Origin of the sequence: Bradyrhizobium sp. SZCCT0148 (genome assembly GCF_018129985.1) — a bacterium.
GTDB classification, from domain to species: Bacteria; Pseudomonadota; Alphaproteobacteria; order Rhizobiales; family Xanthobacteraceae; genus Bradyrhizobium; species Bradyrhizobium japonicum_H.
The window spans coordinates 1-56,167 of sequence record NZ_JAFCKT010000007.1; the positions used below are offsets into that span (position 1 = coordinate 1).

Sequence of the window (56,167 nt, forward strand, 5' to 3'; positions counted from 1 at the left end):
CGATGCGATCTGCGTCCACCGCCGCCCGGCCCGCGTTCGTGACGATCGCGATACGCCCCTCTTCCTTGGGCCGGGTTGAGCGACACATACGCCGTTTCCGAAATTCGGTAAAGTGGAATATATTCGCGGGCGTGCGTTGACCTACCGCTGGCGTGTGTTGCCCGTCAGGCTACACAAGGGCTCGTGGGACGCGGTCGTAGGGTGGGCAGAAGCGCAAAGCGCCGTGCCCACCATCTGTTTACACTCGGGCCTATCGTGGGCACGCTTCGCTTTGCCCACCCTACGGCACCGGGCCCGCCTACGCAGCCTCAACCCGCGAGCCGTTCGATCACGAGATCAAGCAGCGCACGCAGGCGGGCGAGGCGCTTCATATCGCGGTGATACCCGACATAGGTGTCGCGGCCGGGCGGCACCGTTCCAATGTCGAGCGCGACCAGACGGCGGTCGCGGTCGCCGAGCGGACGCGGCAACACGGCAAAGCCGCCGCCGGCGGCGCAAAGCTCGGCCTGCACCTGCCTGTTGTTGCTGCGCGCGGCGATTGCTGCATTCGGCAGCGCGCGCTTCAGCCAGACGGCGTCCGGCATGTCGGCGAACTCGGCATTCATGGTCACGACGCGGATAGCGTTGCCGTCGCCGGCACGCGGCGGCTTGCTGCCCTTCTTGCCGTAGAGCGCGTAGGGAATGTGCAGCAGTTTTCTCGATATCACCTCGGGCTCGCTGAACGGCTTGATGCGGAAGACCAGATCGGCTTCGCGCCGCGGCAGACTGTAGAGCCGCGCATCGGTCAGGAGCTCCACCGTCACCTTGGGGTGACGCTTGCCGAACGCGGCGATCACCGGCGACAGCATCACCGTCCCGAACCAGTCCGACGACGAGAGGCGCAACAGGCCGTCGAGCTGCGTCTCTGCACCGGACAGATGGCGTTCCAGCGCAAGTGCCTCGTCCTCGATCCTCTCGGCATGGCGGAGCACGGCGGTGCCCTCGTCGGTCAGCACCAGGCCATCCGCCGTGCGCTGAAACAGCGTCTGGCCTAACGATGTCTCGAGGGCGCGAAGCCGCCGGCCCATCGTCGGCTGGGTCTGGCCGATCTTTCGTGCGGCGGCGCCGAGGGTGCCTTCGCGCGCAATTGCCAGGAAGATGCGCAGGTCGCTCCAGTCCATCGCAAATCCCGTCATACAGAAATGTATGACCATCGTACAACCTTGTTTCTTCTCATGCAAAATTTCATGGGCATATTGAACCCATCACGGAGCAAGACGATCATGACGAAACCATCGAAGATGCGCGTCGGCGTCCTGGAGACCCACAACGCGCCCTTACGCCTCTCGACCATCTCCACGCCAGAGATCGGCCCGCACGACGTGCTGGTGCGTGTGCGTGCGAGCGGGGTCAATCCGCTCGACACCAAGATCCATGCCGGCGCCGCGGCACATGCACGCCATCCGCTGCCGGCGATCCCGGGGATCGATCTCGCCGGCGTGGTCGAACTGGCCGGCCGCGAGGTGACGCGGTTCAAGCCGGGCGACGAAGTCTATGGCATGACCGGAGGTGTCGGCGGCGTGCAGGGATCGCTGGCCGAATTCGCCGCGGCCGATGCCGATCTCCTCGCGCTGAAGCCCGCCAATCTGAGTATGCGGGAAGCGGCCGCCCTGCCCCTGATCGTCATCACGGCCTGGGAAGGCCTGATCGACCGGGCGGCGTTGAAGGCAGGCCAGAAGGTGTTGATTCATGGCGGTGCCGGCGGCGTCGGTCATGTCGCGATCCAGATCGCGCGCGCCTTCGGAGCGGAGGTGTTCGCAACCGGTTCGCCGTCGCAGCGTGCCACCATCGAGGGCTTTGGCGCGGTGTTCATCGACCGCGACAGTCCGCTCGAAGCCTACGTGACGCAGCACACCGGCGGCCGCGGCTTCGACATCGTCTACGACACCGTCGGCGGCAAGGTGCTCGACGCCTCCTTCGAAGCGGTGCGCCGCTTCGGCCATGTCGTGAGCGCGCTCGGCTGGGGTTCGCATGCGCTTGCGCCGCTGTCGTTCAGGGCAGCCACCTATTCGGGCGTGTTCACGCTGCTGCCGCTGTTGTCGGGCGAAGGCCGCGCGCATCATGGAGAGATCATGGCGCAGGCCACGCGCCTCGCCGAGGCCGGCAAGCTCGTGCCGCTGCTCGACGCCAGGCGTTTTACGCTGGAGACCGTGGACGCGGCCTATGCGCTGATCAGGGACCGCGCCGCCAAGGGCAAGCTGGTCGTCGATATGTAAGGTGGGGCTCTCGCCCGGGAGCACGAAGACCGGGTATCGCAGCACTCACCCGGGCTACGAAGGCCGCGACCAAGGCGCCCGCCGCTAGTCCTCGCTGGACGCGGCGGAGCGGTTGCGCAGATAGGCCTGCGACAACAGGAAGAACAACGCGCGCTCGCCCTGATATTTGGCCGACGGCCGGGTGCGCTCGAAGCCATCGGCAAAGACCTTGCCGGACTGGTCGCACACTTGCCATCGCCAGCCAAACCGCTTGCGCCTGGTGAGGATCACTTCGAACATGCCGACGAGCTTGGCCCCTGCTCCTTGCCGGTCCGCCAGGGCATCCAAGCCCTCGCTCCGGCCTCCCCCATTAGACGGATGCCCGACATATAACCCAGCAGAGTGGAAAGAGAATAAAATTGATGATCGGAAATTCGTGTCTTTCACCGCTGTAATTAAGACGCGAGGCGCGGGGGAATAAGCTCTCGCCAGCGGTGTTGTCCTCGCCCCCGCAAAGGCGACCTGCGGGCGGCTGCAGTATTCAAGGCAGAACACAGGCGGGTGAGCATTTCTCGGCCGCCGTCACGGCGGCGCGGTGGTAACGGGAGATGTACACCCGTGCGCTCACTGAGAATTATCTTGCCGGGATTCAAGCGGACGCGGCACCGCGCCCGGGGCTTAACGCGCGACGACTTCGACTTCGCCGTCGACGCCGTTGACGACGTTGAAGCCGCGTTCGTAGACCTTGCCCTCGTTCTTGGCGATGGCGCGGTATTCGCCTTCGGAGAGCACGACGCGCGGGAAGGCGCCGATCGATTCCTTGATGACGTCGCCGCCCGGGGTCAGCACCGACCAGGCGGTGTTGGCAAGCGCCTCGCCGCCTTTGTCGCTGACCAGCTTGAGCGTGATCACGGCTGCGCGGTGGGTGATGGTGACGTCGGTGAGCTTGCTGGCCTGGACGCGGATGTCGGAGCGCACCACCGAATTGGCGTCACCATAGTTCGAGATGATGTAGTAGGTGCCCTCGGGCAGCAGCACGACGTCGCCGGCGGCGACGTTGGGCACGAGCGAGGCGCGCTCGCCGGATTCGAACTGGCTGCCCTTGTAGATCGCGAACGAGATCTGGTTCTGCGGAATGCGGCTGGTGCCGACCCGGCCCTCGATCCGCAGGCCCCCGGCCGGCAGCACGAAGGATTCGCGGTCGGTCTCGGCCTTCAGGCTGACGGTGCGCACGGCGCTGACGAGGCCGAAGGCGACGTGAACCACGTAATTGCCGGGCGGCAGCACGATGTTGGGCGTGGCGCTGCGGTCCTCGCGGATCAGCTTGAAGGTGCCGTTCTCGTCGGGACGGTCGGCAAACACGCGCCAGACCAGGCCGCTCGTGATTGCCGGAGAATCCTTGCCGTATTTCGCGGTCAGCGACAGCACGCCCTGTCCGGGCACGGCCGCGTTGAGCGGGGCGGCCGGCGGCACGCTCGAAACCGCGGGCGGCGGCATGCTGGGTGTCGTGGGCTGCATCAGGGTCGGCGGCAGGCTCGGAGGTCCGGCGCCCGGCCCGGAGGGCGGCGCAAGGCTGACGGCACCGCCGGGGTCGGGCACCGAGGCCGGCGGGACCGGCGGCGGACGATCGGAAAAGAGCTGAGCCTGCGCTGCGCTTTGGCCTGCGATAACGAGGCACGCGGCAAGGACCAGCGCCGGCGCCAGCCTGCCGCTGCGCCGCCATCCGATGATGCCGTCACCCCCGCGTGTCATGCCCCCTGCTTTTCACCGAAAACGCGGCAAATTCAAGCCTCTGAAACCCCAGGAAATACGGGCCCGGTCCGATTGATGGAACCCGGTTGACGCCTGCGTGATCAGCCCAGCTGCCACCGGCGCTCGCCACACTGCTGCCCCCAGCTTCCCAAACGGTATAAACCATGCTTGGCCCTCGTTCTGGTGCAGCGGAAGTCCGATGCCTAATCTGGTGTCGAGGGCTGGCCCGGGTAGGAGAGTTTCGGTGCTTGATATCTTGAAGGGTCGTGGTGCGAACGGCTCGAATGGTGAGAAGGTTGGCCTTGGCCCCACCCGCCGGCCGGTCATCGGCCTCGCCCTCGGCGGCGGCGCCGCGCGCGGCTTTGCCCATATCGGAATTCTGCGAACCCTGCTCGCCAACGGCATCGTTCCCGACGTCGTGGTCGGCACCTCCATCGGCGCCGTGGTCGGCGGCCTCCATGCGGCCGGCCGGCTCGAGACGTTCGAAGAGTGGGGGCGCAGCCTGCAGGGTATGCGCAACATCCTCGGCTATCTCGATATCCGCCTCAACGGCTCCGGCCTGCTCGGCGGCGAGAAGCTGGCCAGCCGCCTCGAGGACGCGGTTGGGCAAACCCTGATCGAAGATTTGCCGGTCAAGTTCGCGAGTGTTGCGACCGAGGTCAGGACCGGTCACGAGATCTGGCTGACGCGTGGCCGCCTGGTCGATGCGATGCGCGCGTCCTATGCGCTGCCCGGCATCTTCCAGCCCATGCTGATCGGCGACCGCTGGCTCGTGGACGGTGCGCTGGTGAACCCGGTGCCGGTCTCGGCCGCCCGCGCGCTCGGCGCCGAAATCGTCATCGCCGCAAATCTTTCCAGCGACATCTTCACGCACTCCACGACGATCTATTCGCACGGCGCGATGCCCGCACCTGTGATGCCGGAGGTCGAGGAGACGACGGCCAAGCGGCGCTTTCCGCGGCTGTTCTCGGCCGAAAAAGCCATGAAGCGCGAGTTCTTCGGCAGCGCCGGGCGCCCGGGCATCTCCTCGGTGATGGTCGATGCCTTCAACATCATGCAGGACCGCATCACCCGCGCCCGGCTTGCCGGCGATCCGCCGGATCTCCTGATCTCGCCGCGGGTCGGCCAGTTCGGCTGGTTCGACTTCCATCGCTCGGAGGACCTGATCGCCCACGGCGCGCGCGCCGCCGAACGCGCGCTGGACTCGATCCAGGAGGCGATCGACGTGCTGGCGCCGGCGCCCGCGGGCCACGCGCCCAAGGCGGAGGAATAGGGCGGAAGATCAAGGCAGACGCGTAAGCGGAGGCGTCAAGCCGTCTTGATGTAGTCGCGCAGGGCTTCCTGCTCGGACTCGTATTCCTGGACCCGGCGCTTGACGATGTCGCCGATCGAGATCAGGCCGACCACCTTGCCGTTGTCGATGACGGGCAGATGGCGGAACTTACCTGACGTCATCATCTCCATGAGCTCGGCGACCGTGTCTGTCTCCTTGCAGGTCACCACCTTGCGGGTCATGACCTGAGTGACCGGCTCCTCCAGCGCGCTGGCGCCGCGCTCGCCCAGAACGCGGACGATATCGCGCTCCGACAGGATGCCCTCCAGCCGGCTCTGATTCATCACCAGCACAGCGCCGATCTTCTTCTCACCGAGCAGCTTGACCGCGTCAGCCAGCTTCGCGTCGGGCTCGACGCTCATGATCTGGTGGCCCTTGGTGTTGAGAATGGAACGTACCGTCATTGTTGCCTCCCTGAATCGGACCCGTTCGCCTGTTGGCGGTGCGGACTTGTTCTTCGAGTCTTCAACTAACAGTTTTGCTTGGCGCCGGTTTCACGCGCGGGCGCTTTGCGAAGCAGCGCCGCTAGCGCTTTGTCGCTTCGAACATTCTTCCCGCAAATGATGGATGAATTCGGGCCGGGCCGCAAGCGCCGCTTCAGATACGGTCTGAAACGTCCTGTGATGACGCATCCGCAGCATCGTTTCGCATGCGCGGCACGGGATCGAACAGCGTGAACAGCAGCAGGCCGGCGAAGAAGCCGCCGATATGCGCCTGCCACGCCACGCTCGTGGTTTCGGAATCGACGCCGATCGCGCCGACGCCGAAGATGATGTTGACGCCGAACCAGACGGCGAGAAAGCCGACCACCCGCCCGTCGCGCAGCGCGCGCGACAGCGGCAGGGCCGGAACCCTTGCTGCGGTATCGGCGTCCGAGCGGTTGAACGACAGGAAGCTGCCGCGAACGAAGGCGAAGCGGATCGCCGCCGCCATCGCGCCCGACACCGAGGCCGAAGCGCCGATCATCGGCGCCACCGCATGCTCATGGGTGACGAGATGGGCGAGCGCACCGGCCGCCGCCGTCACCGCCAGGAACAGGAAGAACCTGACCGCGCCGAACCGCCGCGCCAGCGCGCTGCCGAAGGGCAGCAGCCACAGCACGTTGAAGCCGAGATGGGTCAGATTGGCATGCAGCAGCGAATAGGTGACGAAGCTCCAGACCTTGGCACCAGCTCCGCCCGGGATCTCCAGATTGAGCAGCGAGGAATCGTAGCGCTTGGGGATGAAGCCGAAGACGTCGATGGTCCAGTTCTCGAGCTCGGGCGGCAGCAGCACCCGCAGATGGATCACCGCCAGCAGGACGATATAGGCCGTCAGCGCGAACGGCAGCGTCAGGATCGGCTCGCGCGGAGCCTCCTCATGGACAGCCTCTTGGGCGACCGGGAGGCCGGGCTGAGAATCCTGCGGCGGAGAATCGTGCGGGGAATCCAAGGCAGTTCGCTTTCAGGCGCGATCGGAGCGATCCGTCTGCAGATAGTCGCCTTTGCAGGCCTTGCGCAAGTGCACAAAAGGAAAAGGCAGGGCCCTGGGAAGCCCTGCCTGTCCATGTCGGTCTTCCGGTGCCGGAGGAATGAAGGTCTATCCCCACCCCTCCCCGCGGCCCGTGACCAAACTGTTTGACGCCCTGTGTACAGGCCCCGCCGAGAACCTGGATGAAAGCGGCGAGGCTTGCGACCGGGATCACCATAGCAGCGCGGCGCGCGGCGCAAAGGCCGTAGTTAATTTAACGTTAACGACGCAAAGACCGCCTTAACGGGGGCGAAAACGAGCTCCCGGCATGGACGCTGCAAATCCCCTCCTGCACAACAACACAGGGATCGCGGGTGCACTGAAGCGGGACAGCTCTGTCCCTTCGAGGTTGCGCCCCGGGATAAGCGTTCAGACATGAAACATCCGTCGAGCCGCGCGTTCTTCGCGTATTGGGACAACAAGCGCGGCGCTGCACGGGCCCCTGACCGGGCCGACATCGATCCGGCCGCGGTCCGCGGCCTGCTCGGCGATATTTTCGTGCTGTCCTGCGAGCCCAATCTCGGCTTTCCGTTCCGCGTCGCGGGCACGCGCGTCTGTGCGCTGGCCGGATGCGACCTCAAGGACCAGAGCTTTGCGGCGCTGTTCGTCGATGCGAGCCGCCGCGAGATCGAGGAGATCACGACCGTCGTCGCCGACGAGGCGCTGGGCGCGATCGCCGGTGTCACCGCCGCGCGCGAGGACGGCAGCAAGGCCTATCTCGAATTGCTGCTGCTGCCGTTCAACGCCCGCCCGCACACGCCGGTGAGCGTGACGGGCGTGCTCGCGCCGTTCGACGACGAATGCGGCGCGCTCTCGACCTTCACCCTCACCTCCTGGCGCTATCTGCACCAGCCGGAGAAACTGCTGCCGCGCGCGATCCGCAAATTGCAGATCGCCCGCGGGCTGATGGTGTATGAGGGGCTGCGATAGTCTCGTGTCCCCGACGCGCTGCAACGCGTAAGCGTTGCCGCGGAGCCGGGACGCAGTAATGCCAGCTTGCGTACTGTCAGATGGCTCCCGGCTCAGCAGCGCACCGCTGAAGAAGCGCTGCGCTGCGTCCGGGGCACGTGGCCGCCGTTACGGCGTCGCCAGATGCCAGGCCCCGTTGAGGAAGCCGTCGCCGGTGATGTCGCCGGGCTTCTGGTCCTTGGCGAAGGTGTAGAGCGGCTTGCCCTTGTAGGCCCACTGCTTCGACCCGTCGTCGCGGGTGATGACGGTGTAGCCGTCGCCCGCGGCGTCGCTCGCCTCGGCCTTCAGCACCGGCCAGTTCGTGGCGCACGGACCGTTGCAGGCGGACTTGCCGTCCATGTCCTTGTCGAAGGTGTAGAGCGTCATGCCCTTGGCGTCGGTGAGCACGCTGCCCTTGTCGGTCTTACCCGTCTTGGTCGGCGGCGCGGCGAAGACGGCGGGGACGATCGCGAGCGAAATTGCGAACGCGAGCGCGAGGCGGATCGGGGACGTCATGAGTTCTCCTGTCATGCAATTGGCTTGCAGGAGGTAGGACGCCGCACGCGGTCCGGTATTCCTGACAGCGCGGCAAAGATATTTTTCGCTGCGCGCGGCGACGCGGTGGAATAAACTGAGATCGACATGAGCAAGCCGCACTGGCGTCCCGCGCACGCATCCGACCTGCCCGCGATCAGCGCGATCGCGGCGCGGATTCATCCCGATCTACCCGAAAGCCCCGAGGTGCTCGCCGAAAAGATGCGGCTCCATCCCGACGGATGCCGCGTGCTCGTCGCCGGCGACGCGATCGCCGGCTATGGGCTTTCGCATCCCTGGAAGCAGCACCGGATCCCGCCGCTCGACGCGTTGCTCGAACGACTGCCCGAGGATGCGGATTGTCTCTACCTGCACGACGTTGCCGTGTTGCCCGACTTTCGCGGCGGCGTCGCGCGCAGCTATGTTGCGGATGTCGAGCGGCTGGCGCGCGTGTCAGGCATCGCAACGCTCGCGCTGGTCTCGGTCTACGCAACCCAGCCGTTGTGGCAGCGTCTCGGCTTTCGGCCGGTCACCGCGGATGCGGCGCTGCGCGCAAAGCTCGCCTCCTACGGCGAGGGCGCGACCTACATGCTGCGCGACCTCGCTGCGACGTAACGTCCCTTCCCGGCTCACGCGGGCGTGAACCGCCGCCTCGAACCGGGTTGGATCAGCCCCCGTCGAAGGTGTGTGCGAGCCCTTCCGGTCTCGCCGAACAGAGGCTGGAGACGATCCATGAAACTCACATTGTCGAAACTTGCTTTCGTCGCGTGCGTTGCGACGGCCGCGTTCACCGCGACCAGCGCCAACGCTGCGCAATACCGCACCTATGGCTGCGACACCGCCTTCTTCGAAGGCTGCGGAATCGTGATCGAGACGCCGAACGCGCCTGGCCGATACCGTCCGACCGTCACCCACCACGACACCTCGCCGATCTACATGAAGCAGACCGACCCCCGTTACAGCTCGTCGATGCGTGATGGCGGTGGCGGCGGCGGCGGCGGTGGTGGTGGCGGCGGCGGCGGCGGCCGCTGAGCCCACCTGAGATGATGCCGCCGGTGCAACCCGGCGGCATCATTGTCGCCTGCGCTGAACGGCGCCGGTTCAGCCGCGATGCTTTTTCTTCTTCGGCTTCTTTCCAGGCGCGCTATTCGCGGGCCACGGCATGACCGACGGCGCTGCGTGACCCGGCTTGTTCTTGTGCTTCTTCTTACCGAAAGAAGACGGAGCATCGTCGAATTTCGGTCCGCGCTCGCTGTGAGGCTTGCTGCGCGGCTTGAACTCGCTCTTGTCGCGCGGACGATCGTCGCGACGGTCGCGATGATCGCTGTCGCGGCTTTCGCGCCGGGGCGCGTGGGACCGCTCTTCCGCAGGCGCCTGTTGCTGCGGCGCGCCCGCCATCGGCTCCAGGCGGATATTGTCTTCCTTGTCCGGACGCTTGATCTTGGCGGCGAAGGACTCCGCGACCCGCTCGGAAATTTCGAACTCGGTCGTGGTGTCCATGATCTTGATGGCGCCGATATCGCCCTTGTCGATGCCGCCACGACGGCAAATCATCGGCAGCAGCCAGCGCGCTTCCGCGTTCTTGCGTCGTCCGATGTTGGCGCGGAACCAGACGGTGGCCTCTCCCATGCCGTGACGGGCCGAGGATTTGCCCGGTTTCGATCGCGGCCCCGCAGGGCGATCGTCGCCGCGTGAGCTGCGGCTATCGTCGCGCGGCGTGCGATCGTCGCGCGGCGTGCGAACATTGTCGCGACCGCGGTCGTCACGCGGCCGGCCGGTTCGTTCGCCGGGATCGAGGATGTCTTCGGGCGACGGCAGCCGCGCGCGATAGAGTCGCGCCAGCGCCGCGGCGATGTCCTCGGCCGATCGCTCGGCCAGTAGCGCCTGTGCCAGCACCAGATCGTCCGGCGTGGCCTCCTCGGTGAACAGCACGTCCTTCATGCGATCATGGTCGAGCTTGCGGATCTCGTCCGCCTGCGGCGCCGTGCCCCAGTCGGCGTCGACCCCGGCGAGATTGAGCAGCAGCTCGGCGCGACGCCGCCGGGCGGGCGGCACCAGCAGGACGCTCGTCCCCTTGCGTCCGGCGCGCCCGGTGCGGCCCGAGCGGTGCTGCATCACTTCGGCGTCGTTGGGCAGGTCGGCATGAATGACGAGGTCGAGGCTCGGCAGGTCGATGCCGCGCGCGGCAACGTCGGTCGCGACGCAGACGCGGGCGCGTCCGTCGCGCAGCGACTGCAGTGCCATGGTGCGCTCGTTCTGCGTCAATTCACCCGACAGGGCGACCACGGAGAAGCCGCGCTCCAGCAGAGCCGCCTGCAAATGCCTGACGTGATCGCGCGTGCTGCAGAACACCAGCGCGCTCGGCGCCTCGTAGAAGCGCAGCACGTTGACGACCGCATGCTCGGCATCGGCGGGCGCGATCCGGATGGCGCGGTACTCGATGTCGGCGTGACCGCCCTCGTCGCCGGCGACTTCGCTCCGGAACGCCTGCTGCTGGTATTGCTTGGCGAGCGCGACGATGCCGCGTGGGAACGTCGCCGAGAACAGCAGGGTGCGGCGCGTCTCCGGAGTCGTCTTGAGGATGAATTCCATGTCCTCGCGGAAACCAAGATTGAGCATCTCGTCGGCTTCGTCCAGCACGACGACCTTCAATTCCGAGATGTCCAGGCGGTTACGCCGCAGATGATCGCACAGCCGGCCGGGCGTACCGACGACGATGTGGGCGCCGGCCGCAAGCTCGCGCTGCTCACGGCGCGGATCCATGCCGCCGACGCAGGAGACGACCCGCGCCTCCGCATGCTGGTAGATCCAGGAGAGTTCGCGTTGGACCTGCATCGCGAGCTCGCGGGTCGGCGCCACGATCAAGGCGAGCGGCGCGGCCGCCCGCTCGAACCGCTCCGCATCGCCGAGCAGGTCGCTGGCCATGGCGAGGCCATAAGCGAGGGTCTTGCCGGAGCCCGTCTGGGCCGAAACCAGGAGGTCGCGGCCGGCAGCTTCGTCCGCGAGCACGGCGAGCTGAACGGGGGTCGGTGAATCGTAATTCCGCTCGGCCAAAGCGCGGGCGAGCGGCGGGGTGAGGGCCGGAAAAGACACGTGATGGAGAACCTTGGTTAATTCAGGCGCGCAAACGGTAAACCGAGGGGCCCGAGCTGCGTGCGCGGCAATCGGCCCGGCCGCACGCTGATTTGATCTGGGCGCTCTTTACGCCAAATGTCCGGAAATCACCATGCCTATGATGCATGGCTTGGCCAAAAGAACCGCGGCCTTGAGGTTGCGGGGGATCACAACGGCTACCTTTGGGGCTGAGTAGATACGGTCTTGCCGCACCGGCCATCCGGTGCCAAATCGTCTCTCACGAGAGAAACGGGGGAAAACATGGCCGACAAGATATCGCTTGCCGACAAGCTCGCAACCTTTGAGGACCACTGGTCCCCGCGCACGGTCACAACTTTCAACGATTGCGACGTGATGGTGGTGAAGGTGAATGGCGAATTCACCTGGCACAAACACGACGACACGGATGATTTCTTTCTGGTCCTGAAAGGCAATCTGGACATCGAATTGCGGGACCGCACGGTGAGCCTCGGTCCGGGCGAACTCTATGTCGTGCCCAAAGGTGTCGAGCATCGTCCCGTGGCGCGCGAAGAGGTCCATCTCCTGCTCATCGAGCCGACCGGCACGCCGAACACGGGCGACAAGGCCACGGCCGCGGCGCGCAAGCTCGCATAGGAGACTTATCGCGGCGTGAGAGTCTCAGTCGGCCGGGATGAAGCGAAGCGTGCCGGCTTGACGCGTCGGCTTGCCGGTGTCGTTGGTGTGATTGACGCCGTCCATGACCGGCACCTCGGCGAAATCGAACGGGCTCACCCCATCCAGGCAGGCGACATTGACGGCATAAAGGGACTGATCGGACCGGCGCTGGTGGTGGGTGTAGATGCCGCAGCGGGAGCAGAAGAAATGCTGCGCCGATCCGGTATGGAAACGGTACGTCGTCAGCGCCTCCTCGCCCCGCAGGAACCTGATTCCGCCCATGGCCGCCATGGCAACGACGGCGCCCCGCATCCGGCAATAGGAGCAGGTGCAGCGGCGGATCGATTTGAAGCCGTCGCTGAGTGTCACCTCGAAGCGCACCGCGCCACAATGGCACTGGCCGGCTCGAACGTTCGCGTCACTTGTCATGGTCCCTGTATACCCCGATCCAGATCATGTCCGCGCCCCCGCGGGGCGCTCGAACTGTCTTAGCGAGGATCGCGCGCGACGTAAGAAGGATTTCGCGCGACGATTTCAGTCCCGGGAGGTCGCCAGCCTGCTGAAACCGTTGACCAGCCTCGCTCTCGCCCGCGCAACGCTGTCCTTCACCGCGCGGCCCACGGACCGGACAAAGCGCCAAGCGTCCGTCTCCTGCAGCCACGCCTTCGCCGCGGCGTATTTCCCGTAGAGCCAGGCGAAGGCGGGAATGCGCATCAACTTGTCGCGCGTCAGATGAAACAGGCGCTCGACCAGCACCAGCTTGAGCAGCTCGCCCACGATCAAGACCACCGCTCCGCTCAGCACCTGACCGGTTGCGGTGAGGTACGCAGCAACCGGCTTGACCGGCTCCAGAATGATGACGGGCACCATGAACAAAGCGAGCGACGCATATGGCGACAGTGATTTGATCCAGGCGCTCAAACGCTTGAACTGGACGTATCGCCCGATCCAGCGGGCGACCGGCGCCGCCACGGCCATGAAGACCGCGTCCACCATGAAGTAGATCGCAGCCAGGACGTATGTGACGGGTTTCAGGATTCGCTTCACGGCATCACTCCCTAGAGTGAAAGCCGGAACGTCGGCCTAAGTTTCACGTCCGCGTCGATAGTTAAAAGTAGCCGCAGGGAACTTTTCGCGAATCGCGCTTTCTCAGATCTCGGCATAGACCTCCAGCAGATTGCCGTCGGGGTCGCGGAAGAACAGCGTGCGATGGCCGAACGATTGGTTGGTCGGCGGCGACAGCAGCGCAACGCCCTGCCGCATCAGTTCGTCGGCGCAGGCATCGACCTCGGCAGCGGAGACCTTGAAGGCCAGCTGCAGCGCTGCGCTGCCAGGCGGCGTCGGCGCATCGGCGGCGGTCCGGCCTGGCCGCGCCAAGGCCAGCGTGTTGCTGCCGAGGCCGTACTCGATCCAGTTGGGCGACAGTTCGCGCAGCAGGGGAAAGGCCAGCACGTGCTCGTAGAAGCGGCGCATCGCCGCCATGTCGCGCACGAAGATGACGGTGTAGTCGATCGCGCGGATGGCGTTGAAGGGGGAGTGCCGGATTGGTTCGGGTGTCTGTTCGTTGGTCATCGCGTCCTTTATTCCCAAATTTCCGGCGTAGTCCCGTAGCCCGCATGAGCGAAGCGACATGCGGGAAGACGCCAGCGAGGTCCCGGATGTCGCTACGCTCATACGGGCTACAAGACGTCACTCCACCAGCTCCGGCCACGGCACGATGGTCGACTTCACCGTCTTCATCGCCATTGCGTCCTTCACCGCTTGCGCGACGCCTTCTTCCGTGAACGGATAGATCGTCTGCATCTTCAGCCAGGGATATTTGTCCGCCGTGCGATAGAGCATGTCGACGCCGAGCGGCAGGTCGTTGCCGGTGAAGCCCCAGGAGCCCAGCACGTTGAGATCCTTGGTGCAGATGCGGTGCCAGGACGTCTCGATCGAGCCGGCGTCGGTGAACTGGCCCATCTCGACATAGGTGCCGCCGTCACGCAGCATCTCGATGCCTTCGGGGCCGGCGGTGGGGTGCCCCGAACAATCCATCACGAGATCCGCGCCGAAGCCGCCCACGATCTCGCGGACGCGCGCGACGCGCTCCTCGGCCGATTTGATCTCCTCGATGTTGACCGTCGCTTCAGCGCCGAACTCGCGCGCGAGCTTGAGCCGCGGCTCCTCGGGGGCACCGACGCAGATCACGCGCCCTGCCCCCATCTCCTTTGCCGCCGCGACCGCCAGGATGCCAATCGGGCCCGAGCCCTGGATCACCACCGTATCGCCCCAGGTGAAACCGCCCGCCCGCGTGGCGCGGTTGAAGGCGCGGATGCAGGAGGTCAGCGGCTCCGACAGTGCGCCGAGCCGCAGCGACATGTCGTCGGGCAGCTTGTAGATCTTGGTACCCGGCAGCATCTCGAGATCGACATAGACATATTCCGCCCAGCCGCCCCACATGTGCGGCGCCTTGTCGAAGCCGAGATAGCGGCCGTAATAGACCGGCGTCAGGCATTTGTTGGCGGTCTGCGGATAATGGATGCAGTAATAGCAATGGCCGCAGGGCATCAGCGGCGGGATCATCACTTTCGAGCCGACCTTGAGCGGCTTGCTCATGAAGTCCTCGGTGAACTCCTCGCCGCACTCGACGATGACACCGCCGATCTCGTGGCCGAGCGTGAATGGCCAGGGCAGCGGCTTCGGCCAGTGCCCCTTCAGAATGTGCAGATCTGTGCCACACACGCCGCAGGCGCCGACCTTGATCAGCGCGGCCTTCTTGCCGACCTTCGGCCAAGGCACGGTCTTGATGACGGGCTCCGAGCCGGGACCGGCGTGAGTGCAGACGCGGATCTGTTGCATGGCTGTTTCCTCATTGCCCGTCTGTTATGATTGATGGGTGCGAGCGTGCGGGGAAGCGTATGTGAGATGTGCGGTCGTGCCAAGCCGTGGCTTCGTAGGCCGCATGAGCGACTGGTCCGAGAGCGAAGGCGGAAGCGACATGCGAGACCAGCGGCCCCCGGATATCGCGTCAGCCTTCGCTCTCCAAGCTACAAAGCTTGCCGCAAACATCGCCGTCTTCCCCGCGGTGGAGTGTGCGGCAGCAGCGCATGGCAGATGCCCACGCCGACCCAGTATCTTGAGCACCGACCAGTGAACGTGTAAGGCGCCAAGGTCCCATCCAGGTGCCCCTTTGAATCCCCTTCCCCAAAATCCCGCTGCGGCGTCCGGCTCGTTCGCCGCGATGAAGTCGGGGCCGTACCGGCTGCAGTTCGGCTCCTACGTGCTGGCGATGATGGCCGACAACATCGAGCATGTGATCAGCTATTGGGTCGTGTTCCAGAAATTCCATTCGCCGACGCTGGGCGGCTTTGCGGTGCTGTCGCACTGGCTGCCGTTCCTGCTGTTCTCGGTCGCGGTGGGCGGGCTCGCCGACCGGGTCGACCCGCGCCGCATCATCCAGTGCGGCATGCTGCTGTTCATCCTCGCCTCCGCCGGATGGGGCTTCTTCTTCCTCACCGACACGATCCAGATGTGGCACGCGATGCTGCTGCTGGTGATCCATGGCTGCGCCGGTGTGCTTTGGCAAACCCCGAACCAGCTGCTGCTCTATGATCTCGTCGGCCCCGCCGATTTGCCGAGCGCGGTGCGGCTGAATGCGATGGCGCGCTATCTCGGCATCCTGGTCGGGCCTGCGGTCGGCGGAATCATCATGCTGACGCTCGGCACCTCGCACGGCATTATTTTCAACACGCTGTTCTACCTGCCGATGCTGCTCTGGCTGTTCTGGGCACCGGTGCGCGACAAAAGCGTGGCGGCGCGGCGCTTCGCGGTGCGCGGCCTTGCCGACATCGTGCTGACCATCCGCGCCATCGGCACCCAGCCGATCCTGACGGCGATGACCTGGCTCGCCGGCCTCACCTCCTTCATGATCGGCAACGCCTACCATGCCCAGATGCCGGGCTTTGCCGGCGACCTCGGCCATGGCGATCCCGGCGTCTCCTACAGTGTGCTGCTCGCGGCCGATGCGGCCGGCGCGGTGCTCGCCGCCATCGCGCTGGAATCCTGGGGGCGTCTCAAGGGCACGCCGCGCACCGCGATTCTGCTTGCGATGCTCTGGAGCGTGGCGCTGCTCGGCTTCGCCACGGTGCGGATCTATCCCGTCGCGATCGTGTTGCTGTTCTGCGCCGGCTTCTTCGAGCTGTCGTTCAACACCATGGCGCAGGCGCTGGTGCAGCTGAATGCGCCGCACGACATCCGCGGCCGCGTGGTCGGTCTCTATAACATGGCGGGGCTCGGGATGCGGGCCTTCAGCGGCATCACCGTCGGGGTCGCAGGCGCGGCGATCGGCATTCACTGGTCGCTCGGGCTGTCGGCCGCGGTGCTGCTGACGCTGCTGTGTCTCCTCTACGGGCACGCGAGGAGGAAGACGGCCGGTTGACTCCGGCATCTCGCCACCGCACGCTGACGCAGGGCTTGGGGAGTCATGCGTTGCGCAATCGCTGGGGCATTCTTGCGATCCTGTTCGTCGTGCGCCTCACCATTGCGTTCCAGTTCCAGAGCGTGGCCGCGGTCGCGCCGCTATTGCAACAGAGCTTTGGCGTTGGCCTTGCCGATATCGGCATCCTGATCGGGCTCTATTTCACGCCGGGCGTCGTGCTGGCGCTGCCGGGCGGCGCGATCGGCCGCAGGCTCGGCGACAAGCCGACCACCATCGTGGCGCTGCTGCTGATGACCGCCGGCAGCCTCGCCATGACCACCACCGATGTCTGGGGTTGGCAGATGGCGGGCCGGCTCATCTCCGGCGCCGGCGGCGTGCTGCTGACGGTGCAACTCACCAAGATGGGCACCGACTGGTTCGCGGGGAAGGAGATCGCCACCGCGATGGCGATCTTCGTCAACTCCTGGCCAGCGGGCGTTGCGATCTCGCTTTTGGTGCTGCCGGCGATCGGCACGGCCTATGGTGCCGGCGCGGTGTTCCTGTCGACCGGCGCGCTGACCGCGATCGGCATTCTGCTGATCCTGTTCTACCAGCCGCCACCGGCCACAACGGCGGCGAGTGCCGAAGGCTCGGGGCGGCTCGATCCCCTCGCGCTGCTGGCGGTGATCGTGGCCGGCATGATCTGGGGCCTTTATAATGTCGGCTTCGCCATGATCTTCTCGTTCGGCCCATCCCTGCTGGTCGAGCGCGGCTGGAGCATTGCCGCGGCAGGCTCGGCGATCAGCCTCGTGATGTGGCTGTCGGTCATCTCGGTGCCGGCAGGCGGCTTTTTGGCCGATCGCGGCAAACCACTCGTTATGGCGATCGCCGCCGGTCTCGTCGTGGCCGCCCTGCTGGCCTGGCTGACCCGGTCAGACTCCGTGATCGCGATCCTCGTGCTGATCGGGCTGATGGGCGGCCTTCCGGCCGGCCCGATCATGAGTCTGGCCGCCCGCGTGCTGGCCCCGCAGACCAGGGCGATCGGCATGGGCGTGTTCTACACGCTTTTCTACGCCGCCATGATGCTGGGACCGGCCATTGCGGGCCGGTTGGCCAAATCAGCCGGGACCGCGGCGGTCGCACTCGATCTCGGCGCACTTGCGGTGCTGGCCTGCCCACCCCTGATGTGGCTTTTCGAACGCATTGTGTCTGTCCGTTACCGCCGCGTCCGATCCTAACGCGGCATTAACCCTATGCACCTTAGGGTCGTCCCGGACTCCGCCAGGCGGGGGGTCGGGTTGTGAAAATGGCGTTCGCGAACAAAAAATTTCTTCCGGCCGCCGAAGAGCGTCGGCGCTTCCAGCGGGTGAAAGTGCACCTGCTTGGCCGCTACATGCTGCCGGACCGCCGTGAATTTCCCTGCCAGGTGATCAACATGTCGCCGGGCGGCCTCGCGCTGCTCGCCCCCGGCATCGGCAATGTCGGCGACCGCGTCGTCGCCTATCTCGACCATATCGGCCGCGTCGAGGGCAAGATCACCCGCATCATCGACAACGGCTTCGCCATGACGGTCGGTGCGACGCCGAGGAAGCGCGACAAGCTCGCGGCACAGCTGACCTGGCTTGCCAACCGCGACATCCTCAATCTGCCGGAGGATCGCCGCCACGACCGTATCGTGCCGCGCAACCCGATCGCGGTGCTGACGCTTGAGGACGGCACCAAGATGACCTGCCGCATCATCGACCTCTCCTTGTCCGGCGCGGCCATTGCGGCGGAGAACCGGCCGCCGCTGAAATCGACGGTTCTGCTTGGCCGGGTCCAGGGCCGCGTGGTCCGAAACCTCGAAGACGGCTTCGCTCTGGAGTTCGTCCACGCCCAGCCGATCGAGACACTCGAAGAGAGCGTTACCGCGCGGTAAAGCGCCGACCCGGCAAAACCCCTTTGTTTCCAGCCCTGAAGGCGGCCTCCGCAAAGCGGACGCCGCCTTTTTCGTGCGTCGGGACCGCCTTGCGCCGGTTAACGCGCAGCCCGTTCGCACGTGGAAACGGCGGTTCCGCCGACATTTCCGCGTTAATCGATAAAACTTGAATCAATTGCAGTTGTTTCAAATTTTATGAGAATTCGATTCAAGTATAGATCGAATTCGCCGCGCCTTTTACTTGCATTCGTCTCGACTTGACTTGACTGACTTAGCGGCAACGCAAAAGCTCCGTGCGAAATGTGGTCCCAACAAGAAACGGGGGCCGCAATGTTTGATTTCAAGGGACAGGGGAAAGGGCTGGCGCTGGCTGCCATGCTCTTCGGAATCAGCGCAGCAGCGCAGGCCGGCGAAAGCCGTCTGCTCTACGCGAGCCTCGGTGACACCACGCGTGCACCGATCGGCTGGATCGAATTCTGCGCGGACAATACCGCTCAGTGCCAGGGCGCGCCGACGCAGCCGCGCGACATCGTGATGTCGCAGGCCGCATGGCGCGACCTCGTCAAGGTCAATCGCTGGGTCAACGAGACCGTCAAGCCTCTGACCGACCAGGAGCACTGGGGCGTGATCGAGAAATGGTCGCTGCCGACCGACGGTTACGGCGACTGCGAAGACTACGTGTTGTTGAAGCGCAAGATGCTGATCGATGCCGGATGGCCCCGCCAGGCCCTGCTCATCACCGTCGTGCGCGACAAGAAGGGCGAAGGACACGCGGTGCTGACGGTGAAGACCGACAAGGGCGAGTTCGTTCTCGACAATCAGAACGAGAACGTCGTTGCCTGGACGGAGACCGGCTACCGCTTCGTCAAGCGCCAGTCGCAGAGCGATCCCAACGTCTGGGTCTCGCTGGGCGATACCAAGCCGGCGGTCTCGACCGCCAGTGCGAGAGATTAAGAACGAGACAAGGAGTTACGCGACCCGGTCACATCCCCACCCCTCCCCGTCCCAGACCGGTTCGCGCGCGCCCAGCCATCCCCCAATGGCTGGGCGCAACTTTTTTGGGGTTGCTCGATCAGCTCAGTGACGACCAAGGCACGCGCGCGGCCGTGAAGTCGCGCCAGGTGCCTTGCAAGGCCGGCCTGACGCCGATCGATGCCCGCGCCTGCCAGCCGGCGATCGCGGCGGCCGCGATGGCGCCGTCGGGCCCGGCCTCGATGCCGTCGAGCAGCGAAGCTGTGACGGCCATGTCGTTGAAGGCGCCGAGGTCCTCCTGCAAACCGGCGAGCCTCCGCGCAAATTTCTTCGCGGACTTGCGATCGGCAAACAGCGGCAGCAGGAACTCGCTGAGATAGCGCAACCGCTTGGTCGCGAGCCGCACCCGGTGCAGCTCTTCCATCGTGAGCAACTTGAAGCGGCGGCCGCGCCTGCGCACCTTGGCGTACTGCTCCGAAAGACTGCGCTGCGCGAAATTGACGGCGGGCTCGGCGAGCCGGCCAAGATCGTCGGCGGCGACGTCGTTGCGCCAGCCCCGTGTCTCGATCCAGTTGCCGAGACCGATCAGGAACATGGTGCAGCGGCGATCGTCGAGCGCGTGATGCGCCTTGCGATAGGCTTCCGACTGGCGACCGGCCGCAGCGCGGCCGAGCGCGTCGAAGCCGGCGACGGACGGGCATGCCTTCGCGATCGTCGGCAAGGTCTCGAATTGGAACACATCCCAATCGCGAGCGGCGGACAGGTCCTGCGCCAGCCAGCGCGCCTCCGATCGCAGTGCGTCGACATTGCTGAGCGCACCGACCGAGCGCATCAGGCCGAGCGCCGAGCGGATCCGGCGCAGCGCGACGCGCAGCTGATGCACGCCTTCGGGATTGCGCCCGTCCTCGGCCGCCGGCAACGACTGAAGCAGATGCAGGAAGCAGGAGCGCAGGATCGTCGCGAACGCCTCGTCGAGCGTCACCGACGGGTCGAGGCGAAGCTTTCGCGGGCGTCGTGCCTCGGGCGGCGCGCCCATGGCAAGGTCGAAGCCGCGCGCGGATTTGCTGCGGATGGACGGCTTCACCGCGCCGTGCTCGGCCAGCCGCAAGGCGACCTCGTAGATCGTGCTCGCAGTGCCGCTCTTGAGCTCCAGCTCGATCTCGCTCACCGGCAGCGACCGATCCCCTGCCGTCAGCACGCCGCGATCGAAGGCGATCTCCACCGTGCCTGACGGCAGATCGATCATCCGCGCGTGGCGGCGGACGTCGGCTGTGAACACGGCTTCGAGCGGCCGCGCTTCGAGATGGCCGCGAAGCTTCTCCGGAATGAAAGGCATCGCCAGAGCGAGATCGGGCGTCAGCGAGGCCACGCTCGCCTCCCACTCGCCGCGGCGCAGCGGATCGTCCGCCGCCTCGGTCTTCACGGTCTGCACAAAGCGCGCGCCGCTCTGGCGAACGCGCAGGCTCAGGCCGTTTCTTCGAAGCATCCGCTCGGGCGTGTCGTAGTAGACGGATGTGAGATGTTTTCGCGAGCCCTTGTTGCGCGCATGGGCCGCGATGACGGGTGCGGCGTTGAAACCCGCCATGCGCTCGGCATCGACCAGCAGCTTGAGCTCGATTTCGCCGGCGTGCGCGGCAACGCTCGACTGCGGCGGCTCCGGCGCGGGCGGGGCATCTTGCGATGGCGTCTGATCACTCACGGCGCCCTCGACGATAGCAGGTTCGGCCGGTTCAATCTGCCTTAGGAAGCCGGCGACAACCCGCGTCCTCTTGTTGTCCTTCGGGACAGCATTCCCGTCCGGCCCGCTCGGAGTTTTGCGAGCCGGTGTCGCGTCTGATTTCAGCATTTGCGGTAGCATGACAGTTCAATGACAGAGCGCCAGCATATAGCCGGTCAGGCCCGCGGGGAACAGCCACGTTACGTCGCACCGCGTGATCATCGACTGTCATAATTCGCAGCAAGGTTGCGAATTACACTGTTGTAGAGATTCGCGGGCGATCGGATTTTTGGCGTATCTCGTCCTTTTCGAAACCGAGATGAACGCGTTCGCGAGCTTGACCATGCTGGCCGAGAAATTCTTTCTGGTTCTGGAGACGCTTAGAAGCCACGCGTCCGATGACAGGCCTGCGATTATGACCAGGACGGCGCCGCCGCCTGCCGTCCCTGCGATCGCAACTGCCCTGCATTGCACGACACCGGTTCCCGACAAGCATAAATAGAAGCCATCCAGCCTGGACGTTCTGCTGCGCGGCCTCACGCGCCCAGCACGTCCGCGAGCCGCAGCTCGTCGGCGGCGGGATCCTTCAGGAACAGCTCGGCCTCGATCTCGGTGAGATGCGACAGCATCTCGCGGCGCGCGGCCTGCTTGTCGCGCTTGCGGATCGCGGCAACGATGCCGGCATGATGGTCGGTGCCGCAGGCCGGCGTGTCGTGGCGGCGGTAGAGCAGGATGATGAGCGAGGAGCGCGCGATCAATTCCTTGAGGAAGCCGAGATAGATGCTGTGACCGCTCATCTCGGCGACCAGCTTGTGAAACTCACCGGACAACCGAACCGAGGCGCGCGCGTCGCCGCGCAGCTCCGCCGCGCGCTCCTCACTGAGGTGTCGCTGGAGACGATCGAGCCAGGCCGGCGACATCGCTTCGATGGCGTGGTCGACGATGGTCGGCTCGATCAGGCGCCGCGCCTCGAACACCTCGCGGGCATCGGCGGGCGTGGGACGCGCGACGAAGGCGCCGCGGTTCTTCTCGATATTGACGATGCCTTCATGCGCGAGCTGCTGGAGCGCTGTGCGGACCAGCGTACGGCTCGCGCCGTAGATCTCGCCGATCTCGTCCTCTCCGAGCTTGGTGCCCGGCAGCAGGCGGTGCTCGAGGATTGCGGCGGTCACGCCCTCCCGGATGCGGCTGACGCGATCGCTGGCGTCTGGCGCGTCTGATTTGGGGCGGGGCTTGGCGGCCATGGTTGCGAGGGCTCGATCGACGACGTTCGCTCGGATGTTAGTCGACCAGCTGTATCCAATCACAGGCGAAACTTTATACAATCGCCGCCCGCTTTGTGTGCAGGCGCGTGCACCCAGGTTAGACGGCCTGAATGCGCCGGATTCGATCTAACGATCTGACTCCGCTGCACAGTTTTGAAGAATCGGCAGACCGATGGCGATTGGCACGGACCTTGCGGAGAGAGCCGCAGAACCGCCCTCCCCGGATGCGCCATGGCCACTCCCGCCGCTCTCGAACTGGTCGCCGTCACCAAGCGCTACGACACCACGCTGGCGGTCGACACCGTCAATCTGAAGATCCCGGCCGGCACCTATTGCTGCCTGCTCGGGCCGTCCGGCTGCGGAAAGACCTCGACGCTGCGGATGATCGCGGGCCACGAGGCGGTCAGCGAGGGCGACATCATCCTCGGCGCGCAGAACGTCACCGACCTGCCGCCGGCGGAGCGCGGCACCGCGATGATGTTCCAGTCCTACGCGCTGTTTCCGCATCTGAGCGTGATCGACAACGTCGCCTTTGCCCTCAAGATGCGCGGCATCGACAAGCCGACGCGCCACAAGCGCGCCGGCGAATTGCTGGAGCTGGTGGCGATGAGCCAGTATGCGGGCCGCCTCCCGGCACAGCTCTCCGGCGGCCAGCAGCAACGCGTCGCGCTCGCCCGCGCGCTGATCACCGAGCCGCAGATTCTGCTGCTCGACGAGCCGCTCTCCGCGCTGGATCCGTTCCTGCGGGTCAAGATGCGCGGCGAGTTGAAGCGGCTGCAGCGCGAGCTCGGCATCAGCTTCATCCAGGTCACCCACGGCCAGGAGGAGGCGATGGCGCTCGCCGACCACATCGTGGTGATGAACCACGGCAGGATCGAGCAGCAGGGCACGGCCCGCGACATCTTCCACCATCCCCGCACCGAATTCGTGGCGCGCTTCATCGGCGGCCACAACGTGCTCAGCGACGCCGGCAACCTCATCGCCGTCCGCGCCGATCAGCTCGGCATTGCGCCGTTTGCCGACGGCGTGTTCGGCGCGCCGGCGCTGCTGACCCAGACCGAGTACCAGGGCTCCTACATCGCCGTCTCGCTGACGCTCGACGACGGCACGGCCCTGTTCTCCCACGTTCCCGAAGCCACTTTCGACGTCCACCCGTTCCGTCCGGGCGATCGCGTGCTGGCCACCTGGGATCCCGCCAAGGCGCAACGCCTGCAATAGCGCCGATCGATCGTTGGAATGCGCAACAGAGGAGTGACTGACATGAGCAAGACCACTGGGACGAAGGGCGTCAGCCGCCGCACGCTGCTCAAGGGCACCGCTGGCCTCGCCGGCCTCGCCGCCGGCTCCGGCGCCATCACCGGTTTTCCCTATGTGAAGTCGGCCGACGCGAAGGTGCTGCGCTATCTCGGCACCGCCGTGAACGAGGGCGACGACATCTCCAGGCAGTGCCTGAAGGACACCGGCATCAAGATCGAATACATCACCGCGACCACCGACGACGTCACCAAGCGCGTGATGACCCAGCCGAACTCGTTCGATGTGCTGGACACCGAATATTTCTCTCTGAAAAAGATCGTGCCGTCGGGCAACATCCTTGCGCTCGACGCCAGGAAGATCAAAGAATTCGACAACATCACGCCCGTCTTCACGAAGGGCGAGACGCCCGGCGGCAAGAAGATCGGCGGCCAGGGCACCGCGCCCTGGAAGGTGCTCTATCTCGAGGGCAAGGACTCCAAGAAGTTCGCGACGTCGGCGACCGAATTCGTCACGCTGATTCCGACCGTCTACAACGCCGACACGCTCGGCATCCGCCCCGACCTGATCAAGCGGCCGATCAGCACCTGGGCCGAGCTGCTCAATCCTGAATTCAAGGGCAAGGCTTCGATTCTCAACATCCCCTCGATCGGCATCATGGATGCCGCGATGGTCGTGGAGGCCACCGGCAAGTACAAATATGCCGACAAGGGCAACATGACCAAGGAAGAGATCGATCTCACCATGAAGGTGATGACCGAAGCCAAGAAGGCCGGCCAGTTCCGCGCGTTCTGGAAGGACTTCAACGAGAGCGTCAACCTGATGGCGTCAGGTGAAACGGTCATCCAGTCGATGTGGTCGCCGGCGGTGACCAAGGTGCGTTCGATGGGTATTCCCTGCACCTTCCAGCCGCTGAAGGAAGGCTATCGCTCCTGGGCCTCCGGCTTCTGCGTCTCCAAGGGCGTCTCGGGCGCAAAGCTCGAATGGGCCTACGAGTTCGTCAACTGGTTCCTGTCAGGCTATGCCGGCGCCTATCTCAACCGCCAAGGCTATTACTCCGCCGTGCTCTCGACCGCGAAGGCGCATATGGAGCCCTACGAGTGGGCCTATTGGATGGAAGGCAAGCCGGCCGAGAAGGACATCAAGGCGCCCGACGGCTCGCTGCTGGAGAAGGCGGGCGCCGTGCGCGACGGCGGCTCTTACGAGGACCGCATGGGCGGCGTCGCCTGCTGGAACGCCGTGATGGACGAGAACGACTACATGGTCCGCAAGTGGAACGAGTTCATCGCAGCGTAATGTGATGGACACCTCGGAAAACATCCTGCAACAGGCGTCCCCGGACCTCGTCCGGGGATCGGACACCGCGCGCGCTGCGAAGGCCGCGCGGTGGTCGCCGTCCTTCATCTCCTGGCTGCAGGCCGGGCCGATGATGCTGGTGTTTCTCGCCTTCTTTCTCATTCCGCTGGTGTTCGTCGTCATCGTCTCGTTCTGGGACTACAACGAATACCAGCTGCTGCCGGCTTTCTCCGGCCGCGGCTACACCGACACGTTCGAAGGCTGCATCGCGCAGCTCCCTGATCTCTGCACGATCGGGCGAACCTATGTGATGACGCTGAAGCTCTGCTTCATGGTCTGGGCCATCACGCTGTTCATCGGCTTCTGGGTCGCCTATTTCCTCGCCTTCCACGTCAAGTCGAAAACCTGGCAGATGGGACTGTCGCTGCTCTGCACGATCCCGTTCTGGACCTCCAACGTGATCCGCATGATCGCCTGGATCCCCCTGCTCGGCCGGAACGGCCTCGTGAACTCCGGGCTGATCAAGACGGGGCTGATCAACCACCCGATCGAATGGCTGCTGTTCTCCGAATTCTCCGTGGTGCTGGCGCTGGTGCACCTCTTCACCTTCTTCATGGTGGTGCCGATCTTCAATTCGATGATCCGCATCGACAAGTCGCTGATCGAGGCCGCCTATGACGCCGGCGCGACCGGCTTCCAGACGCTGGTCAACGTCATCATCCCCCTGGCAAAGCCCGGCATCGTGATCGGCTCGATCTTCGTCATCACCATCGTGATGGGCGACTTCATCACCATCGGCGTGATGGGCGGCCAGCAGATCGCCGCCGCCGGCAAGATCATCGAGACGCGGGTCAACGCATTGCAGTTCCCGGCCGCAGCGGCCAACGCCGTGATCCTGCTCATCATCACCTTCCTGATCATCACGATGATGTCGCGCATCGTCGACATCAAGAAGGAGCTCTAGGCATGACGGAAGGACGCCCGCGCTCGTTCTATGTGCTCGCGATCTTCTTCGCAGCCTACGTGCTGTTCCTCTACGGGCCCATGATCGCGATCTACGTGCTGTCGTTCCAGGGACCACAAGGCGGCCTCACCTTCCCGATGAACGGCGTGTCGACCTTCTGGATCGCAAAGCTGTTCAAGGGGACCGGGATCGTCGACCTCGGCGCGGCCTTCCGCCGCTCGCTATTGCTCGGCATCATCGTGATGATCGTCACCGTCGTGCTGTCGGTCGCCGCCGGCATGGCCTTCCGGCGAAAATTCAAGGCGCAAAGCATCCTGTTCTATTCCGCGATCGCCAGCCTGATCGTACCTTCGATCATCACCTCGCTCGGCATCTCGCTCGAATTCCGCATCATCGACGACCTGATCAAGGCGCATTGGAACGAGAATTTCGAGACCTCGATGGGCCTGCTCACGTCAGGCCTGGGTGCGCATCTGACCTGGACGCTGCCGTTCGGTCTGCTCATCATGTTCGCGATCTTCAACCGCTTCGACCCCAGACTGGAGGAAGCCGCGCGCGATCTCGGTGCGACGCCGTGGCAGACCTTCCGTCACGTCGTGCTGCCGATCATCCTGCCCTCGGTGATCGGCATCGGGCTGTTCGGCTTCACGCTGTCCTGGGACGAGCTCGCCCGCTCCAGCCAGGCGATCGGGGCCGTGAATACGCTGCCGCTCGATCTCCAGGGCCTCACCACGACCGTGACGAACCCCGACATCTATGCGCTCGGCACCGTGATCTCCGCGGTCTCCTTCACCGTGATCGCGCTTGCGCTCGGCACCATCGCCATGCTCAACAAGCGGCAGGCGGCCAAGGGCTCGGATGCCGGCCAGGGACTTGTCTGATCGCGATGCGGCTGCACGTCGTCAATCCCAACACGACCGCGTCGATGACGGCGAAGATCGCCGCTGCGGCGCGCGCGGTCGCGTTGCCCGGCACTGAGATCGACGCGCGACAGCCGACGATGGGCCCGGTCTCGATCGAAGGATTCTACGACGAGGCCTTTGCCGTCCCCGGCATGCTCGGCTGCATCCGCGACGCCGACCGGGACGGTGCGGAGGCCCACATCATCGCCTGCTTCGACGACACTGGCCTGGATGCCGCGCGCGCCGTCGCGAAGGCACCGGTGGTCGGCATCGGCGAGGCCGGCTTCCACATGGCGAGCCTGCTTGCGGCGCGCTTTGCCGTGGTGACGACGCTCGGTGTCTCCATCGTGCCGATCGAGCACAATCTGAAGAAATACGGACTTGCCGAGCGCTGCACCCGCGTCCGCGCCGCCGAGGTCCCGGTGCTCGCGCTCGAGGCGCGCAACACCGAAGCGCTTACAAAAATCTCCGCGGAGATCGCGGCGGCGATCCGCGACGACCGCGCCGAGGCCATCGTGCTCGGCTGCGCCGGCATGGCCGATCTCGCCGCCGAGTTCGCCGCCACGCACGGCCTGCCCGTAGTCGATGGCGTCGCCGCGGCGGTCACGCTGGCAGAATCACTGGTGCGGCTGGGACTCAAGACGTCGCGGCTCGGGCCATATGCGCCGCCACGGTCGAAAGCCTATTCCGGGCGGTTTTCGTCGTTTCAGCCCTGAATCCGACCATCTGACCGGAACGGCGGCGTGCGATATCCGGGCGCCAAGCGCTTTTCTGGGCCGCAGCCTCTTTTTGGTCCCAATTGTTGCCGATCAGTAACACTTTCGGGACGTCCACGGCGACCTTGAGTCGCCAGTCTTCGCCACGCACCAAGTTTCAATTTGGGTTTTGTCAGCGATGCTCGATCTCGCAGCGGACACTCGGTCCAGCCCCCTTCTTCGTCTCGGTGCCCAGCCGATCGCGCTGACCGCCGCCGCTCTTTTCCTTTTGATCGCAGGCGCGACCTCTATCGCGATCTGGCGCGCCTATACCGGCGCCGCTCCTGAGGCCGACCGGGTGGTGGCATCCCGGCAGCTCCAGGCCCGCACGGCCCAGGCCTCCGAGCAGCTGGTCGAGAAGACCAAGGGTCTCGAGGCGACCCAGCAGGAATCGATCGACCAGCTCCAGGTCGTGCAGGACCAGCTCCAGACCATGAAGCGGCTGATGGCGGCGCAGCAGGCGGACACCAAGCGCCTGTCCGAACAGGTCGCATCACTGAACGAGTCGATCGACGGCTTGCGGCAATCGTTTGCCAGCGCACGGGCAACCGAGGCCGAGACGCCCGCGGTTACCCGTAGGAAACCGGCGCGACACCGTGTCCACGCCAGTGCGCGAAAACGCGCGCGCGGCTGAGCGCCCGCGCCACTCGGTGGAACTTTTAATTTCGGCACTTGTGAACTGGATCACATTCGCCCGTATGATTCCGCGCGATGGTCACTGTTACCGGATGGCGTGAGCCGATTTCAATGTCCGGGGCTGGCAAGGTCGTTGACGGTATACTGCGTCAACGACCTTGTTTTTTCGGGGCGCTATTCGCAGACGTCCACGCGGCGGATCCGCCAGCCGGCAGGCGTCATGACACGCTGGCGTGCGACGTAGCAGCCGCCATACCCATCATTGTAGTCGCCGTATCCGGTCCGATAGCCGTAATAGGGGTAGCCGTAGCCGTAATAGCCACCGTAATAGCCGGCACCGGCGATCCCCGCCCCGATTGCAAATCCGGGCCAAAAGCCGCCCCCGTGCCAGTAGCCGCCGTGGCCCCAGCCACCATGCCCGCCGCCGCCGTGTCCGAATCCCCCGGCGTGGGCCACCTGCGGCACCGGCATCCCGACCACTGCAGCGGCCAGCGCCGCCATCATCATCCTGCGTAACATCACTCGATCCTCCGCGTGGACACGCTCCACGCTTCAAAGTGGAATCAAGCTAGCGTCACCGGGACATTCCGGACAGCCACGCTGTCTCACTTCCGCGCGAGCATTCAGCAACCGCGGCAGATACTCTTGAGCTTCTTGTCGAGCAGCTTGTTCTCGGCATTCACCGCGGCATCAGTGCCGGTACCGCTGCCGGTCGTGCCTCCGGAGCCCGCGCCGGATGACTGAGCCGTCCCCAGGCTATTGGTGCCCGGCGGCGGAGCCGGCGAGTTGGCAACGCCTCCGGCACCGGTCGATCCGGCGGCGCCACCGCTCGATCCGGCAGAACCGCCGCCGGCCTGCGCGAACGCGACGGCCGGCATCGCCGAAAGGGCGAAGATCACCATCATGATTTTGAGTGAGGCGGTTGCGGGCGATGCGGCCATTGGAAACTCTCCTTTGCCGGTCAACCGCCGCGGCGAAGTCAAGTTCCGGAACAAATATCGCCGCGTCAGCTTGAATCAAAAGGATAGCGCGATGGCGCGCATCTCCATGACCTGCGTCCTCCAACAACAGAAAGGTGAAGTCACGATGACGGATCGCGACCCTTTTGCCGAAGGCGAACACGCCGCGCGGCAAAACATTCCCGCTGAAGCCAATCCTTATTCAGACGGCAGCGACGAGCACGCGTTGTGGTCGGCGGGCCATGAGAAGATCGCGAGCGCCATGGAAGCAAGCGAGTCCGAAGGCACCTAGCCAACCCGCTTCAGGCCCTTCTTGAAGCGCGGACCGTTGGCGACGTAGAACTTCGCCGCACTTCCCATCTTCTGCACCTGGGCGTCGTCGAGCGTGCGGATCACGCGCGCCGGTGAGCCGATGATCAGGGAACGTTCGGGAAATTCCTTGCCCTCGGTGATGACGGAGCCGGCTCCGACGATGCTGTTGCGGCCGATCTTCGCGCCGTTCATCACGATCGAGCCCATGCCGATCAGCGCGCCCTCGCCGATGGTGCATCCGTGCAGGATGACGTTGTGGCCGACGGTGCAGTTGGTTCCGATGACCAGCGGAAAGCCAAGATCGGTGTGGCAGGTCGAACCGTCCTGCACATTGGCACCCTCGCCGATCTCGATCCACTCATTATCGCCGCGCAGCACCGCGCCGAACCAGACGCTCGCACCGGGCTTCAGGCGCACGCGGCCGATGACCGTGGCGGTGTCCGCGATGAAATAATTGCCGTCGGCGGGAAGGTCGGGCGCCTGCCCGTCGAGCTCGTAGATCGCCATGGAAGTCTCCTGTCGCGTTGACCACAGGCATAGCGAAACGGCAGCCGCGACGCAAAGGCGCCTGCAGCGCTCAGTCCGCGGGCGTCAACCCAGAACGCCGGCGGCGCGCAGCGTCATCAGGAAGAACGTGCCGCTCATCATGCTCCAGAAGCCGGCGATGACCGTCGCCATCATCACGAATTCGGCGCGGCGGCTTTCCACCCGCATGCCGCGCAGCGTGTTGCGCATGATGATGAAAGGCGCGGCGAACACCAGGAACGGCACCGCAGCGAAGGTCTTCGGCGCCACGCCGTCCTGCAACAGGCCGAAGCCGGCGGGCCGCTGCGCCAGCGCCTGGTATCCGTTCACGAGCGCGCCCGCGAGTGCGAAACCGATGAAGATGGAGAAGAAGGTATTGAGAGCTTCAGGTGTCATAGGAACAGTCCGCCCTTACGCAACGCCGGAGCATTCCTGTGACAAATCGTGCCGGTTAACGCTACATTATCCTTAAGGGAAGGTTAACGCCGCCGTCCCGTTCACGCAGGGCCGTCTCCGCCCATAGCGGCCGGGAACGCTGCGTGAAATCGCCGCCGCATGGCATATTCGCCGCTGATTCGTCGGCCACCGGCCGACGTCCGGCGACCTCGCGCAAGCTCATGACGGTGTTTTCGGCAGTTCCCAATAGGCCTCCCCGCACGCGCAGCTGGGCGCATGCCATCCCGATCGTGCTCGGCGGCATTGCTGCGGGCTGTGCGGTCGCGCTCGTCGCCTATCTGCTCTGGCCGACCTGGGGCACCCGCGGCGCGGACGCCCCGGACAAGCTGCCGGTGAGCGTCGGCGGCACGCTCTTCAACCTGCCGGTGACGGCGATCCGCATGAAGATCCAGCGGCACTCCGGGCCGCAGGAGCGTATCGATCTCGACTTCCTCTATCCCTCGCTCGAGCCGCCCAGCGCGCCGAAGCACGTCACCGCCGACACGGTGGAAGCGGCGGTGCAGTCGATCGACCGCATCTTCCTGTCGATTGCGGCGCATCACGATGCGCTCTCGCCCGAGCAGCGGACAGCCACGATCTATCCGCGCTATCTCGACAAGGCCGGGGCGACGCCCGCGGATGGCCTGACGATGCGGATGTTCCGCGCCGACACGCCCTACGGCAGCGAGGACTTCTATTCCGCGGCAAGCCCTGCTCTGACGGCGCGCTGCACCCGCGATGCAGCCACTCCGGGCATGTGCCTGTCCGAGCGCCGCGTCGGCGGCGCCGACCTCACCTTCCGCTATCCGCGGAGCTGGCTGTCGCAGTGGCACGATGTGGCAGAGGCCATGGACCGGCTGACGACGCAACTGCGCGGGCCGAAGGGGTAAGCGAGCCCGTTCGGCTCAGCTCCGACCTAAAAATTGCGAAAACAACCCCATGCACAGTAGCCAAGCGCCTGCGATTGTTCGTATTTTTCGAAGCCGAATTTCAGCGTTTTGATGCTGTCATGGGGCAGCCGTGAAGCTGCTCATCGTCCTAAGACAAGCGCGCCTGATCTTCGGAGCATGTCCCGGACGCGCTGCAGCGTTCTGACGCTGCTGCGCTGCGTCCGGGTCAAGAGGCCGAAACGGCCGGTGTAACTTCTACTCCTGATCGACGAGATCGTCCTCGAGGATCGCCATCTGGAACTGGAACGAGCGATCGTCGTCCTCGTCGTCGACGAAGAGCACGCCGATGAATTCCTCGCCGATATAGACCTCAGCGGAATCGTCCTTCTTCGGCCGCGGCACGACGCGAATCTTGGGATTGCCGAATACGCGCTTCAGATACGCATCGAGCTTTCTGACTTCTTTCACGTCCACGGCAAGTCTCCGATCGAAAAATGGTCGGCGGGTTTTAGGACGAGACGCGACGAACCGCCAGCATGAATTGCCAAAGAATTTGGGGACGAAAAGGGCTGGAGAATCCAGCCCTTACACGCGAGCTCAAAGCCCCGTCGCGTTGATCATCTGATCCATGGTGCGCGAGGGCTCGGCACAGCCGGCCTCGCCGACGATTTTGGCAGGCACGCCCGCGACGGTGACGTTGTGCGGCACAGGCTTGACCACGACCGAGCCGGCGGCAATGCGCGCACAATGGCCAATCTCGATGTTGCCGAGGATCTTTGCGCCGGCACCGATCAAAACGCCGTGGCGGATCTTCGGATGACGGTCTTCGTTTTCCTTGCCGGTGCCGCCGAGCGTGACGCCGTGCAGGATCGAGACGTCGTCCTCGATCACCGCCGTCTCGCCGCAGACGAAGCCGGTGGCGTGGTCGAGGAAGATGCCGCGGCCGATGCGTGCGGCGGGATTGATGTCGGTCTGGAACACCGCGGAGGCGCGGCTCTGCAGGTAATACGCGAAATCCTTGCGGCCCTGCAGATAGAGCCAGTGCGCCAGGCGGTGAGTTTGGATGGCGTGAAAGCCCTTGAAGTAAAGCAAGGGATCGATGAAGCGCGAGGTCGCGGGATCGCGGTCGTAGACGGCGACGAGATCGGCGCGGAAGGCGTTGCCGAGATCCGGATCGTCGCGCAACGCTTCATCGTAGGTCTGGCGTACCAGGTCGCCCGATAGCGCGGAGTGATCGAGCCGGTCGGCGACGCGGTGAATCACCGAATCTTCCAGACGGCTGTGATGCAGCACCGTCGAATAGATGAAGGTCGCAAGCTCGGGCTCGCGACGGACGATGTCCTCCGCCTCGCTCCGGATCCGATCCCAGATCGGATCGAGCGATGCGAGCTTCCCTCCCGGATTGACCTGATGCACTGCCATGATTTGCTCTTTGATATCTGCTCTTACGCGTGGCTCGTTTTGCCAGCTCTATAGCATAGTTTAGGCGACGACGTCCTGACCGGCTTGCCTGAAAGTGAACAGCGCCTTGCCTCGCGAAAGCACGCCAAGACGTTGAATCATAACAGTTCTTTCGAAGCGCCCAAGCATCAAGGTCGGCTCAAAGTGGTCAGAGTTCTGCCAAAATCAAGCCGGGCGGCGTCAAACTATTGGTGAATTCTCACCCAACCGTTATTGCGAGCATGGTCCGAGGCGAGGACGGGGAGCAGATTTGAGCATCACCACCGATCGATTGCGCGCGCGCGCCGCTGATACGTTTTGGCTGCGCGTGGCGGCGGTGGCCCTGCCCCTGTTGATGATCGCACCGGCGTTCTGGAATGGCTACCCGCTGTTGCAATGGGATACCGGCGGCTATCTGGCGCGCTGGTACGAGGGCTATCTCGTGCCCAGCCGCTCCACGGTATTCGGCCTCTATCTGCACTATGGCGAGAGCTTCGGCTTCTGGATCAACCTCGCGGTCCAATCGCTGGCGACGTTGTGGCTGTTGCAGCTCACGCTTCGCGTGCTCTCGATGATGCAGACCTTCCGCTTCGTCGCGATCAGCCTCTGCCTGATACTGTCGACCGCCCTGCCCTGGCTCGCGAGCATGCTGCTCACCGACATCTTTGCCGGGCTTTCGGTGCTGTCGCTGTTCCTGCTGATCGTGGGCGCAGGCCGCACCTCGACGCTCGAGAAGATCTCGCTGGTCGTCTTCACCGCCTTTGCCGCGGCGACCCACAGCGCCACGCTCGGCGTGCTGCTCGGCCTTTGCATTGCGGGCTGGATGGCACGACCGTTTCTGAAGGAGCGCCTGCCGCTGGCCGGACTGGCGCAGGCGAGCCTCACCATCGTCGCGGGTGGAGTGATGCTGGTCTCGGCGAATTATGCGCTTTCCGGCAAGCTGGCCTGGACGCCCGGCGGTTACGGCGTCGCCTTCGGCCGCATGATGCAGGACGGCATCGTCGCGCGCTACCTCAACGACCATTGCCCGCGCGAACGCTACAAGCTCTGCCCGTATCGCAACGATCTGCCGGCGAGCGCCGACGAGTTCCTGTGGGGCAAGAGCGTGTTCAACGCGCTCGGCCGCTTCGAAGGCATGAACGACGAGATGGGGTACATCGTCGTCCAGTCGCTGAAGGATTATCCGGCCTGGCAGGCCGGTGCGGCGCTACGGGCGATGGGCCAGCAATTGCTGCACGTCGCGACCGGCGAAGGCACCAATGGCTGGATCCCGCATACCTACGGCATCATCGAGCGCTACGTGCCTTCGCAAGTCGCGCCGATGCGCGCCGCGCGGCAGCAGAACTGGCAGCTCGACTTCACCGCGATCAACTGGCTGCATGTGCCGGTGGCGCTGGCGTCGATGCTGGCGCTGGTCGCGCTGCTCGGCAACGCGCTCGCGAACCGCCGGCTCGACGACCTGACACTGCTGGCGGCGACCGTGACGCTGGCGCTGCTCGGCAACGCCTTCATCTGCGCCGTCATCTCCGGCCCGCACGACCGCTACGGCGCGCGGATGGTGTGGGTTGCGACCTTCGTGGTGCTGATGGCGCTGGCGCGCCGCCTTGGCGACGACGTCAAAGCCTGATGGGCTGGGGGTGGAGCGTCGTCGCCTGGTTTCTCCCAAACAGCGATAGCTTCCGCTGAAGGCGAACAGCCCCCAGGTCCAGGCTCGACCTCAACAAGAGCCTCGCTAGACGGGAAGTCGCGACCGATAGACCGCGGTGAGAAGCAGCATGAACAGCGCTCTTTCAGCTTGGTACCTTGCGGCAGGACGACTTGATTCCCGCCCTTGCGCCACGACCGCTCCCTGGCTGGTGCGGACGCTCCAGGCCCATCTTCTTCGCCTGCGCTGCACCACGACCATCTCGAATATCGGAAACTCCGGTCTGACCATTGCTGCCGCTTCCCGTCCAATATCCCACGGGACAAACTTGAACCCGGAGGATTGACGCCTGTCTTCACCCATTTGGGTGAAGAGGGCGCATGCGCGTACCGGGACAAAGTCTGATTCAGACCGTCGCCCGCAGGATCAGGAGGGCCGATGAGGGATGTGTCTGCGGATGGAAAACAGTCTAGCCGCCGCGCAATGCCTTGCCGGCCAGCAAGCTGACGAGTTCCTGCTGACGGGACAGACCGGTCTTCGCAAGCACGGCTTTGAGCTGCGTGCGCACCGTCTCTCGCGTGACGCCGATTGTTGCTGCGAGCGCATCGATCGTCTCGGCCCGTGCAACGCCACGCGCGACCTGGGCCTCCGCCGGCGTCAGATCGAAAAGCCCTTGCAGGACCTCCGCACTCGGCACAGCGCCGCGATCGACCGGGGTCACGACCACCATGAAGGCGGCCTGAGTGAAGATATCGCGGGCCAATCCGCGCACCGGGATGACATGCAAGACCATCGGTACGCGATCCACCGCCGCTGCGATGGCAACGGACCTAACTATCCGACTGTTGCCAGCCAACGGCGTCCCCACTGCTGCCAGGAACAACTCGTCCGCGGCAGCATCGGTCAAAGTCAACCGCTCGGCGCGGTCGTGGAACAGCGACGGCATCAGCGCTTCGAACAAGCCGTTTGCCGCGAGCAATCTGCCACGTTCGCGCAATACCGCTCCGGGCAGCCCGATCGCCTGCAACGCATCGGTTTGCGCACGCGCACGCTCGAAACCAAGGCGGTTTGCGGTCAGGGCCGCCCGAGCCATATGCGGCCTCAAGTCATCGAGGAACGAGACGACTTCGCGCGGCACCGGTCCATTGTCCTGGTGTCGCGGCATGACGATCGCGATCGAATCGCCACTCGGTATCGGGATGATTGTCCCGGCTCTGTAGCCGATCCCGTGCCTGCGATAAAAATTGCAGTACACTTCATCGGTCGCGATCTCCTCTTCCGACAGGAGGTCGCCATCGTTGAGGAAACCGGCGTAGTTGAGAGCTGCGGCACGCGGCAACAGCGGATCGCGCTCACTCCATCCCTCTCGCAGGAAAAGGGGCATGGTCTCGTTGAAATTATCGGAGTTGACCGCACTGATATAGCCATCGCGCACCGCGAAAAGCAGGCCGCCATTCCCGCCGATGGCGATACCGATTTCGCTGAGGACCTCGGGCCACAATGACGGCATCAGCCCGGCCTCGCAGATGCGATCAATCAGATGGTCGAGATGCCCAGATCCACTCATGCGCAGCGCGAAGGAGCCATTGGTGAAATTATAGCTGGATGATCAAGGGACGCAATCAGCCACATGGAGCGGGCCCCCGGATCCCGCGGTGGAACAAGCTGGCTCCTCATCCCTGCCGTGGTCGTCGCCGAGGTGGTGCGGCGGCGGGCCAGCAAGTCTCGGGCCTCCTCGTCTCAGACAACCTGCCCTCACCCCCGCCGCGCCAAAAACTCCAGCACGCCGGTCTTGTAGACCTTGTCGCCGACCGCGCGCATGTGATCGCGGTTCGGGATGTCCAGCACCTCCGAACCGGGGATGATCGCGCCGAGCGCGCTGGCGGAGCCCGCGACGTCGTCGGTCGAGCCGACCGCGATCAGCACCGGCACGTCGATGCGCGCAGCCTCGTCCTTGGTCATGAGATCGCGCGTGCCGCGCAGGCAGGCGGCGAGCGCGCGGCGGTCTGAGCGGGTCTGATCGGCGAACGCGCGAAAGGTGCGGCCGACGGGATCGGTGACGTCGTCCAGCGCAGGCGCTTCCAGCGCCTCGGCGACGTTCTCGCCGGGTCCGGTGCCCTCGATCAGGCCGCCGATGCCGATGCCGCCGAGGATCGCCGAGCGAAGGCGTTGCGGCTCGTTGAGGGACAGCCACGCGGTCATCCGTCCGCCCATCGAATAGCCCATGACGTCGGCCTGCGGGATGGCGAGATGGTCCATCAGCGCCAGCACGTCGCCGGCCATGGTCGGAATCGAATATTGCGCGGGCTCGTAGAGCTTAGCGCTTTCGCCATGGCCGCGATTGTCGAGCGCAATCACGCGGCGGCCATTCTTGCGCAGTTCCGAGACCCAGGTCGGGTAGACCCAGTTCACGTTCTTACTGGAGGCAAAGCCGTGCACCAGGATGATCGGATCGCCCTCGCCTTCGTCGAGATAGGCAATTTCAACGGCGCCGTTGTGAAAGCTCGGCATCATCAGTTCCGTGAGGTCTTGTGGGGGGATCGGTCGATCTTAGAGCACGATCCGGAAAAGAGTGCAGCGGTTTTCCGGCATTATCATGCTCAAACAATAGCCCAAAGCGCGTCGCGCCTCAGGCTGTCGCGGACGCGCTGGCCAGAGCAGCTTCGGCTGCGACCTGGGCACGGCGCAGCCGGCGCGCCCGTTTGCGATCGCACCAGGCCTGGGTGAGGCGCTCGGTGGTCGCCTTGATGGATGAGAGAAGGCCGAACAGCGTCAGTGCCGCGCCGAACAGCCACAGCGCCAGATCGAACGCGCCGCCGATCAGCAGAAGCGCGCCGCGGCCGAGCAGCTTCATGATCGCGCGTGCCTTGCCGCTTTGCGCTTCGGCAAGCCGCGCCGCGCGCGCGACGTCCTTCGGACCTTCGGCGATGCGCAGCGTATCCATCGCCCCGCGCGTGCCGGTCTTCTCGGCGACGCGGGTGACGTCCTTGCCGAGCCTGACCAGCGCACCGGCCTTTTCGGCGCGGAACGCGGCCTTGATCGCGGTCGCGGTTTCGCCGGGACGGAAGATCGAACCCTTGGCGACTGCGGTCTGCAGCATCGGCGTATCGACGATTTCGCGCGCGGAGCGTCCGGCCCATTTGGCCAGCCCGTCGCCGAGCCGCCCGACCTTGCGCGCATCCTTGACCAGCGTCAGCCCGGCGCGCGCCGGCGCGGCACCGCCGACGGACACATAGGTCGCGGCGGTGACCGCGAGGCCGGCGGCCGCAAGCCCGAGCACGAGGCGGTCGGTGTCCTCGCCCATGGCCAGATGCTTGCCCTCGCGCACCACGTCCCTGATGTCGCCGATCACGAAGAGATCGCCGGCCACCGTCCCGGACAGGCTCGCCACGTCGTCGGCATTGCCGGTGACGAGACCCGTGGCGAACCGTTTGGCAAAATGCGAGGTGGTGCTCTCGGCCTTGACTGCGTCAGCGACCCGGACCAGGAGGTCGTCAGGCAGCGCAATGCCGCGGTCCCGCGCCAGCGTGACGAAACTGTCGGCGAGATCGGCATCGCCCGCGGCGAGCGCGGACTCGACGTTGTCCTGAACCAGGCGGTCATTCTGCCGCAGCAGCGCATCGAGCTTCAGTTCGGAGAGCGCGGCCGGATCATCCTGGGCGGCGAGGATCGCCCCGGCCTCACGGGCGTGCGGTGCTACCTGTGCGAGCAGGAAGCCGCAGGCCATGATACCGGTCAACGCCGTGCTGATTCGCAGCCACTTCATGTGGAAACCTGGGCGGTCCTTGGGATCGTCTGCGCGCCTGTGATTCGTCTTTCGCCGCAAATGCGCTCGTCCACAGACATAGTATGCCAAAATTGCGACACAACGTCCCCGACGAAAGAAGGGCTTCTCTCAGGCCTCAAGATTGTGTCGAATTTGCATGAGCAAATGAGCATGGGGCAATTGCGGAGCTTTCGGTTCCGCCGGACTAGCAATCACTTGCACCCGCCAGTATGGTCCGCGGCGCCTTAAAGATGCCGCGTCAGTTCGTGATTGTGTCTGCCGCCATTGCCACTCCAGGATGAGTTAGATGTCCGACCATGTCGTCCCGCACTTCCACAACGATGCCGGTGTCCCCGTCATCGAGATCGGCTCGCAAGAGTTCATGTGCGTGGGCGCCAACCCTCCGTTCGACCATCCGCACGTCTTCCTCGACCTCGGCAACGACAACGAGATTATCTGCCCCTACTGCTCGACGCTGTACCGCTTCGCCGCCGACCTGAAGGCGGGGGAAGCCCGTCCGCCGGAATGCGTCCTTAAGGACAAGGTGGCCTGACCGCGTCCATTGGTCAGGGGTGGCGCTCTCCCGAACGATTGTCATCGCCGGTGCCGGCATCGGTGGACTGACGGCCGCGCTCGCGCTCGCGGCCCGCGGCTTCCGCATCGTCGTACTGGAGAAGGCCGAGCGCCTCGAGGAAGTCGGGGCCGGCCTGCAGCTCTCCCCCAATGCCAGCCGCGTGCTGGTCGAGCTCGGCCTTAGCGAGCGTCTCAAGCTCCGCGCCGTCGTTCCGGACGCGGTCTCGATCATGAGCGCGCGGGCTGGTGGCGAACTGCTGCGCATGCCGCTCGGTGAAGCAGCTTCGCTGCGGGCCGGCGCACCCTATTGGGTGGTGCACCGCGCCGACCTGCAATCGGCGCTGGCGGGCGCCGTTGCCGACCATGCCGACATCGACCTGAAGCTGGGCGCGACCTTCGAAGACGTCGCGCCTCATGCCAAGGGGCTTACGGTGGTCCATCGCAGCGGCACGATCCGCCGCAGCGATCTCGCCAGTGCGCTGATCGGCGCCGACGGGATCTGGTCGACGGTCCGCCAGCATCTGTTTCCCGAGGTACAGCCGCGCTTCTCCGGCCTGATCGCCTGGCGCGGCACACTAGATGCCACGCAGCTGCCGAAGGACTACACGGCGCGCCGGGTGCAGCTGTGGATGGGCGCGAACGCCCATCTGGTCGCCTACCCGATCGCGGGCGGACGCCAGATCAATGTGGTCGCGGTACTGCCGGGTAGCTGGAACAGGCCGGGCTGGAGCACGCCCGGCGATCCCCGCGAGGTGATGGATGCCTTCGCCGCGCCGCGCTGGCCGGCCTCGGCGCGCATGATGCTCGCCACGGTCGACAGCTGGCGGAAATGGGCGCTGTTCGGCGTGCCCGATGGCTGCCCCTGGAGCAAGGGTCCGATGGCGCTGCTCGGCGATGCCGTGCACGCGATGCTCCCGTTCGCTGCGCAAGGCGCCGGCATGGCGATCGAGGATGCCGCGATACTCGCCCGGCACCTCAGCCTTGAAGCCGCCGAGAGCACGGCGGCCATCAGTGCTGCGCTGACGCAATATGGCCGTGCCCGCCAAGCGCGGGTGCGGCGGGTGCAGCGGACCGCGAGGCAGCAGGGCCGCATCTACCACCTCGGCGGACCGCTCGCGGCCGCGCGCGATCTCGCGATCCGCGCGCTCGGCCCGGACCGCATGCTGGCGCGGCAGGACTGGATCTACGGCTGGCGCCCTGATGCGTAGCGCAGCAGGCGCCGCGGCTCAGCGCGACGCCTTGCCGGTTTTCGAAGCGGGCTTGGCGGTCGCCGCAGGCGACAATGGCGTGGCAGGCGGCGTCGCCTCGGGCGGCGATTCCCGGCACCTGTTGCGGCGCCAGGCGTCCTCGGCCATTTGCGACGACCCGCGCACGGCGACATAATCGTTGCGATAGGCGAGTTCGGACACCACGGCGCCACCGGCCCCGGTCTCGGCCTTCTCCATCAGCGCCCGCAACTCGTCGGTGCGCTTGGCCAGCGTCTTGCGCTCGGCCTCCAGCTGCTTGCAGTCGTACAGTTCGTATTTGGCGGGATCGGCAAAGGCCGGCGCGACCGTCTCGCTCATGCCGGCGCAGCCGGACAGCACGGCCCCGCCCGCAAGCAGCACGAGGAGCGCGCCGAAGCCGCGCGGCGATGTGAAAAACGAAGCAGCCATGCCGGATGAATAGTCCCCGTGGATTGAGAATGCCTAAAGCAACAACAGATGTCCGGATTGAGGCTTTGCCTTGTGCGCCCGGCTCGCTTAAGGAAGGACCGTCCCTCCGGGCTCGCAAAGCGCCAATTCCAGACGGCCAAGGATGGACTTAAGTGTTTGATCTCGTTGGATCAAGCGGGCATGGCGGAATTGGTAGACGCAAGGGACTTAAAATCCCTCGGTGCGCAAGCGCTGTGCCGGTTCGACCCCGGCTGCCCGCACCACGAGATCTGACGGCGCCCGGCGTTGTTGGCAGCGGTCGCGAGCGGACCTTGAAGATTGATCCGCAGGCCGGCGCGACGTAGACCGAATTGAAAGTGCCGATCACACGATGCCCGCATGGCTGCAAGTGACCGGCTTGCCATGAGGCTTGTTGCAGACCCCGGGCACCCTGACCTGATCCGGCTCGAAACGATGGACGGGCTCGCCCGCGCATGTGCAGATGGTCAGGCTCTTGGCGAGGTGGCCGGCGAAAGCTTCGGACGAGGTCACGATCACCGCCCCCTCGGGACCGATCTCCTCGACGAGGTAGCGCGGCGCCTTGCCATCGTCCTTGTCCATCAGCAGCGAGCGAAACCGATCCTCTTCCGGGAAATTCAACGACGGCCGCGAGCCCGGTGGTCCAAACCTGTCGGTTGCCGTGACTAAAGGTGCTCCCACCGCAACTCTCGGAAGGGTCGGCCTCACCTCGCCGATCTCAACGCTCTTTGGGTCCCTGCCCGCATCGAGCGCCTCATTCATGGCTTCGAAGATGTCACCGGCCGTGACGACCCGCGATCCATGACCGTCACCGACGACCACGGCTCTCGTGCCTGTCCTGATCTTGTCGAGCGCTTCCGGAAGTGAAAGCGTCGGCTTCACGCGCCGCAAAACAATCCGCTGCATCGAAAGCTCCTCCCGGAACTTACCGCTGTCACGATCGCAACCTTCTGCGCCGCTGACGACGTCAGCTCACGCCGGGCCTACGTCAGAACCTTTTCCCTCATTCCCGGATGCGCTCGTCCGAGATTTCGAAATGCATGGTGTCGCAAAAGCCGACGCCCGAACCAGCCCGCCTGGTTGAAGTGCGGCATCCTGGCGGCTGGCTCCGCCTGCCGATGGTGTCGGAGGTTTTCGATGATGTTTTCGGCTTCTGCGTACCGGCCATGCAATCCTCCGGCAGCCGCCACGACCGGCGGCCTTCAAAAAAATGTTCAGCAATCAGCGCAATTTGTAATCGCAACTTCCGGCAATGATCGTCATTAGTACGGCGCCGCCAGGGTGTCGTCAACCTCAGCGTGTCATACGCGCTCATGCACCCCCGGTCTTCGCTGCGGTGGAGGCGCCCTCGCCCGGCGCAGCTTCTCCACGGCCACGCGCGACGTCAACTTTAAGGCGATGACGCCTCACATCTCCTTGAGAAATGGGGCGCTCGCTGCTAACCCGGGCGAGAACAAGGCGCAGGCTCCATGGCTCAGACTTCCCTTCCCGCCCAGTCCACGACGGAAAGCCTGAAGGTCGGGGCCGACACGTATTCGAGCGCGATCGCCGACGCGCAGAACTACATGAACTGGGTGATCGACCAGTTCCGCCCCTACCTCAAGGGTGCGATCCTCGAAGTCGGGTTCGGGCATGGGCTCTACAGCAGAGTGCTCGGAGAGCTTGGCGAGTATTGTGGCGTGGACCACGACCGCGAAAGCGTCGAACGCGCCGCGAAGGCGATGCCAGATCGCAAGTTCGCCGTCTGCGACATCCTGGTCCGCGATCAGCTGAGTTCCCTGTTTCCCCAAGGGGTCGATGCGGTCTTCACCATCAACGTGCTCGAGCACATCGAGGATGACGCCACCGCAATTGCCAATCTCGTGCAGGTGCTCAAGCCCGGAGGCCATCTCCTGATCAGCGTTCCCGCCCTGATGCTGCTCTACAACGATCTCGATCGCCTGGCAGGACATTGCCGCCGCTACACCACGGCACGCCTCGCCAAGCTGCTCGCCGATCAACCGGTCGAGTTGATCCGGCTGAACTACTTCAATCCGATCGGCGGGCTTGGGTGGCTAGCCAATCGCCTGAAGCGACATCAGTCGCTGAACGATGCCGCCGTCAACGGGCAGATCGCCCTGTTCGACAAATACGCCGTGCCGCTGTCGCGGGCGCTCGATCCGCTCTCGCGAAGTTTCTTCGGGCAATCCGTCACCTGTATTGCACGCCGCTTATGATCTCAGTCGTCATTCCTGCGCTCAACGAGCGCAACGGCATCGTCGAAACCATTGATCGAGCCAGGGCAGCTCTCGACGGTGCTCAGCTCACTCCCTACGAGATCATCATCGTCGACGATGGTTCGGCCGACGGCACCGGCGAGCTTGCCGGACAGGCCGGTGCAAAGGTGCTCAGGCATCCTCACAACATCGGCTATGGCCGTTCGCTCAAGGATGGAATTCGCGCCGCATCCTACGACACGATCGTCATCAGCGATGCGGATGGCTCTTACCCGATGGAAGCGATCCCGGCCCTCGTCGCGCGCTTCAACCAAGGCTTCGACATGGTCGTCGGCGCCAGGACCGGGCCCAATTACCGCGAGTCGATGCTGAAGTCGCCGTTGCGTGCCATCCTCAAGGCGATCGTCGAATTTACCGCCAACCGCGACATCCCAGACATCAATTCCGGCTTGCGGGTGTTCGGCAGGCAGGTCGCGATCCCCTATTTCGACCATGTCAGCGACCTCTTCAGCTTCACGACATCGCTGACGCTCGCCTACATGATGAACGCGAAGTTCGTCGACTATATCGACATCGACTACAAGGAGCGGATCGGCCGCTCCAAGGTGAACCTGTTCCGGGACTCCGTTCGCACCCTGCAATACGTCCTCGAGGCCTGCACCTATTACAATCCGCTCAAGATCTTCGTGCTGCTGGCGATGATGTGCATGGCGCTCGCGCTGGTCTCGCTGATCGGCGGCATCATCCTGCAACTCGTCAGCGCCTTCGTCCTTGGTGTCGGCGCGATCCTGCTCAGCATTCTCGTCGTCGCCATGGGACTGCTCGCGGTGCTGCTGAAGCAGATCATGAATCAGCGACCATGACCTCCCGCGGCGAGGGAACGCGATGTGCGGCATAGCGGGCATCTTTCATCGTGACGGCCGGCCGGCCGACGGCCGCGCGGTTGCGGCGATGTCGGAAGCCCTGATCCACCGTGGGCCGGACGGCGACGGCCACTGGCTGGACGGCCCCGTCGGCCTCGCTCACCGCCGGCTCGCCATCCGCGATCTCTCCGATGCCGGGCGCCAGCCGATGCTCGAGGCATCCGGGCGCATCGTCGTCACCTACAACGGAGAGATCTACAACGATCACGAGCTGCGCAGCGAGCTCGAGCGGTCGTTCGGCGTCCGCTTTCGCAGCACCTGCGACACCGAGATCCTCCCTTACGCTTATCTTGCCTGGGGCGAGGCGATGTTCGAACGCCTGGAGGGCTTTTTCGCGATCGGCTTGTGGGACCGGCAGGAGCGCCGCCTGATCCTGGCGCGCGACGGCATTGGGATCAAGCCGCTGTACTATTCCGAAAACGGCAGCCGCATCCTGTTCGCAAGCGAGATCAAGGGACTGACCGCAAGCGGTGACGTCGCCGCGCGGATCGATCCCGTGGCCCTGCACACCTATCTCGCCGCCGGCCATCCGGGGACGCAACAGAGCCTGTACCAGGACATCCAGCAGATCCCGCCCGGCACCATGATCGGATTTACCGAGCGCGAGCGGACCGAGCGACGGTTCTGGCGGCCGGTGCGCGCGCCCGTGATCCGCGACCTCGACGAAGCCGTTGTCCGGCTGCAATCGACGATCGAGACGGTGGTGAAGAGCCAGATGGTGAGCGACGTTCCACTCGCCGTGCTGCAGAGCGGCGGCATCGACAGTTCGCTGATCAGCCTCACGCTCGGCCGCCTCGGTTTGAAGCCCCCGCTGTTCACGGCCGGCTTCACCGAGAAAAGCCATGATGAAACCGCGGTCGCGCAGCAGATTGCGACCGCCGCCGGCCTGTCGCTCAACGTCATCGACGGGGAAGCCGGCGAGGATGCCGAGGCGGCGCTGCGGGCGGTGGTCTATCATTTCGACGGGCAATGCGCCGACACGGGCGCGCTCGGCTTCTATCATCTGGCGGGTGCGGTCCGCCGGCATTCCACCGTGGTCCTGTCCGGCGACGGCGGCGACGAATTCTTCGCCGGATATGAAACCTATGCCGCGACCATGATGGCCGAACGCGCGCGCCATGTCGTTCCGCGCAGCCTTGCCGGCCTGATCGGACGCCTCGCCTATGCCTCGGTGCGCGGCAACGAGAAGCGGCTTCCGGCGGCGGCGCAACTCGCCCGCTTCGCGCTCGGGCTCAGCGAAGCCGGCGACAGCCCTCATCTGCAATGGCGGCGGCTGCTTCCCCGCTTTCTCGCCGAGAAGATCTATGACAGCGCAATGGCCGATCTTGCATCGGCCGACCCGTTCGCGGAATACGCCGGATATTATTCGGAGCCGCACGACAACGTGCTGGATCGGGCGCTGATCGCCGATCAGCGCTTCCATCTGCAAAGCGTCCTCACCAAGGTCGATGCCATGAGCATGGCGCACGGTCTGGAAGTGCGCGTGCCGATCCTCGACCGACGGGTCATGGACCTCGCCGGCGGCCTCAACGTATCGTTGCTCAATCCCTGGCCCAAGGGCGCGCCGAAATATGTGTTGCGCAAACTTGCCGAGCGCCTGGGCATGCCTGGCGAGGCCGCATGGTCGCGCAAGCGCGGCTTCAACGTGCCGATCGCGCAATTGATGCGACGCGGCGGGCTGCGGCCGATCTGCGACCGGGTGCTCGGCCGCGAGGCTGATGTCTTCGCGCCCTTCCTGAAACCGGAGGCGATCCGGCTGCTGTGGAATGCGCATCGCGAGGCCAGGAGCGACAATGCGTTCGCGTTGTGGCCTATCCTGACGCTGGGCATCTGGCTGACGGGGCTTGCGGCCCCCTCGCCGCGCCGAGCTTAGGGAGCGGGCGCATGCCGGACCTTAAGGACCAGACGATCAACGATTTCGGCGAGCAATGGACCGCGTTCCGCGACAACCCCGGCTATTACGGCTCGGCGGACCTGCTTGCCGATCTGTTCGGTCCGTTGCTGTCCCTCGACGAGGTCAAGGGCAAGCGGATCGCCGACATCGGGAGCGGCACGGGGCGCATCGTCAACATGCTGCTCGATGCCGGGGCGGATCGTGTCGTGGCGGTCGAACCTTCCGATGCCATGCTGGTCCTGAAGGACAACACGGCGGCACGCGCGGAGCGCATCGACTATCTGCAGGTGCCCGGCGACCGGTTGCCGCGCGATCTCGGGCTCGACTATGTGGTTTCGATGGGTGTGCTGCATCACATCCCCGAACCGGCGCCGGTGGTTCGCGCGGCCTACGCTGCGCTGCGCCCCGGCGGACGCTGCATCGTCTGGCTCTACGGCTACGAGGGCAACGAGACCTATCTGTCGCTCGCGATCCCGCTGCGCAAGCTCACCGTCCTGCTGCCACACCGGCTGCTGGTGGTGCTGTCGCATGGTCTGGAATGGGCACTGACGGCCTATATCGGGCTTTGCCGGATATTGCCGCTACCGATGCGGTCCTACATGCTTTCGGTACTGGCGAAGTTTCCGCGCAGCGTTCGCCGCTTGACCATCTACGACCAGCTCAATCCCGCCTACGCGAAATACTACACCCGCGCCGAAGCGGAGGCGCTGCTGTCGGATGGCGGATTCGGGGAGGTCAGGCTCTACCACCGCCACGGCTATAGCTGGACCGTGTCCGGCACACGGCCCGTTTGACGGGCGTCGAGCAGCAAGACCCAGAAGAACATCAGCGCGCTGAAGAGCTGGATGAAGTTGTCCTCGAAGCGACTCCCGGCCAAAGAGATCAGTGAAGGCATCATTAGGCCGACGGTGAGCGCGGCGGCGAGCGTGGTGGCGGAAAGATCGACCAGCAGGATCGCGGCATAGAGCGCGAGTTCGAAGAAGGCATATTCCTTGAGGCGCGGCGAGCTGAGATAGAGCGCAAACATCGCCAGCACCGTGATGCGCATCGCCGCGCGGGGGTGATCCGTCAGCCAGCGATCCAGCCGCGCAGGAAGCGAACCTCCTCCGTGCGCTGGCCGCTTCCCGATCAAGCGCAGAACGGACAGGGCGAACGGCCCGAGCACCAGCGCCGTGGCGGCGACTGCATAGGTTGCGAAGATCGCCGGCTTGCTGTCGATCAGGCCTGCATGGCCCACTACATCCCGTGCCAGCAGCAGCAGCGACGGGTTGCTCTCGAACAGTTCGACGAGGTGCTGGTCGGGAATCTTTCCGGCCACCGCGAGCTGCCAACTCGCGAACAGATCCGGGTAGGCCAGCCACGATATCAGGATGGGCAAGGCGAAGCTGAACACAGCCATCGCGATCAGCGTCAGCTTGCGACCGCGCGGCAGCGGCAGGAAGTACAGCGCGGCCAGCACCGGCAAGAACACCAGCTTGAACGACATCACGAGGCCGAGCAGCGCGGCGCCGGCGACGCGCGAGGGAAAGCTATTGTCCCCCGACGGCCCGGATACGGGCAGAGAAAGCAGGAGCCTCAGCGCGATCGCGGTCAGCACGCCGCTCAGGATCGCGAAATTGCCCGACGCCTGCACCCATTCGAAACCGACGAAGGCGCCGAGCGCGCCGAGCACCCTGAGTCCGACGTCGCCAAAGCTCGTTCGGCCAGGACCCTGAAAACCAAGACCTGACGCACCAAGACCTGGCAAAAGGAGGCCGCAAAGCACGGCGAGGACGGGAAAGATAACTTTGTGATGAGCAACCAGAAGGCCGTCCGCGCAGAAGGGACGGAAGGCCTCCAGCGTCACCGGCAGATAGGGGTAGGAGAGCTTGGTGCCCTTCAGGTTCTTGACGAAGTAGGGATCGAGCCCGCCGACATAGGCATCCACCGCCGCGCAATTGACGCGAGTGTCCCAGCCATATCTCACATCGAGCACGGCATCGTTGGCGAGATTGCCAAGCACCAAGAGCGCGGTCAGTGCGATCAGCCAGCCAAGCCAGATGTTTCGCCTCGAAGCCCTGTCGGCCGAGGGCTCCAACCATCGTGCTGTCCCGGTGACATCAGACACAATCGGATACTCTGTTTCGCCTGGTTTCTGTCGGCACCAACACGGCGCTTCCGCGGGTCACAATGGACAGGTTGGGTTGCCGATTCATCTCTCGGTGTGTTCCCCGCACCCTTATGGTGAATGACTGGTTGCTGGCCGATAAGCGGACCCTGGCGGGCCGATGGCGCGGATATTCGCGTCGCCCGCCTGACAGCCATCCCGAAACGTGGGTTGTGCGCTGCAGCATCGACGATAGAAAGACCTCTGAATTGCAGAGGTGAGCTTCCTTGTCCGACGTCAATGCCGACGGTTGGGTGTCCTCGGGACACCGTCCTATGGGTTTCCCCGAATTTGTCGTGGTGATCGCGTCCATCATGGCGCTGAATCCGCTGGCGATGGACATGATGCTGCCGGCGCTGCCCAATATCGGGGCAGCCTTCAAAATTCCCAACGCCAACCATCTGCAGCTCGTTCTGTCGACCTTCCTGATCGGCTTCGGCGCCGGCCAGTTCATCATGGGACCGTTGTCCGACCGGTTCGGACGACGCCCTGTGCTGCTCGGCGGAATGACGGTCTATGCCATCGCGAGCGTGCTGGCGATCGCCGCGCCCTCGTTCGAAACATTGTTGCTGGCGCGCGCGCTGCAGGGATTTGGCACCGCGGCGACACGCGTGATCGCGACCTCGATCGTGCGCGATTGTTATGTCGGCCGCAGGATGGCGAGCGTGATGTCGCTTGCGATGATGGTGTTCATCGCAGTGCCCGTGGTTGCGCCGTCGTTCGGACAGGCGGTGCTGCTCGTGTCGCAATGGCGGGGCATCTTCGTCGTGCTGGCGCTGTATGGCCTGCTCGCCCTCGCCTGGAGCGTGCTGCGCCTGCCGGAGACTCTGCCCGCGTCTGAACGCAGGTCGCTTGCTCCTGCCGACATACTTTCCGCATTCCGACAGACCCTGACCAACCGGCAGACCATCGGCTACGCGATGGCCGCAGGCAGCGTCATGGGGGCGCTGTTCGCCTATGTGTTCTCGGCGCAGCAGGTCTTCACCGGCATCTACCACCTCGGTCATTATTTCCCTCTCGCCTTTGCCGCGATCGCGACCGGCGTCGCCATTGCCGGTTTCCTCAATGCGCGACTTGTCGGCCGGCTGGGCATGCGCGTGATCTCCCACGGCGCACTGTCGCTTTATGCCGTCGTGGCTTCGATCCTCCTCATCACGGAAAGCCTGAACATGCTGCCGCTTGCCCTGTTCATGGCGCTGTCGGCGCTGATGATGTTCTCGTTCGGCATGATGGTAGCCAACTTCACTGCGCTCGCGATGGAGCCGCAGGGCCACATCGCCGGCACCGCCTCCTCGCTCTACGGCTCGATCACGACGCTGATCGGAATCGTGATCGGCATGGCGATCGGACAAAGCTTCGACGGCACGCTGCTGCCGTTCTCGGTCGGCTTCTTCCTGTCGACGCTCGCCGCGCTTGCGATCGTGCTGGTGGTCGAGAAGGGCCGGCTGTTCAGGCCGCATCACCATCCGATCGCTTAAGGAACTTCCCGACCCCCTCCATGTTGTCCTGCAGCAATTCTGAAAGGCGCTGCGATGGAACTGGAACCCCACGAAGATCCCCGCCACGTCGAGCCGCAAACGCCGGAACGATCCGAGCCCGGCACGCGACGGATCGCGTTGACGATGCCTTTTGCAAGCGAAGGCCTGGAACAGGTGCGCGACAGCCACTGCTGAGCCACGGTCACTCCCTGAGCGGAGCCTCTATTCGCTCGTTCGCCGGCTGGCACTGAAATCATCCGCAGCGCTCTTGGGGATCATCCGCATTCCCCGAGGCCGCATCATCAGAGCGACCACCTCACGCGCAACACCGGGCCGTCCCCAGAGCGCGGCCCGCACGGTGTACTCGCGCCTGACCACAGGTCCGGCCTGCGAGGACGCCCACTCCATTCATCGGATGCAAGAAACTTGGTCGCGGAAACAGAGTGCGGCCCAGCCACGGTCGCGCTGGGTCCCGGCCGGCAAGCCCAATGTCTGCTCGTATTCCAGGGGCGCCGCATTGCGCGGATGGTCCGGGCTGTAAAACGCGGTGGCGAAGGCCAGCGAACCATCACCACTCACCGCGCCCAGTGGCACGCCGGTCAACCCGCGCCACTCACGCGTCAATTCGCCGGCAGCCTGGGCGTACAGATTCCGCCCCTCCTCGTAGCCGTGATCGTTGCGATAGACGGCATGGATGGGCGCGGCGATCAGGACGGCCGCAAGTGCGACGCCGGTTACGATCATAGTGAGGTTGACGGTGTAGAAACGCTCGATCGGGTAGCTTGTGCTGCAGACCACGAGAACGGTGAACAGAAACATTCCCTGCAACGCCCATAGCGACGGCAGATCGGTGCCCATCACGAGCGATGTCACCACAGGCAGCACGACCGTGCCGATCGCGACGTAGAGTAAAAGCCGCAGGCCCGGGCTCATTGCCGCGAAGTCGGCCGGAAACCGCTTCAAGCGCGTTCCCGCGACGAGCACCCAGAACACGGCCGACATGCTCATGGCCGCCGCCAGCCCCAGCGCAAAGTTTCGCGCCTCGCCGAGCGAGGTCGTAACGTTGCCGCCGGTGTGCGCGAGTGCGTAGGTGAAGGTCGACGCGCCCGTCGTCGCAAGCCAATGGACGTGAGGTGACAGCGCCGTGAGCCCGACGATGACCGAGATCCAGGGCGAAGCGGAGGTAAAATAGGCGCGCCGTGCCGGGTGCGCCAGCGCGGCAAGCGCAAAGCTCGTGACCAGAAAGATCGAATAGTATTTGCCGACCATGGCCAGCGCCGTCGTCAATCCCACTGCGACCGACCACAGTGGGGCGCGCGTCTCGAAGGCGCGCAGGAAGCACCAGGTCGCCAGCGGCCAGGTCGCCAGCAGCACCGAATTGGCATTGAAGCGCTGGGCGTGGAATTGATAGATCGGCGTCAGCATCAGGAGCAAAAGCACTAGGACGCGCTTGTGGCCGGTCACGAATTGCCGTGCGATCCGGTCGACGAAGATCAGCGCAAGCCCGGCATTGGTCATCGCCATCAATTGCAGCGACCAGTCGCTGACCGGAAAGACGGCGGTCCAGCCGGCGGCAATCCAGCCGGACAATGGCGGATGCTTGTGATAGCCCCAGGCGAAATGCTGCCCGAGCGTCCAGGCCTCGAGCGTATCTGGGTGCAGGCCGCCGCCGGCATAGGCGATCGCCAGATAGAGCGTCCAGACCGCAACAAAGCAGGCAATGAGGAGCGGCACCGCCCAGCCCGCCTCGACGCCATCGAGCCAATGCAGGAATGGCCGTCGCCAACGCGCCGGCGCGCGATCGGACCGTTCGGCCATCGCCTGGAGAGCAAAATCGATCGGCACTGGAATCAAACTGAGAAAGGAAAATGATGCGTGAGGCGACACATCTATTTCAGGTACGAAACAAATAGCAATGATTGCATACTGGAAAAGTTAAAAGCCCCAGCGTTGCAAGCTGACGTGAAGCTGACAAATGACAACGGCGCCGCTGGTCACAGCGGCGCCGCGTGGTGAACAAGCCGGACCCTATGTGAATCCGGCCCGCCTCAATCCGATTTGTCGACGTTCCAGAACACCGGAGTTGCCGGGCCGTCGAGAACGCCGGTCAGCGATTTGCGCCAGGCGCTCGGCGCCTGATACTGGCCGAGCGGCATATAGAGCACCTGATCGTAGGCCTCCTTCTGAATCTCGGTCGCGATCATCTTCCGCTCGTCGAGCGAGGCTGCGCGGACGAAAGCGTCCTTGAGCTGCTCGATCCTGGCGTCTTCCGCCCAGCCGAACCAGCCGCCCTTCTTGCCCTGCCCACCGACGGCGACGTTGGAGATCGGGTTGTCCACGTCGGCACTGACCCAGTTGGTGATGAACATGTTCCAGCCGCCCTCCTTCGGGGGCTTCTGGCTGGCGCGCCGGCTCACCACTGTCTGCCAGTCGGTGGCCTGCAGATCGACCTTGAAGCCCGCTTCACGCAGTTGCTGGGCCACCACGATCGGTTGAGCCTTCAGCGTCAGCACATCACCCGGCGCCATCAGCACGACAGGCGTGCCGTCGTAACCGGAATCCGCGAGTGCCTTCTTCGCCGCGGCAATGTCGCCGCCCTTGGCGAGAGTCTCGCCGCCGACCTCCGTTGCGAACGGCGTGTCGCAGATGAACGCCGCAGCGCAAGTCTTGTAGTATTTGGGATCGCCGATCAGCGCGTCGAGAACGTCCTTCTGCTTGATCGCGAGGAATGCCGCGCGGCGGACTTTGACATTGTCGAACGGCGGATGGAGGAAGTTCATCCGCGCGCCGGTCTGGAATCCGAACTTGTTCAGGATCTCGAGCTTGAGCCCCTTGTCGGCTTCGATCGCCGGCAACATCTCGATGGCGGGATTTTCCATGAAATCGATGTCGCCCGACTGAAGCGCGTTCAACGCCGTCTGCGCGTCCGGCATCGTCAACCACTCGACGCGGTCGACCTTCGCCACTTTGCCGCCCGCAGTCCAGCTCGCCGGCTCCTTGCGCGGCACGTAATCGGTGTTCTTGACATAGATCGCCTTCACCCCGGGCTGGAATTCCGATGCGACGAACTTGAAGGGACCGGAGCCGATCTGTTCTGGAATCTGCTTGTCCACCGGCGTGTCGGCGAGACGCTTCGGCATCATGAAAGCGACCCGCGAGGATGGCTTTCCAATCGATTCCAGCACGAGCGCGTAGGGTTTCTTCAGCTTCAGCGTGATGGTCGTGGGGTCGGTCGCTTCGATGCTTGCGGTGAACAGCATCATCTGCTGTCCCATACCATCGACCGCGGCCCAGCGCTTCAGGGAGGCGACGCAATCATCCGCGGTGACCGGCGTCCCGTCATGCCACTTCAGACCATCGCGCAGCGTGAAGGTATAGGTCAGCTTGTCGTCGGAGACCTTCCAGTCGGCCATCTGCGGCTGGATCTTGAAGTTCGAATCCGTCGCGATGAGCGTGTCGTAGACCATGTAGCCATGGTCACGCGAGATGTAGGCGCTGGTGAAGATCGGATCGAGAATGCGCAGATCCGAATGCATCACAGCGGTGATGGTCTTGCCTGCGGCAAGAACTGGCGAGGCAAGTGCCGAAAGTGCCGCGACCGAAAGCGCAAGTCTGGAAGCGAACGCGAGACGCCCCCGACGCATGAGTTGGAACATTGACGTTCTCCTGGCGACCGGCTGGCGGACGGCGCCGCTGATGACCAGCGGCGCCGCGTAACGTTCGGCGTGAAAGGCGCGACGCGCCTTCCTTCTTTGCAGTGAGCCTTACTCCGACTTGTCGACGTTCCAGAACAGCGGGGTCGCCGGGCCGTCGAGCACGCCGGTCAGCGATTTGCGCCAGCCGCTCGGCAGCAGATATTGCCCGAGCGGGATGTAGATGACCTGCTCATAGGCTTCCTTCTGGATGTCGGCGGCGATCTTCTTCTGCTCGTCGACCGAGGGCGCACGGACGAACGCGTCCTTGAGCTGCTCGATCTTGGCGTCTTCCGCCCAACCGAACCAGCCGCCCTTCTTGCCCTGGCCGCCGATCGAGAGATTGGCGATCGGGTTGGAGACGTCGGCCGCGACCCAGTTGGTGAAGAACATGTTCCAGCCGCCCTCCTTCGGAGGCTTCTGGCTGGCGCGGCGGCTCACCACCGTTTGCCAATCGGTTGCCTGCAGGTCGACCTTGAAGCCGGCCTCACGCAACAGCTGGGCCGCCACGATCGGCTGTGCCTTCAGCGTGGTGACGTCGCCGGGTGCCATGATCACGACGGGGGTGCCGTCGTAGCCGGACTCGGCGAGCGCCTTCTTGGCTTCCGCCATGCCGTTGCCCTTGATCAGGGTCTCGGCGCCGACATCGGTTGCGAACGGCGTGTCGCACACGAAGAAGGCACCGCAGATCTTCTGATACTTGGCATTGCCGACCAGCGCGTCGAGCACGTCCTTCTGGTTCATGGCCAGAAACGCGGCACGCCGCACCTTCACGTTATCGAACGGCGGATAGAGGAAGTTCATCCGGCCGAGCGTCTGAAAGCCGAACTTGTTCGAAACCTCGATCGTGAGGTCCTTGTTCGCCTCCAGCACCGGCAGCATGTCGTAGGGCAGGTTCTCCATGAAGTCGATGTCGCCCGACTGCAGCGCGTTCACCGCGGTCTGCGAGTCCGGCATGGTGATCCACTCGACGCGGTCGACCTTCGCCACCTTGCCGCCGGAGGTCCAGCTCGCCGGCTCCTTGCGCGGCACGTAGTCGGCGTTCTTGACGTAGACCGCCTTCACGCCCGGCTGGAATTCCGACGCCACGAACTTGAAGGGGCCCGAGCCGATCTGCTCGGGGATCTGCTTGTCCGGCGGCGTCTCGGCGAGACGCTTCGGCATCATGAAGGCGACGCGCGAGGACGGCTTGCCGATGGAATCGAGAACGAGGCCGTAGGGCTCCTTCAGCTTCAGCGTGATGGTCTTGGCGTCGGTCGCCTCGATGCTCGCGGTGAAGTCCATGAGCTTCTGGCCCATGCCGTCGACCGCGGCCCAGCGCTTCAGCGAGGCAACGCAGTCTTCCGCCGTCACCGGCGCGCCGTCATGCCACTTCAGACCGTCGCGCAGGGTGAAGGTGTAGGTGAGCTTGTCGTCGGAAATCTTCCAGTCCGCCATCTGCGGCTGGATCTTGAAGCTCGAATCTGGAGCCACCAGCGTATCGTAAACCATGTAGCCATGGTCACGCGTGATGTAGGCCGTGGTGAAGATCGGATCGATGATGCGCAAATCGGAATGCATCACCGCCGTGATGGTCTTGCCGGCCGCAAGCACGGGCGAGGCGAGCGCTGTCGAAAGCGCGACGACAGACAGCGCGAGTTTGGAGGCGAACGCGCGAGACCCCCGGCGCATGAAGTGCAACATAAAAAGTTTCTCCTGACGTGAAACTGTTCAAAGGCGGGCTATTGATTGGGCATGTGGTTCGTTCTTTGGGCGAACTAACCTCATGCAACGCCTTTATCTTTCGAGACTTGCAGACCGTGCCGAGCGCGTCAATCCGGTTTCGCTGCAAGCCCAGGCGGCAGGCGCACAGGCTCCACAAAGATCGGTTTGGCTCTACAACACTCTCCACTCGTCCCGACCGCGGCAATGCAATGCGCGTTCCATCTTCCGAAGCTTGAGAGACATTGAGATGAATCCAGCCAATCTTCCTTTCGATTCCGAAGCCATGCTCGAAGGTCTGCGCACCTGGGTCGAATGCGAAAGCCCGACCTGGGACGCCGGGGCCGTAAATCGCATGCTCGATATCGCAGCGCGGGATATGGCGATCATGGGTGCGACGATCGAACGCATCGCGGGCCGACAGGGCTTCGGCGGCGTGATCCGCGCGCGCTTTCCCCATCCCAAGCAAGGCGAGCCCGGCATCCTGATCGCCGGCCACATGGATACCGTCCATCCGGTCGGCACCATCGAGAAGCTGAAATGGCGGCGCGAGGGCAACAAGTGCTATGGCCCCGGCATTTACGACATGAAGGGCGGCAACTACCTCTCGCTGGAAGCGATCCGGCAACTGGCGCGCGCATCCTTCACCACGCCGCTGCCGATCACGGTGCTGTTCACGCCGGACGAGGAAGTCGGCACGCCATCGACACGCGACATCATCGAGGCCGAGGCCGCGCGCAACAAATACGTGCTGGTGCCGGAGCCCGGCCGCGCCGACAACGGCGTGACCACCGGGCGTTACGCCATCGCGCGCTTCAATCTCGAGGCGACGGGCCGGCCGAGCCACGCCGGCGCGACGCTGTCGGCGGGACGCTCGGCGATCCGCGAGATGGCGCGGCAGATTCTCGCCATCGACGCCATGACGACGGAGGACTGCACCTTCTCGGTCGGCGTCGTGCATGGCGGGCAATGGGTCAATTGCGTTGCCACGACCGCCACCGGCGAAGCGCTCTCCATGGCCAAGCGGCAGGCCGATCTCGACCGCGGCGTCGAGCGGATGCTGGCACTGTCGGGCACGGCCAACGACGTCACCTTCAAGGTGACGCGCGGGGTGACGCGTCCGGTGTGGGAGCCGGATGCCGGCACGATGGCGCTGTATGAGAAGGCGCGCGGCATTGCCAAATCGCTCGGTGCCGAATTGCCGCATGCGAGCTCCGGCGGCGGCTCCGACGGCAATTTCACCGGTGCAATGGGCATCCCGACGCTCGACGGCCTGGGCGTGCGTGGAGCCAATGGCCACACGCTGGAGGAGTATATCGAGGTCGAGAGCCTGGTCGAGCGCGGCCGCTTGATGGCGGGACTGCTCGCGACGCTGGACTGACTGCCGGGAACACCGCCGTCATGGCCGGGCATCCACGCCTTTGCCACCAAATACGAAGAAAGACGTGGATGCCCGGGTCAAGCCCGGGCATGGCGCCCCTCGGGGTCCGAGCCCGGATGGCACGGGAATTGCTGAAATGTTAGGCTGGTGGCAGAACGGGCCATGGCCGCTGCCTTCAATTAACTCTAATCTGACGGATCCAACTTGCTCGGATATCTCCTTCGCCGAATCTTCGCCGCTGTGCCCGTGATGGGCGTCGTCGCGCTGTTCGTCTTCCTCCTCCTTCGCCTCACCCCCGGCGACCCCGCCGCGATCCTCGCCGGCGACAACGCCACCCCGGAGCGGCTGGAGCGCATCCGCACCTCGCTCGGGCTCAACGA

Annotated in this window: 55 protein-coding genes, 1 tRNA gene and 1 pseudogene (1 of these 57 cut by a window edge); 28 read left to right on the plus strand and 29 right to left on the minus strand. The window is 64.8% G+C overall.

All coding sequences use genetic code 11. The features are described from left to right. Positions 1 to 308 precede the first annotated feature (308 nt). Positions 309 to 1,160, minus strand: coding sequence for a LysR family transcriptional regulator (locus JQ580_RS20975; RefSeq protein ID WP_212282133.1), 852 nt, complete (start codon positions 1,158 to 1,160; stop codon positions 309 to 311). A gap of 102 nt (positions 1,161 to 1,262) precedes the next feature. On the opposite strand from JQ580_RS20975, the gene JQ580_RS20980 reads away from it, so the two are divergent. After that, entirely contained in the window at positions 1,263 to 2,255 is a 993-nt protein-coding gene (locus tag JQ580_RS20980; protein ID WP_249134327.1) for a zinc-dependent alcohol dehydrogenase family protein, read from the plus strand. Between the two features lie 84 nt (positions 2,256 to 2,339). Here JQ580_RS20980 and JQ580_RS20985 read toward each other — a convergent pair whose 3' ends face one another. Beyond that, entirely contained in the window at positions 2,340 to 2,582 is a 243-nt protein-coding gene (locus JQ580_RS20985) for a hypothetical protein (protein WP_249134328.1), read from the minus strand. Between the two features lie 330 nt (positions 2,583 to 2,912). After that, positions 2,913 to 3,986, minus strand: a complete 1,074-nt coding sequence (locus JQ580_RS20990) for a hypothetical protein (RefSeq protein WP_212282134.1) — start codon at positions 3,984 to 3,986, stop codon at positions 2,913 to 2,915. Between the two features lie 244 nt (positions 3,987 to 4,230). Between JQ580_RS20990 and JQ580_RS20995 the strand changes: the two genes are divergently transcribed. After that, positions 4,231 to 5,259, plus strand: coding sequence for a patatin-like phospholipase family protein (locus JQ580_RS20995; RefSeq protein ID WP_212282135.1), 1,029 nt, complete (start codon positions 4,231 to 4,233; stop codon positions 5,257 to 5,259). 35 nt (positions 5,260 to 5,294) lie between these two features. Here JQ580_RS20995 and JQ580_RS21000 read toward each other — a convergent pair whose 3' ends face one another. Then, positions 5,295 to 5,723 carry a CBS domain-containing protein gene (locus JQ580_RS21000; RefSeq protein ID WP_212282136.1) on the minus strand — a complete coding sequence of 143 codons (429 nt, stop codon included), beginning with the start codon at positions 5,721 to 5,723 and terminating at the stop codon, positions 5,295 to 5,297. A 193-nt stretch (positions 5,724 to 5,916) separates the two neighbouring features. Then, the gene (locus tag JQ580_RS21005; protein WP_212282137.1) at positions 5,917 to 6,750 is read right to left on the minus strand and encodes a rhomboid family intramembrane serine protease; all 834 of its coding nucleotides are present in this window, start codon (positions 6,748 to 6,750) and stop codon (positions 5,917 to 5,919) included. A 453-nt stretch (positions 6,751 to 7,203) separates the two neighbouring features. On the opposite strand from JQ580_RS21005, the gene JQ580_RS21010 reads away from it, so the two are divergent. Further along, the gene (locus JQ580_RS21010; protein ID WP_212282138.1) at positions 7,204 to 7,758 is read left to right on the plus strand and encodes a PAS domain-containing protein; all 555 of its coding nucleotides are present in this window, start codon (positions 7,204 to 7,206) and stop codon (positions 7,756 to 7,758) included. Between the two features lie 147 nt (positions 7,759 to 7,905). On the opposite strand, the gene JQ580_RS21015 is transcribed toward JQ580_RS21010, so the two are convergent. Continuing rightward, positions 7,906 to 8,292, minus strand: coding sequence for a COG4315 family predicted lipoprotein (locus tag JQ580_RS21015; RefSeq protein WP_212282139.1), 387 nt, complete (start codon positions 8,290 to 8,292; stop codon positions 7,906 to 7,908). A gap of 126 nt (positions 8,293 to 8,418) precedes the next feature. On the opposite strand from JQ580_RS21015, the gene JQ580_RS21020 reads away from it, so the two are divergent. Both JQ580_RS21020 and JQ580_RS21025 read left to right on the plus strand, forming a co-directional pair. Continuing rightward, positions 8,419 to 8,925, plus strand: coding sequence for a GNAT family N-acetyltransferase (locus tag JQ580_RS21020; RefSeq protein ID WP_212282140.1), 507 nt, complete (start codon positions 8,419 to 8,421; stop codon positions 8,923 to 8,925). Positions 8,926 to 9,042: 117 nt separating this feature from the next. After that, positions 9,043 to 9,342 (plus strand): hypothetical protein, encoded by a 300-nt coding sequence (locus JQ580_RS21025; protein WP_212282141.1) that lies wholly within the window; start codon positions 9,043 to 9,045, stop codon positions 9,340 to 9,342. Positions 9,343 to 9,411: 69 nt separating this feature from the next. On the opposite strand, the gene JQ580_RS21030 is transcribed toward JQ580_RS21025, so the two are convergent. Next, a complete protein-coding gene (locus JQ580_RS21030) occupies positions 9,412 to 11,403 on the minus strand; it encodes a DEAD/DEAH box helicase (RefSeq protein ID WP_212282142.1) in 1,992 nt (663 codons plus the stop codon). Between the two features lie 282 nt (positions 11,404 to 11,685). Here JQ580_RS21030 and JQ580_RS21035 point away from each other — a divergent pair, with 282 nt between their 5' ends. After that, a complete protein-coding gene (locus JQ580_RS21035) occupies positions 11,686 to 12,039 on the plus strand; it encodes a cupin domain-containing protein (RefSeq protein ID WP_212282143.1) in 354 nt (117 codons plus the stop codon). Positions 12,040 to 12,063: 24 nt separating this feature from the next. On the opposite strand, the gene JQ580_RS21040 is transcribed toward JQ580_RS21035, so the two are convergent. The 4 genes from JQ580_RS21040 to JQ580_RS21055 all read right to left on the minus strand — a co-directional run bounded on the left by JQ580_RS21040 (position 12,064) and on the right by JQ580_RS21055 (position 14,901). Continuing rightward, complete coding sequence (locus tag JQ580_RS21040) at positions 12,064 to 12,489, minus strand: GFA family protein (protein WP_212282144.1); 426 nt, start codon at positions 12,487 to 12,489, stop codon at positions 12,064 to 12,066. Positions 12,490 to 12,594: 105 nt separating this feature from the next. Beyond that, complete coding sequence (locus JQ580_RS21045) at positions 12,595 to 13,107, minus strand: hypothetical protein (RefSeq protein WP_212282145.1); 513 nt, start codon at positions 13,105 to 13,107, stop codon at positions 12,595 to 12,597. A gap of 102 nt (positions 13,108 to 13,209) precedes the next feature. Further along, positions 13,210 to 13,632, minus strand: coding sequence for a VOC family protein (locus JQ580_RS21050; RefSeq protein WP_212282146.1), 423 nt, complete (start codon positions 13,630 to 13,632; stop codon positions 13,210 to 13,212). A gap of 117 nt (positions 13,633 to 13,749) precedes the next feature. Next, positions 13,750 to 14,901 (minus strand): zinc-binding dehydrogenase, encoded by a 1,152-nt coding sequence (locus JQ580_RS21055; RefSeq protein ID WP_212282147.1) that lies wholly within the window; start codon positions 14,899 to 14,901, stop codon positions 13,750 to 13,752. 331 nt (positions 14,902 to 15,232) lie between these two features. Between JQ580_RS21055 and JQ580_RS21060 the strand changes: the two genes are divergently transcribed. The 4 genes from JQ580_RS21060 (at position 15,233) to JQ580_RS21075 (ending at position 19,331) form a co-directional block, all read left to right on the plus strand. Further along, positions 15,233 to 16,480, plus strand: a complete 1,248-nt coding sequence (locus JQ580_RS21060; protein WP_283813970.1) for an MFS transporter — start codon at positions 15,233 to 15,235, stop codon at positions 16,478 to 16,480. A 50-nt stretch (positions 16,481 to 16,530) separates the two neighbouring features. Next, a complete protein-coding gene (locus JQ580_RS21065) occupies positions 16,531 to 17,697 on the plus strand; it encodes an MFS transporter (protein WP_212282148.1) in 1,167 nt (388 codons plus the stop codon). A 68-nt stretch (positions 17,698 to 17,765) separates the two neighbouring features. Beyond that, complete coding sequence (locus JQ580_RS21070) at positions 17,766 to 18,377, plus strand: PilZ domain-containing protein (RefSeq protein ID WP_212282149.1); 612 nt, start codon at positions 17,766 to 17,768, stop codon at positions 18,375 to 18,377. A gap of 330 nt (positions 18,378 to 18,707) precedes the next feature. Then, a complete protein-coding gene (locus JQ580_RS21075; protein ID WP_212282150.1) occupies positions 18,708 to 19,331 on the plus strand; it encodes a transglutaminase-like cysteine peptidase in 624 nt (207 codons plus the stop codon). Positions 19,332 to 19,449: 118 nt separating this feature from the next. Here the strand turns inward: JQ580_RS21075 and JQ580_RS21080 are convergent, their stop codons facing one another. Both JQ580_RS21080 and JQ580_RS21085 read right to left on the minus strand, forming a co-directional pair. Then, positions 19,450 to 21,195 carry a CYTH and CHAD domain-containing protein gene (locus JQ580_RS21080; protein WP_212282151.1) on the minus strand — a complete coding sequence of 582 codons (1,746 nt, stop codon included), beginning with the start codon at positions 21,193 to 21,195 and terminating at the stop codon, positions 19,450 to 19,452. A 407-nt stretch (positions 21,196 to 21,602) separates the two neighbouring features. Next, a complete protein-coding gene (locus JQ580_RS21085) occupies positions 21,603 to 22,310 on the minus strand; it encodes a GntR family transcriptional regulator (protein ID WP_212282152.1) in 708 nt (235 codons plus the stop codon). 252 nt (positions 22,311 to 22,562) lie between these two features. On the opposite strand from JQ580_RS21085, the gene JQ580_RS21090 reads away from it, so the two are divergent. From JQ580_RS21090 to JQ580_RS21115, 6 genes are all read left to right on the plus strand, one after another. Then, positions 22,563 to 23,549, plus strand: a complete 987-nt coding sequence (locus tag JQ580_RS21090; protein ID WP_212282153.1) for an ABC transporter ATP-binding protein — start codon at positions 22,563 to 22,565, stop codon at positions 23,547 to 23,549. Positions 23,550 to 23,591: 42 nt separating this feature from the next. Then, entirely contained in the window at positions 23,592 to 24,881 is a 1,290-nt protein-coding gene (locus JQ580_RS21095; RefSeq protein ID WP_212282154.1) for an ABC transporter substrate-binding protein, read from the plus strand. Positions 24,882 to 24,885: 4 nt separating this feature from the next. Next, on the plus strand, positions 24,886 to 25,845 hold the full coding sequence (locus JQ580_RS21100) for an ABC transporter permease (protein ID WP_212282155.1): 960 nt from the start codon (positions 24,886 to 24,888) through the stop codon (positions 25,843 to 25,845). Positions 25,846 to 25,847: 2 nt separating this feature from the next. Next, a complete protein-coding gene (locus JQ580_RS21105) occupies positions 25,848 to 26,726 on the plus strand; it encodes an ABC transporter permease (protein WP_212282156.1) in 879 nt (292 codons plus the stop codon). A 5-nt stretch (positions 26,727 to 26,731) separates the two neighbouring features. Continuing rightward, entirely contained in the window at positions 26,732 to 27,463 is a 732-nt protein-coding gene (locus tag JQ580_RS21110; protein WP_212282157.1) for an aspartate/glutamate racemase family protein, read from the plus strand. A 178-nt stretch (positions 27,464 to 27,641) separates the two neighbouring features. Then, positions 27,642 to 28,136, plus strand: coding sequence for a hypothetical protein (locus tag JQ580_RS21115; RefSeq protein WP_212282158.1), 495 nt, complete (start codon positions 27,642 to 27,644; stop codon positions 28,134 to 28,136). A gap of 176 nt (positions 28,137 to 28,312) precedes the next feature. On the opposite strand, the gene JQ580_RS21120 is transcribed toward JQ580_RS21115, so the two are convergent. From JQ580_RS21120 to JQ580_RS21135, 4 genes are all read right to left on the minus strand, one after another. Beyond that, entirely contained in the window at positions 28,313 to 28,657 is a 345-nt protein-coding gene (locus JQ580_RS21120) for a hypothetical protein (protein ID WP_212282159.1), read from the minus strand. A gap of 104 nt (positions 28,658 to 28,761) precedes the next feature. Continuing rightward, entirely contained in the window at positions 28,762 to 29,079 is a 318-nt protein-coding gene (locus JQ580_RS33910) for a hypothetical protein (RefSeq protein ID WP_249134330.1), read from the minus strand. Between the two features lie 306 nt (positions 29,080 to 29,385). Continuing rightward, complete coding sequence (locus JQ580_RS21130; RefSeq protein WP_212282160.1) at positions 29,386 to 29,916, minus strand: gamma carbonic anhydrase family protein; 531 nt, start codon at positions 29,914 to 29,916, stop codon at positions 29,386 to 29,388. 84 nt (positions 29,917 to 30,000) lie between these two features. Next, positions 30,001 to 30,330 (minus strand): DUF6949 family protein, encoded by a 330-nt coding sequence (locus tag JQ580_RS21135; protein WP_212282161.1) that lies wholly within the window; start codon positions 30,328 to 30,330, stop codon positions 30,001 to 30,003. Positions 30,331 to 30,551: 221 nt separating this feature from the next. Between JQ580_RS21135 and JQ580_RS21140 the strand changes: the two genes are divergently transcribed. Next, positions 30,552 to 31,259 carry a hypothetical protein gene (locus tag JQ580_RS21140; RefSeq protein ID WP_212282377.1) on the plus strand — a complete coding sequence of 236 codons (708 nt, stop codon included), beginning with the start codon at positions 30,552 to 30,554 and terminating at the stop codon, positions 31,257 to 31,259. 255 nt (positions 31,260 to 31,514) lie between these two features. Here the strand turns inward: JQ580_RS21140 and JQ580_RS21145 are convergent, their stop codons facing one another. Both JQ580_RS21145 and cysE read right to left on the minus strand, forming a co-directional pair. Continuing rightward, the gene (locus JQ580_RS21145; protein WP_007602550.1) at positions 31,515 to 31,733 is read right to left on the minus strand and encodes a DUF3126 family protein; all 219 of its coding nucleotides are present in this window, start codon (positions 31,731 to 31,733) and stop codon (positions 31,515 to 31,517) included. A gap of 123 nt (positions 31,734 to 31,856) precedes the next feature. After that, entirely contained in the window at positions 31,857 to 32,681 is an 825-nt protein-coding gene (gene cysE / locus JQ580_RS21150) for a serine O-acetyltransferase (protein WP_212282162.1), read from the minus strand. 289 nt (positions 32,682 to 32,970) lie between these two features. On the opposite strand from cysE, the gene JQ580_RS21155 reads away from it, so the two are divergent. Next, positions 32,971 to 34,326 carry a hypothetical protein gene (locus tag JQ580_RS21155; protein WP_212282163.1) on the plus strand — a complete coding sequence of 452 codons (1,356 nt, stop codon included), beginning with the start codon at positions 32,971 to 32,973 and terminating at the stop codon, positions 34,324 to 34,326. A 487-nt stretch (positions 34,327 to 34,813) separates the two neighbouring features. On the opposite strand, the gene JQ580_RS21160 is transcribed toward JQ580_RS21155, so the two are convergent. The 3 genes from JQ580_RS21160 to JQ580_RS21170 all read right to left on the minus strand — a co-directional run bounded on the left by JQ580_RS21160 (position 34,814) and on the right by JQ580_RS21170 (position 38,110). Then, positions 34,814 to 35,911 (minus strand): helix-turn-helix transcriptional regulator, encoded by a 1,098-nt coding sequence (locus JQ580_RS21160; protein ID WP_212282164.1) that lies wholly within the window; start codon positions 35,909 to 35,911, stop codon positions 34,814 to 34,816. Positions 35,912 to 36,099: 188 nt separating this feature from the next. Then, the gene (locus tag JQ580_RS21165) at positions 36,100 to 36,855 is read right to left on the minus strand and encodes an alpha/beta fold hydrolase (RefSeq protein ID WP_212282378.1); all 756 of its coding nucleotides are present in this window, start codon (positions 36,853 to 36,855) and stop codon (positions 36,100 to 36,102) included. A gap of 118 nt (positions 36,856 to 36,973) precedes the next feature. Further along, entirely contained in the window at positions 36,974 to 38,110 is a 1,137-nt protein-coding gene (locus tag JQ580_RS21170; RefSeq protein ID WP_212282165.1) for a hypothetical protein, read from the minus strand. Positions 38,111 to 38,417: 307 nt separating this feature from the next. On the opposite strand from JQ580_RS21170, the gene JQ580_RS21175 reads away from it, so the two are divergent. Together JQ580_RS21175 and JQ580_RS21180 are read left to right on the plus strand one after the other, a co-directional pair. After that, positions 38,418 to 38,663 carry a zinc-finger domain-containing protein gene (locus tag JQ580_RS21175; protein ID WP_007602543.1) on the plus strand — a complete coding sequence of 82 codons (246 nt, stop codon included), beginning with the start codon at positions 38,418 to 38,420 and terminating at the stop codon, positions 38,661 to 38,663. Between the two features lie 19 nt (positions 38,664 to 38,682). Then, complete coding sequence (locus JQ580_RS21180; protein WP_212282166.1) at positions 38,683 to 39,891, plus strand: FAD-dependent monooxygenase; 1,209 nt, start codon at positions 38,683 to 38,685, stop codon at positions 39,889 to 39,891. Positions 39,892 to 39,909: 18 nt separating this feature from the next. Here the strand turns inward: JQ580_RS21180 and JQ580_RS21185 are convergent, their stop codons facing one another. Then, entirely contained in the window at positions 39,910 to 40,338 is a 429-nt protein-coding gene (locus JQ580_RS21185) for a twin-arginine translocation pathway signal (RefSeq protein ID WP_212282167.1), read from the minus strand. A gap of 174 nt (positions 40,339 to 40,512) precedes the next feature. On the opposite strand from JQ580_RS21185, the gene JQ580_RS21190 reads away from it, so the two are divergent. Continuing rightward, positions 40,513 to 40,601: transfer RNA gene (locus JQ580_RS21190), tRNA-Leu, on the plus strand. Between the two features lie 100 nt (positions 40,602 to 40,701). On the opposite strand, the gene JQ580_RS21195 is transcribed toward JQ580_RS21190, so the two are convergent. Both JQ580_RS21195 and JQ580_RS21200 read right to left on the minus strand, forming a co-directional pair. After that, entirely contained in the window at positions 40,702 to 41,262 is a 561-nt protein-coding gene (locus tag JQ580_RS21195) for a hypothetical protein (RefSeq protein WP_212282168.1), read from the minus strand. Between the two features lie 97 nt (positions 41,263 to 41,359). After that, on the minus strand, positions 41,360 to 41,671 hold the full coding sequence (locus JQ580_RS21200; RefSeq protein ID WP_212282169.1) for a hypothetical protein: 312 nt from the start codon (positions 41,669 to 41,671) through the stop codon (positions 41,360 to 41,362). 154 nt (positions 41,672 to 41,825) lie between these two features. Between JQ580_RS21200 and JQ580_RS21205 the strand changes: the two genes are divergently transcribed. From JQ580_RS21205 to JQ580_RS21220, 4 genes are read left to right on the plus strand one after another with little or no spacing between them, the layout of a single operon-like run. Continuing rightward, positions 41,826 to 42,572: a class I SAM-dependent methyltransferase gene (locus tag JQ580_RS21205; RefSeq protein WP_212282170.1), complete on the plus strand. Its 747-nt coding sequence runs from the start codon at positions 41,826 to 41,828 to the stop codon at positions 42,570 to 42,572. Further along, positions 42,569 to 43,435: a glycosyltransferase family 2 protein gene (locus tag JQ580_RS21210; RefSeq protein ID WP_212282171.1), complete on the plus strand. Its 867-nt coding sequence runs from the start codon at positions 42,569 to 42,571 to the stop codon at positions 43,433 to 43,435. The genes JQ580_RS21205 and JQ580_RS21210 overlap by 4 nt, the downstream gene beginning before the upstream one ends. Positions 43,436 to 43,457: 22 nt before the next feature. Next, positions 43,458 to 45,368, plus strand: coding sequence for an asparagine synthase (glutamine-hydrolyzing) (gene asnB / locus JQ580_RS21215; RefSeq protein ID WP_212282172.1), 1,911 nt, complete (start codon positions 43,458 to 43,460; stop codon positions 45,366 to 45,368). 11 nt (positions 45,369 to 45,379) lie between these two features. Then, a complete protein-coding gene (locus JQ580_RS21220) occupies positions 45,380 to 46,183 on the plus strand; it encodes a class I SAM-dependent methyltransferase (RefSeq protein ID WP_212282173.1) in 804 nt (267 codons plus the stop codon). On the opposite strand, the gene JQ580_RS21225 is transcribed toward JQ580_RS21220, so the two are convergent. Next, on the minus strand, positions 46,147 to 47,496 hold the full coding sequence (locus JQ580_RS21225) for a hypothetical protein (RefSeq protein ID WP_212282174.1): 1,350 nt from the start codon (positions 47,494 to 47,496) through the stop codon (positions 46,147 to 46,149). The genes JQ580_RS21220 and JQ580_RS21225 overlap by 37 nt on opposite strands. Before the next feature lie 314 nt (positions 47,497 to 47,810). Between JQ580_RS21225 and JQ580_RS21230 the strand changes: the two genes are divergently transcribed. Beyond that, positions 47,811 to 49,013 (plus strand): multidrug effflux MFS transporter, encoded by a 1,203-nt coding sequence (locus JQ580_RS21230; protein WP_249134331.1) that lies wholly within the window; start codon positions 47,811 to 47,813, stop codon positions 49,011 to 49,013. 222 nt (positions 49,014 to 49,235) lie between these two features. Here JQ580_RS21230 and JQ580_RS21235 read toward each other — a convergent pair. From JQ580_RS21235 to JQ580_RS21245, 3 genes and pseudogenes are all read right to left on the minus strand, one after another. Next, positions 49,236 to 50,831: pseudogene (locus JQ580_RS21235) on the minus strand (glycosyltransferase family 39 protein). A 230-nt stretch (positions 50,832 to 51,061) separates the two neighbouring features. After that, on the minus strand, positions 51,062 to 52,669 hold the full coding sequence (locus JQ580_RS21240; RefSeq protein WP_212282176.1) for an ABC transporter substrate-binding protein: 1,608 nt from the start codon (positions 52,667 to 52,669) through the stop codon (positions 51,062 to 51,064). A 108-nt stretch (positions 52,670 to 52,777) separates the two neighbouring features. Continuing rightward, positions 52,778 to 54,388 carry an ABC transporter substrate-binding protein gene (locus JQ580_RS21245; protein ID WP_212282177.1) on the minus strand — a complete coding sequence of 537 codons (1,611 nt, stop codon included), beginning with the start codon at positions 54,386 to 54,388 and terminating at the stop codon, positions 52,778 to 52,780. Positions 54,389 to 54,656: 268 nt separating this feature from the next. On the opposite strand from JQ580_RS21245, the gene JQ580_RS21250 reads away from it, so the two are divergent. Together JQ580_RS21250 and JQ580_RS21255 are read left to right on the plus strand one after the other, a co-directional pair. Next, positions 54,657 to 55,787, plus strand: a complete 1,131-nt coding sequence (locus tag JQ580_RS21250; protein WP_212282178.1) for a M20/M25/M40 family metallo-hydrolase — start codon at positions 54,657 to 54,659, stop codon at positions 55,785 to 55,787. A gap of 204 nt (positions 55,788 to 55,991) precedes the next feature. After that, positions 55,992 to 56,167: the beginning of an ABC transporter permease gene (locus JQ580_RS21255; RefSeq protein WP_162307607.1), read on the plus strand. It continues 766 nt past the right edge of the window; the window shows 176 of its 942 coding nt (coding positions 1–176); it begins with the start codon at positions 55,992 to 55,994; its stop codon lies beyond the right edge, outside the window.

Coding starts and splice junctions, on each gene's coding strand:
- JQ580_RS20975 (WP_212282133.1), bottom strand. CDS start 1,160: ATGGACTGGAGCGACCTGCGCATCTTCCTGGCAATTGCGCGCGAAGGC.
- JQ580_RS20980 (WP_249134327.1), top strand. CDS start 1,263: ATGACGAAACCATCGAAGATGCGCGTCGGCGTCCTGGAGACCCACAAC.
- JQ580_RS20990 (WP_212282134.1), bottom strand. CDS start 3,986: ATGACACGCGGGGGTGACGGCATCATCGGATGGCGGCGCAGCGGCAGG.
- JQ580_RS21000 (WP_212282136.1), bottom strand. CDS start 5,723: ATGACGGTACGTTCCATTCTCAACACCAAGGGCCACCAGATCATGAGC.
- JQ580_RS21010 (WP_212282138.1), top strand. CDS start 7,204: ATGAAACATCCGTCGAGCCGCGCGTTCTTCGCGTATTGGGACAACAAG.
- JQ580_RS21015 (WP_212282139.1), bottom strand. CDS start 8,292: ATGACGTCCCCGATCCGCCTCGCGCTCGCGTTCGCAATTTCGCTCGCG.
- JQ580_RS21020 (WP_212282140.1), top strand. CDS start 8,419: ATGAGCAAGCCGCACTGGCGTCCCGCGCACGCATCCGACCTGCCCGCG.
- JQ580_RS21025 (WP_212282141.1), top strand. CDS start 9,043: ATGAAACTCACATTGTCGAAACTTGCTTTCGTCGCGTGCGTTGCGACG.
- JQ580_RS21035 (WP_212282143.1), top strand. CDS start 11,686: ATGGCCGACAAGATATCGCTTGCCGACAAGCTCGCAACCTTTGAGGAC.
- JQ580_RS21040 (WP_212282144.1), bottom strand. CDS start 12,489: ATGACAAGTGACGCGAACGTTCGAGCCGGCCAGTGCCATTGTGGCGCG.
- JQ580_RS21050 (WP_212282146.1), bottom strand. CDS start 13,632: ATGACCAACGAACAGACACCCGAACCAATCCGGCACTCCCCCTTCAAC.
- JQ580_RS21055 (WP_212282147.1), bottom strand. CDS start 14,901: ATGCAACAGATCCGCGTCTGCACTCACGCCGGTCCCGGCTCGGAGCCC.
- JQ580_RS21070 (WP_212282149.1), top strand. CDS start 17,766: ATGGCGTTCGCGAACAAAAAATTTCTTCCGGCCGCCGAAGAGCGTCGG.
- JQ580_RS21075 (WP_212282150.1), top strand. CDS start 18,708: ATGTTTGATTTCAAGGGACAGGGGAAAGGGCTGGCGCTGGCTGCCATG.
- JQ580_RS21080 (WP_212282151.1), bottom strand. CDS start 21,195: ATGCTGAAATCAGACGCGACACCGGCTCGCAAAACTCCGAGCGGGCCG.
- JQ580_RS21085 (WP_212282152.1), bottom strand. CDS start 22,310: ATGGCCGCCAAGCCCCGCCCCAAATCAGACGCGCCAGACGCCAGCGAT.
- JQ580_RS21090 (WP_212282153.1), top strand. CDS start 22,563: ATGGCCACTCCCGCCGCTCTCGAACTGGTCGCCGTCACCAAGCGCTAC.
- JQ580_RS21095 (WP_212282154.1), top strand. CDS start 23,592: ATGAGCAAGACCACTGGGACGAAGGGCGTCAGCCGCCGCACGCTGCTC.
- JQ580_RS21100 (WP_212282155.1), top strand. CDS start 24,886: ATGGACACCTCGGAAAACATCCTGCAACAGGCGTCCCCGGACCTCGTC.
- JQ580_RS21105 (WP_212282156.1), top strand. CDS start 25,848: ATGACGGAAGGACGCCCGCGCTCGTTCTATGTGCTCGCGATCTTCTTC.
- JQ580_RS21110 (WP_212282157.1), top strand. CDS start 26,732: ATGCGGCTGCACGTCGTCAATCCCAACACGACCGCGTCGATGACGGCG.
- JQ580_RS21115 (WP_212282158.1), top strand. CDS start 27,642: ATGCTCGATCTCGCAGCGGACACTCGGTCCAGCCCCCTTCTTCGTCTC.
- JQ580_RS21120 (WP_212282159.1), bottom strand. CDS start 28,657: ATGTTACGCAGGATGATGATGGCGGCGCTGGCCGCTGCAGTGGTCGGG.
- JQ580_RS33910 (WP_249134330.1), bottom strand. CDS start 29,079: ATGGCCGCATCGCCCGCAACCGCCTCACTCAAAATCATGATGGTGATC.
- JQ580_RS21130 (WP_212282160.1), bottom strand. CDS start 29,916: ATGGCGATCTACGAGCTCGACGGGCAGGCGCCCGACCTTCCCGCCGAC.
- JQ580_RS21135 (WP_212282161.1), bottom strand. CDS start 30,330: ATGACACCTGAAGCTCTCAATACCTTCTTCTCCATCTTCATCGGTTTC.
- JQ580_RS21140 (WP_212282377.1), top strand. CDS start 30,552: ATGACGGTGTTTTCGGCAGTTCCCAATAGGCCTCCCCGCACGCGCAGC.
- cysE (WP_212282162.1), bottom strand. CDS start 32,681: ATGGCAGTGCATCAGGTCAATCCGGGAGGGAAGCTCGCATCGCTCGAT.
- JQ580_RS21160 (WP_212282164.1), bottom strand. CDS start 35,911: ATGAGTGGATCTGGGCATCTCGACCATCTGATTGATCGCATCTGCGAG.
- JQ580_RS21165 (WP_212282378.1), bottom strand. CDS start 36,855: ATGCCGAGCTTTCACAACGGCGCCGTTGAAATTGCCTATCTCGACGAA.
- JQ580_RS21170 (WP_212282165.1), bottom strand. CDS start 38,110: ATGAAGTGGCTGCGAATCAGCACGGCGTTGACCGGTATCATGGCCTGC.
- JQ580_RS21175 (WP_007602543.1), top strand. CDS start 38,418: ATGTCCGACCATGTCGTCCCGCACTTCCACAACGATGCCGGTGTCCCC.
- JQ580_RS21185 (WP_212282167.1), bottom strand. CDS start 40,338: ATGGCTGCTTCGTTTTTCACATCGCCGCGCGGCTTCGGCGCGCTCCTC.
- JQ580_RS21195 (WP_212282168.1), bottom strand. CDS start 41,262: ATGCAGCGGATTGTTTTGCGGCGCGTGAAGCCGACGCTTTCACTTCCG.
- JQ580_RS21200 (WP_212282169.1), bottom strand. CDS start 41,671: ATGAGCGCGTATGACACGCTGAGGTTGACGACACCCTGGCGGCGCCGT.
- JQ580_RS21205 (WP_212282170.1), top strand. CDS start 41,826: ATGGCTCAGACTTCCCTTCCCGCCCAGTCCACGACGGAAAGCCTGAAG.
- JQ580_RS21210 (WP_212282171.1), top strand. CDS start 42,569: ATGATCTCAGTCGTCATTCCTGCGCTCAACGAGCGCAACGGCATCGTC.
- asnB (WP_212282172.1), top strand. CDS start 43,458: ATGTGCGGCATAGCGGGCATCTTTCATCGTGACGGCCGGCCGGCCGAC.
- JQ580_RS21220 (WP_212282173.1), top strand. CDS start 45,380: ATGCCGGACCTTAAGGACCAGACGATCAACGATTTCGGCGAGCAATGG.
- JQ580_RS21230 (WP_249134331.1), top strand. CDS start 47,811: ATGGGTTTCCCCGAATTTGTCGTGGTGATCGCGTCCATCATGGCGCTG.
- JQ580_RS21240 (WP_212282176.1), bottom strand. CDS start 52,669: ATGTTCCAACTCATGCGTCGGGGGCGTCTCGCGTTCGCTTCCAGACTT.
- JQ580_RS21245 (WP_212282177.1), bottom strand. CDS start 54,388: ATGTTGCACTTCATGCGCCGGGGGTCTCGCGCGTTCGCCTCCAAACTC.
- JQ580_RS21250 (WP_212282178.1), top strand. CDS start 54,657: ATGAATCCAGCCAATCTTCCTTTCGATTCCGAAGCCATGCTCGAAGGT.